Here is a 55,804-nt window from a genome sequence, read left to right as displayed (position 1 = left end):
AGGCGCCCCGCCTCGTCGGTGGGCAGATAGACGTCCATGTAGACATCCGCCAGGTTGAGCAGTGAGACGACCTTGCCGCCCGCTGCCAGGATCTCGCCGGGCTCTGCCAAGCGATACTGCACGCGACCGGCGCGCGGCGCGACCAGGGTATGATCAGCGAGATTGGCATTAAGCGCCGCGACATGCGCCTGGGCCGCCTCGATCGACGCCTCGGCGGCGGAAACTTGAGCACGCGCGGTGTTGAGTGCCGCCTCTGCCGTGGTTTGCAGCGAGCGCCGCTGATCCAGCAGCTCCTGTGAGGCATACCCACGCCCGGCAAGCGTCTGGGTACGGCCCAACTCTGAGCCGGCAAGTGCCAATTCACTTGTGCGCTGGATCGCCAGGGCCTTGGCCTGGGCCAATTCCTGCTCTGCCTGCCGGGTACCGGCCTCAGCGGCGCGTATCTGCGCCTCAAGCTCGGTGGCATCAATTCGCGCGATCACCTCTCCTGCCTCTACCCGCTGTCCTTCCGTGACGACCACCTCAGCGATCCGGCCACTGAATTTCAGCGCCACATCGATGCGTGTCGCCTCAAGCCGTCCGTTGGCCCGGGCAAAGCCTTCCCCCAGACCGCCCTGCTGTTGCTGCCACCAGTAATACCCGCCTCCGGCGCCAGCAGCGACACAGACAAGAACGATGAGTGCCGTTTGCAGTCGCTTCATGACAGGTTCCTCGGCCAGGTAGTTCGATCCACGTTCATCCATGAATAGATTAGTTCAGTCGCAACTGGCCAACGATAGCCTATCCCGTCAGCACCTTGCTGATCCTAAAGCGGAACGGCCGATATTTCTGGCGTCGCCTTGATATTGGTCAAATAGTCGGACGTCCTTCCATCGTTGGGCGCTATCCTCTTGGCTGCCGACAATCACTGGCATCGACACTTCCTATGCGCGCACATCACGAAACGCTGCCATTACCTTGCCCACTGCATGTCGATGGCGGCGTACCACTATCATTTATTTGAAGTCGTAAAAGTTGACGGCGAACGCTTAGGTCCGCCGTCAATAGCTCCTGCTGGGTGTCTTAGCTTAGCTGCCGCGGTAGGTAGAATACCCATATGGGCTGAGCAACAGCGGAATATGATAGTGCTGCTCGGTGTTCTCGACCTTGAAGGGCACCGGAATGTCCGGGAAGAAGGTATCGGTGCCCTGGGCGTCGAAATAGGCACCGGTTTCGAAGGTCACCCGATAGATGCCCTCACTAAAATCCTGATCCTGTGGGAACAGTGCGCTGATACGCCCGGAGTCCTGTTCGGTCGCAGCCTGGCTAAGCGTTTCCCAGCCGCTGTCCGTGCGTTTCTCCAGTACCACCTCAATGCCGCCAGAGGGCTTGCCGGTCTGGATATCTAATACGTGCACACTAAGAGGGTTACCCGCGGCCTGAGCAAGGGTAGCTGCGCCCAGCAGGGTGAGACCGGCCAGAGTGGAAGCCAACATTTTCATGAGATTCTCCTTGGTTGGGTTATGACTGTTCAGACAAGGTGTTGGTGATGCCATCCATCGCGCAGCCCTCGTCGATGGCGGACCCTCCGGCGCCAGCGACACCGATGGCGCCAATCACGTCACCGCCGAGTCTTACCGGCACACCACCGCCGAGTAACAGTAGGTCGTCGACAGTGGTCAAATTCGCCGATGACGGGTCGTTTCGAGCATGCTCAGCGAGCTCACGCGACGTCGATTTGGTCGACAGCGACGTATAGGCCTTACGCTGGGCTGCCTTGGTATTGTGCGGCCCGATGTTGTCATCACGCTTCAGCGCCACGAGATTTCCACCGCGATCGACGACGGCGACTACCGCGGTATGATCCTCGGCATGGCAGGCTTCGAGCGTTGCGTCGACCAGTTGGTTGGCCAACGCCAAGGACACGTTCTGTTGGTCCAAGACCGGCATCGGTCCGGCCAACGCAGAACCGGCGAGCAACGTGGCGCCTAGCAAGGGAAGGCGAGCAAATCTGGCCATCATAAAGACCTCCTGATGAATGACGTTACCGTCATGGCTGACGATGGACATCACTATGCGCGAAGGCGCTTATCAAACCCCTGACGCCAGCATTACAGCTTTGTAATGGGCAAGATTCATAAAGCCCGCTAGCCTAGGCGGATTTCGGGAGAGAACACGCATGCAGATCCTGGTGGTCGAAGACGAGGTCAAAACCGCCGACTATCTACAAAAGGGGCTCGGCGAGTCCGGCTATCTGGTTGAAGTGGCTAGAAATGGCCATGACGGGCAGCATCTGATCGAAGAGTTCGCGTTCGACCTGATCATCCTCGACGTGATGCTGCCAGGACTCGATGGATGGCAGCTGCTGAGTCATATTCGGCGCCGCAGTCAAACACCGGTCCTATTTCTCACCGCCCGGGACAAGGTGGAGTATCGGGTCAAGGGGCTTGAGCTTGGTGCGGACGATTATCTGATTAAACCCTTTTCGTTTGTTGAGCTATTGGCTCGGGTGCGCACTCTGCTGCGCCGGGGCCCTCCGCGAGAAACGGAATACTTCCAGGTAGCAGATCTGCACATGGACGTGATGCGTCGCAGAGTGACGCGTCAGGGGGAACGTCTGAACCTGACCAACAAGGAATTCGCTCTGCTACATTTGCTGATGGATCGCGAGAGCGAGGTGCTTTCACGTACCTATATCGCTTCTCAGGTGTGGCAGATGAATTTCGACAGCGACACCAACGTGGTGGAAGTGGCGGTTCGCCGCCTGCGCGCCAAGGTCGATGAACCCTACAACGTCAAGTTGATTCATACGTTGCGCGGCATGGGGTATGTGCTCGAGGCACCTAAGTGATGAGCTTACCAAAGTCGCTGGGGCTGCGCCTTGCACTAATGTTTGCCCTGATCAGTTTATTGCTGCTAGGCGGCATCAGCTTGTATCTCTACCAATCTCTGGTTAAGGAAATTGCCTGGCGGGATGATCGGATGCTGCACGGACGGCTGGAACGCATGGAGTCGCTGCTTGACGATGGCGAAAGCATTGCAGCCCTGCGCTTACGACCTCAGCTCTATGCCAACATGCTAGGCAATCGCGACAGTCTGCTGTGGATTTTGGATGCCCAGGAAAAAGTGCTCATCGAGGTCAATCCCACTAAGCTTCCCCTTCCCCGTTTGCCGGACACTTATGAGGCACGACTTGGCAATTATCCTGGCGAGGTGCGGGCTCGCTTGGCATGGCTCGACGTTATTCAAGGTGGAAAACACCTAACGTTGGTCGCCGGCAAGTTACTTAGCGAGCGTGACCAGATGCTCGCGGCTTATCGCCTAAAGCTATGGATGGCGCTAGGAGTGGGTGCCCTGTTGGCCTTTCTACTGGGGTGGGGGATAAGCCGTCGAGGACTGCGCCCGGTGCGCCGCCTTGCGAGGCGTGCTGGAGCCATCGACGCACGACATTTGCATCTGCGCCTGGATAGTGACCATGAAGTCACGGAGTTGCGAGTCTTGAGCCAAGTGTTGAATGAAATGCTGGACCGATTGGAAGAAGGCTTCGCTCAACTGTCTCGTTTCTCCGAGGACCTCGCCCATGAAATGCGCACGCCCTTGAGCAACCTACTCGGACATACTCAGCAGGTGCTTAGACAAGAGCGCCCGGAAGAAGACTATCAACAGCTCTTGGCCTCGCATATCGAGGAATACGAACGCCTTTCGCGGATGATCAACAGCATGTTGTTCCTGGCCCGCACGGAGAGTCCCTCCACGACAATGGCTCGAGAGAAGGTGAATTTAGGCGAACTCGTCGAACAGCTATGCGATTACTTCGAGGGCATGGCAGAAGATGATGGGCGGAAGCTGCTTCATCAGGCTCAGGGCATCGCTTGGGTGAACCCCGAGCTTCTGCGCCGTGCTCTGGCCAACTTGATCGCCAATGCCCTGCACTATGGCCGGTCCGGCACGCCAATTCAGATTGTCGCCACCGTAGCGAAGGAGTGGGTCGAGATCGGCGTCCACAATAAAGGCCAGCCGATCCTTCCTGCAGATCAGTCCCGCATCTTCGAACGCTTCTATCGCTGCGACGCTTCGCGCAGCAAAGGCGGTGACACCGGTGGTTTAGGTCTTGCCATCGTGCGCTCCATCGCCCTGTGGCATGGCGGGGATGTGCAGGTGAAAAGCGATGCCGAAAACACCACTTTTAGTATGATCCTGCCTGTTTTTCGCTGATTTGGCTGGATAGAGCTCAAAAAAAGCCGCCTCCCGAGGGAAGCGGCTCATGATGTTCAAAAAAAGATAACGGTATATTTAGTGTTGGTTATAAGCGTCGATGCCGGATCGATCAGCCGCGGTAGTATCCTGGCGTCACGAACGGCATCTTGGTCACGGTCATCGGCAGGCGCTTGCCGCGTACATCGGCGAAGACCTGAGTATCGATCGCCGCCTGATCAATGCTGACATAGCCCATGGCGACGGGCTTGCCGACGCTGGGCCCGAAGCCGCCAGACGTGACTACGCCAATCTTGCGGTCTTCCCCGTCGTAGAGATCGGCGCCCTCACGGACCGGGGCACGCCCCTCGCCCAGCAGACCGACCCGCTTGCGCTGATGGTCCTTGACCTCGACCTGATGCAGCACCAGGTCGGCGCCGGGGAAGCCACCGGCCCGCTCACCACCGCGGCGACGCGGCTTGCTCACGGCCCAGATCAGACCCCCTTCCACCGGGGTGGTGGTGGTGTCGATATCGTGGCCATAGAGGCACAGCCCAGCCTCAAGACGCAGCGAGTCGCGAGCGCCCAGGCCAATGGCCTCGACCTCGTCTTCAGCCAGCAGCAGGCGGGCGAGGGCCTCACTCTGCTCGGCAGCCACGGATATCTCGAAGCCATCCTCGCCGGTGTAGCCGGCACGGCTGACCCACACCGGGATACCCTCGATCTCGAAACGGCCGTGCTGCATGAAGACCATCTCGCAGGCCGCCGGGCACAGACGCTGCATCACGCTGGCGGCCTTGGGGCCCTGCAGGGCCAGCAGCCCACGGTCCAGCACCTCGACCTGATGATCGCCACCCAGGCCGGTGCGCAGGTGTGCAATATCCTGCTCCTTGCAGGCAGCATTGACGACCAGATACAGATGATCGCCCGCATTCACCACCATCAGGTCATCGAGAATACCGCCTTCTCCGTTGGTGAACAGCGTATAACGCTGCATGCCTTCGGGAAGGCCGAGGAGGTCCGCCGGCACCAGGGTTTCCAGTGCCTTGGCCGGTTCGCTGCCAGTTACCAGCACCTGCCCCATGTGGGACACATCAAAGAGACCACAGGCGGCGCGGGTATGCTCGTGCTCCTTCTTGACCCCTAGCGGAAACTGCACCGGCATCGAATAGCCCGCGAAGGGCACCATCTTGCCACCGAGTTCCACGTGCAGGTCATGAAGCGGTGTCTTGTGTAGTTCGTTCATCGGCTAGGTTCATCCCGTACATTGCTGATAGCAGACGCCGCGGCCGACGAGGCGGCCGCGGCATTGCCTCATTTGTTGAGTTCTTCGCCAGGCAGTACCGGCTTGCCGTCGAAGTAATCCTTGGTCAACTTGAAGACCACCGGCGACAGCAGCGCCAGGGCGATCAGGTTGGGGAAGGCCATCATGGCGTTGAAGACGCTGGCCATCAGCCATACGAAGTCCAGCGGCGCCACGGCACCGGCCAGGATCGCCAGGATATACACCACGCGGTAGGGCTTGATGGCGCGCACACCGAACAGGAACTCGATGCACTTTTCGCCGTAGAAGGCCCAACCCAGAATGGTGGTAAAGGCGAACACCGCCAGCGCGAAGGACACGATGTACTGACCGATGCCCGGCAGGGATTCGTCGAAGGCCAGGGACGTCAGGGCTGCCCCAGTCTCACCGCTGGTCCACTGAGTAGACGTCAGGATGGCCAGCGCAGTGATCGAGCACACCACGATGGTGTCCAGGAAGGTGCCCAGCATGGCAATGAGGCCCTGACGGACCGGATTCTTGGTCTGTGCCGCCGCGTGTGCGATCGGTGCACTACCCAGGCCGGCTTCGTTGGAGAAGACGCCACGGGCCACACCGAACTGAATGGCCTTGGCCACTGCCGCCCCGGCGAAGCCACCTGCCGCCGATACCGGCGAGAAGGCATATCCAAAGATCATGCCCAGCGCATTGCCGATGGCATCAGCATTGATGATCAGTACCACAATCCCCGCCAAGACATAGGCAATGGCCATGATCGGCACCAGCTTGCCGGCCACCTTGGCGATGCGGCGAATACCGCCGAGAATCACGGCACCCGCCAGCACCATGATCACGACACCCGTGATCCAGGCAGGCAGCCCCAGTGACTCGTTGAGACCCGCCGCCACCGAGTTGGACTGCACGGTGTTGCCGATCCCGAAAGCCGCCACGGCCCCGAAGAAGGCGAAGGCACCGCCCAGCCAGGCCCACTTCTTGCCCAGGCCATTGCGGATGTAATACATGGGACCGCCAACGTGATCGCCCGCTTCATCCACCTCGCGATAACGCACGGCCAGCACGGCCTCGGAAAACTTGGTGGCCATGCCAACCAGGGCAGTGATCCACATCCAGAAGACAGCGCCCGGCCCACCCAGGAAGATGGCGGTGGCCACGCCAGCGATGTTGCCGGTACCGATAGTGGCGGACAGCGAGGTCATCAGGGCGTTAAACGGCGAGACTTCGCCCTCGCCCTCATCACCCTTGCCGGTTTCACGCCCCTTCCAGAGCAGCGAGAACCCTGTTCCCAGTCGACGAATCGGTACCAGCTTGAGGCCTACCTGCAGATAAAGGCCGACCCCAAGCAGCAGGACCAGCATCAGCGGCCCCCAAACCACACCTTCTACAGCTGAAAAAAAGCTTGTGATTGCTTCCACGGTTATTCTCCCGTCGTTAATTGTTGTTATGCACCGAGGTGCATTGCCTCAGGCCTCATGAAGGGCCGTTTGAGCGATGGTTTACCAGCCAATGGACGAACCAACGACACCATAGCGGAACCCACCATCATTGATCCATCCTCCCATGCGAAAATCTTGCAATACGCACCAATAGCAGCAAAAAGCCTTAACCATTGGTCTTAGTAGGGATGGAAACAGCCATTCCAATACTCGGCTGAGAGATACGCCAAGGGGACGACTGCCCTTCAATGGCCCCGGGAAATTATTTCCTATCAGAAACAAAATAACCTTATAGCGGCGATTGCCGTTGGGCAAGTCGACGGCCAAAGCCGTCTGCAACAGGTCAAATGGAGCGTTCGGACGAGCCTGCCACCCCTTCCTCACAGCGGGCACTCTGATTCAGCCCTGGGTAAGCGTAGCGTGCAGCCTCTTATTATGCCTCTGGCAGCGGCAGCTGGCCGAACACTGCCGCCGACAGGGGTGAACCCCACCGGGAATCCGCCTAAGATGAGACCGAAGCAGCACCGGCTGCTGGCAAGAATCGACGCCAGCGGGACTCGCCAAACGCGGCCGAGGGCGTTACGATTCTCTCCTAGGTAAACCTTTTTCTTATAGGAAAACGCGATGAGCACTATCCCTGCCAACCTTCGCTACACCGAAAGCCACGAATGGATCCTGGATAACGGCGACGGAACCGTCACCATCGGCATCACCGACCACGCTCAGGAATCCTTGGGTGATGTGGTTTTCGTTGATCTTCCGGAAGTCGGTCAGGAGCTTGCAGCCGGCGAGGAGTTCGGGGTCATCGAATCGGTCAAGGCCGCCTCCGACCTGTACGCGCCGCTCGCGGGTGAAGTGGTGGAGGTCAACGACTCTCTGGAAGACGCACCGGAGACCGTCAACGAAGCGCCCTACGAGGGCGGCTGGATCGCCAAGCTTAAGCTTGCCGATGAAAGCGCGCTTGGCAAGCTGCTCGATGCCGAGGCCTACACCAAGGTCGCCGAAGCCGACCAGGACTGACCCACTCCACTGGCGCGGGCACCCTCTCGCCCGCGCCCTCTTTTGCAACGGCCCGCTCGCTTCACGGCCCGCTTGGCCATATCGCTCGATCAACCGCATAGGTGTTTCATGGCACTTGATACTCGCCGTCTGGCCGACCTGGCCAGCCACGATGCTTTCATCCAACGACACAATGGCCCCAGCCAGGCCGACGTTGCCGGCATGCTCGATCAACTGGGCACCGACAGCATCGCGACGCTGATCGAGCAGACTGTGCCGAGCGCCATTCGCCTGGGCCGTGAGCTCGACCTGGACCCGCCGCGCAGCGAAGCCGAGGCACTCGATTACCTGAAGCGCCTGGCCCGTCAGAATCGGGTCTTCAAGACCTACATCGGCCAGGGCTATCACAACACCCATCTGCCGGCGGTCATTCAGCGCAACGTGCTGGAAAACCCGGGCTGGTACACCGCCTACACGCCCTACCAGCCGGAAATCGCCCAGGGCCGCCTGGAAGGCCTGCTCAATTTTCAGCAGGTGGTGATGGACCTGACCGGCATGGAGCTGGCCAATGCCTCGCTGCTGGACGAGGCCACCGCCGCCGCCGAGGCCATGGCGCTGTGCAAGCGCGCCAACAAGAAAGCCAAGACCCAGGCCTTCTTCGTCGCTGACGACGTGCTGCCGCAGACCCTGGACGTGGTGCGCACCCGCGCACACTACTTCGGCTTCGAGCTGATCACCGGTCCGGCCGAGGAACTTGCCTCTCACGACGTCTTCGGCGCCCTGCTGCAGTACCCGGGTCAGAGCGGTGAAGTCCGTGACCTGGCACCGCTGCTGGAAAGCGCCAGCGAGCGCGGCATCATGACCTGTGTGGCCGCCGACATCATGAGCTTGGTCCTGCTCAAGGAGCCCGGAAGCCTCGGCGCCGACATCGTCATCGGCTCAAGCCAACGCTTCGGCGTGCCGATGGGCTTCGGCGGACCCCACGCCGCCTTCTTCGCCACCACCGACAAGCTCAAGCGCTCGATCCCCGGTCGCATTATCGGCGTCTCCAGGGACAGCCGTGGCCATCAGGCCCTGCGCATGGCCATGCAGACGCGCGAGCAGCACATCCGCCGCGAAAAGGCGACCTCCAACATCTGTACCGCCCAGGCGCTGCTGGCCAACATTGCCGGCTTCTACGCCGTTTACCATGGCGCCGAGGGCCTGCGCACCATCGCCGGACGCATCCACCGTCTGACGACCATTCTCGCCGAGGGCCTTGGCCGCAAGGGTGTTCAACTGGCGCATGACAGCTGGTTCGACACCCTGCGCCTGACCGGCGTCGATGCCGGCAAGATCCACGGCCGGGCGATGACCCACGAGATCAACCTGCGCTACTTCGAGGGCGGCGACATCGGCGTCAGCCTCGACGAGACCACCACCGCCGCCGATCTTGGCGTGCTCTTCGACGTGCTGCTCGGCGAGGAACATGACCTCTCGGTGCCGGCGCTCGACGACGAGGTGCTGGCCCAGGGCAAAAGCGGCATTCCGGCCGCCTGCCAGCGGGATAGCGATTTCCTGACACACCCGACCTTCAGCCGTTATCGCAGCGAAACCGAGATGCTGCGCTATCTCAAGCGGCTCGAGAACAAGGACCTGTCGCTGACCCATGCGATGATTCCGCTCGGCTCCTGCACCATGAAGCTGAATGCGACCAGCGAGATGATTCCCATCACCTGGCCGGAATTCGCCGACATCCATCCCTTCGCACCTCACGATCAGGTGGTGGGCTACCACCAGATGATCGACGAGCTAGCGGCCTTCCTAGTGGAGATCACCGGCTACGACCACATCTCGATGCAGCCCAATTCTGGCGCCCAGGGCGAATACGCTGGCCTGGTAGCCATTCGCCGCTACCAGGACGCCCAGGGCCAAGGCGCACGCAACATCTGCCTGATCCCGAGCTCGGCCCACGGCACCAACCCAGCCTCGGCTGCCATGGCGCAGATGAAGGTCGTGGTCGTTGAGTGCGACGCGGACGGCAACATCGACCTGGCGGACCTTCGCGAGAAAGCCGAAAAGCACAGCGATGCCCTGTCGGCGATCATGCTCACCTACCCCTCGACCCATGGCGTGTTCGAGGAAGGCGTGCGCGAGGCCTGCCAGGTCGTTCACGACCACGGCGGCCAGGTATACATCGACGGTGCCAACATGAACGCCCAGGTAGGCATCACCCGCCCCGGCGACTTCGGCGGCGATGTCTCGCACCTCAACCTGCACAAGACCTTCTGCATCCCACACGGCGGCGGCGGGCCGGGCATGGGGCCGATCGGCGTCAAGTCGCACCTCGCCCCCTATGTGTCGAACCATGTGGTCACGCCCATTCCCGGCGTGGAGAAGGACTGTGGCGCCGTCTCGGCGGCGGCCTTCGGTAGCGCGGCGATCCTGCCGATCTCCTGGGCCTACATCAAGATGATGGGCGCCCGCGGGCTGCGCGAAGCCACCGAGCTTGCCATCCTCAACGCCAACTACATCGCCTCTCGTCTGGGCGAGGACTATCCGATCCTCTACAAGGGTCGTCATAACACCGTGGCCCACGAGTGCATCCTCGACCTGCGCCCGCTCAAGGCGGCGTCCGGCATCAGCGAGGAAGATATCGCCAAGCGCCTGCTGGACTACGGTTTCCACGCACCGACCATGTCCTTCCCGGTGCCCGGCACGCTGATGGTCGAACCCACCGAGTCGGAATCACGCTATGAGATCGACCGCTTCTGCGATGCCATGATCAGCATTCGCAAGGAAATTGCGCGCGTCGAAAGCGGCGAATGGCCGGCAGCGGACAACCCGCTGGTGCACGCACCCCACACCATGGCCGACCTGATGGATGCCGACTGGGAACGGCCCTACAGCCGCGAAATCGGCGCCTTCCCGTCCCCGTCCGTCAAGGCCGCCAAGGTCTGGCCGTCGGTCAATCGCGTCGACAACGTGCAGGGCGATCGCCAACTGATCTGCACCTGCCCGAGCATCGACGAGTATCGCGACTGAAAGTAATCAGACGCTGCATGAACAAGGCCCTGGCAATGATTGCCGGGGCCTTTTGGTTTGTGACTATTGTACGAGACGGTTGCTTGTGACAATTACTGTGATTTTGGACCACCGCCTGCAGTGGCGATCTAAAGCCCAACGAAGCCGACCGGCATATCACTTACCTGCCTGATGCCCCGCCGGTCTCCTATCGGGAGACAACCGGCGGGCATCCGGCTTCCTCCGTTTAAGACCGGAGCGACCTCGCTCCGGCCTCTGTCGATCCTATAAGGAGAGGATACCTCCCCGTTTGGAACTCAAGGTCGGATTATCACTGTCCATGGCTGAGCGCCTATCACTGCGCGACCTTGCCCTGCTGCATCCGCTTGATCTGCTCGTCGGTCAGCAGATCCCGCTTCTGGTTACGCATGCGCACCTCGTCCGCCATCATCTCGCCTTGCAACTCAGCCATCTGACCATGGAGTGTCTTCACCTCCTCTGGATCCGGACGATCGGCCTGCATAAGCAGCATCATCTCATCACGCAGGTTCATCATTTCGCCCATCCGCTCGAAGTGGGCAGAACGATGCGCCTTGCGCATCTCGCGCAGGGTGCTCAGCTGCTCGTCGTCGAGCATTCCTGCCATACCGCCCATGGATCCCATACCGCCCATCATGGGACAGGGCATCATGCTACCCTGGCTACCCATCATCATGCCTGGCCCCATGCCGCCTGGGCCGTAGCCCATCATCATGCCGGGACCCATGCTGCCCTGGCCGCCGCCCATCATCATACCGGGGCCCATGCTGCCCTGGCCGCCGCCCATCATCATGCTGCCAGCTCCCTGGTTGCCTTGATGCATCCCATGAGCGGAAGCGCCACCGCTGGCGGCGATGCCTAGGCCAGCGGCCAGCACGATGGCGATTACCTGCTTGTACTTGGTCATGGTCTTTCTCCTCGTCTTTCTGATGGCAGAGACGTCGCCTTTTCTGGTTGGAAAAGGCGTATAAGCTTTCGTTATGAGCTTACAACCTGTGCGCAACCCCTAAGTCAAGGTTTCCAGTGGGACAGTTGAGTGCCAACGGCTTCAGCCCAGTTTCAGGTTGATGACTTACATAGAACAGTCCAACTGACTCTACGGAGGTATCAACATGCGCAAGACGCTTCTGGCAATGGCCTTGGGCCTCGCCTCTCCTGCAGTCATGGCCGGCGGCGATCATGGCGATGAGAATGACGCCCAGATGGACAGCACCCATCAGCTTCGAGGCTGGAGACATGTGGTTCACGCCCGGCAAACTCGATATCGCGCCGGGAAAGACGGTGAAGTTCGAGATCGGCAACGCCGAAGCTCAGGCGAACCACCGCGAGATGATGCTCGCGATGGCGTCCGGGGGTGGGCACAACATGTCCGGACAGCATCATGGTGGAGGCCACGGGGACGGAATAACCTCCGTGACCATCGCCCCGGTCTAGACCGCCGCTCTGGTGTGGACCGCCCTCAGGATACCGATAAGTTCGAATTCGCCTTTAACATTCACGGCCACTACGAGTCAGGCATGAACGGAGACATCGACCTCCAAGGATGAAGAGATGAAGGCATGAAGCTGTTGGATGTCAACGCTGCGGCCGAAGAAGTGCCGGACTTTGGCGTCGGCAAGGGCATTACCTCGGTTCGCACAGGGCTTAGGTTGCGCTACGAAGTCACCCGAAAGTTCGCCCCTTATGTCGGCGGTTACTGAGCAAAGTCCTATGGCGATACGGCTGACTTGGCTCGCGCCTCGGGGGATGCGATCAAGGATACCGGCGTCGTCGCCGGCGTTAGGATGTGGTTCTGATCCTGACCTAGCGTCATAATGGCTCGGGCCGAATCCTCATGAAATACCGAGGGGTCAGGATTTCATGATCCTGACTCCTCGATGCGTGCCGAAGACAGGGAAAAGGAGACATGGTTAGCCCGCAGAAGATCGATACAAGCACCCACGCACGCCTTTCCCACGCCTCATGGCGGCGCATCATGCTGGGCATGGCAGTACTTATCGTTTTCCTCGCCACCGCTCTGGTGCTGTGGCGAACCGGCATGCTGGATGCTTTGCTGGCCGGCGACACCCTTGAGCAGGCAGTGATACGGCTTGGCCCATTCGGCCCGGCACTGGTCATTAGCCTGATGACGATCGCCATTGTCATGAGCCCGATCCCCAGCGCCCCGATCGCGCTCGCCGCCGGCGCGGCCTATGGCCATGTCTGGGGTACGCTTTACGTGGCCATCGGCTCCGAGACCGGCGCGCTCATCGCCTTCTCCATTTCCCGCCTGCTAGGGTATGACGCATTGAGAGCCTGGTTGGGCATGCGCCCCTTCAGCGGCCTTCTCCACCGTTTCATCACCTCCCAGAACGCCCTGATGGCCGCCGTTTTCGCGACCCGGCTGATGCCGTTCCTGTCTTTCGACGTCGTCAGCTACGCGGCCGGGCTCTCGACCCTCAAGGCCTGGCGCTTCGCCATCGCGACGCTGCTCGGCGTCATGCCGGCAAGCTTCCTGCTGGCGCATTTCGGCGATGAGCTCGCCTCCGACGATCTGCGCCGCGCGGGCCTGACGGTGTTCGCGCTCGGCACCATCACCCTACTTCCTCTCTCCTGGAAGGCGGCTCCGGCGCGCTACCGATCGGCTCTCAAGCGATTGCTGCACCTGGGGTAGCTGGCCTGCGTCTCACCAAGCACCCGCTGGGGGCATCTATCATGGAGATAGTGACTCTTATCCAGAGCACGCCTCGCTGGCGTGTCCGTGACGCCACTAATAGGATCCGCCCCATTCTGCCTTGGTTCAGCTGTGCCGACCAGCCTGAAGGCGTTCGACATGGATTGCATGATGACCACCAAGGTTGGGTTATGCCCGCCCCCTCCCTGTGCCTCCCTCAGCTTGACCATTGGGCAACACAAGAGTTTTAAAATTGTCTGTAGATGCTTGGTCGGTGAACAGCCTCCGTCCGCAGGGAAGCTTTATCCTTGAAGCCCTGTGCGGAACGCACTAGTAGGAGATCGACGCCCCTGCAGGGAAATGATGGCGACGATGTTATGAAGCAACATCCGTGATGGTAGATGGCACGCCCTCGGAGCTGGTGGCCGTCGCCGACCCGACCAAGGAGACCTCTGCTGAGGCAATCCGCGACCTGCACGACGAGGGTATTCGCATCGTCATGCTCACCGGTGACAGCCAGACCAGGGCCCAGGCAGTGACGAAGCAATTGGGGATCGACGAAACAATTGCCGAGGTGTTGCCAGAGCAGAAGGCCGATGGGCGCTACGAGTCACGTCGTACCTTGGAGCCTGATGCTGATCGATGTGGCTGAATAGCCAAACTGCGGCATCAGGACACGGTCCCGCCTGATCAGGCCTTCGTTCTCGAGCATGTAATCAACAAACAGATGAGTGTCCAGAATGTCAAAGAAAGAACGCCGTCTCGGCGTCTCCGAGGTCCATCTCGTGACGCGCAAGTTGAAGCTCGCGCCCTGCGATGATGATGCTTTACGTTTTGCCATCGGAAAGATCGATGAGCTGTTCGGGCTCGAAAGAGTCACATACGACGCCGACAGACGCAGGCTCAGCATCGCCTATGATGCGTCGCGGCTGTGCATCGAACATATCGAGGAGATACTCGCCCAGCATGCCATCGACATCAGCGACGGCTGGTGGACACGTTTCAAGGAAGACTACTACAGGTTCATCGACCAAAACATCAAGGACAATGCCAGCAAGGAGCCGTGGAGCTGCCATTGATGGCCTCAATCATCGCCGCCGTCATGAAGTACAACTCGGTGTCGGTGGCGAGCAATGCTTCGGGATGAAAATAACGTGTCATCCTAATGCGCTCAGTACTATACGACAAAGCATGGGGGCTGCCAACTTGGGCACCGACTTAAAAGCCATTGATGATGCTCAACAAGAGCCGGTACTGCTAGGCCATCCTGCTAAACTCTCCTCGGAATGTGATAACCGCTGACCAACAGAGTCAGTTACGGTTGTAAGGTTAGGAGCTGCCCCCATTATCCAATGTTTTACAAGGCTATATCTTGCCCAAAAAAAACAGGATGAGCAGAATTACCAACACTACCCCTAGCCCCCCGCTTGGGGCGTATCCCCATCCCCTGCTGTGGGGCCAGGCCGGTATCACGCCGATCAGAAGTAGAACCACAATTATCAGTAAAATTGTTCCTATTGACATGTCATGTCTCCCAGCAGTGAGTAGCGGGGCAATGTTTAAGCGCATGCTCAAGGCGCACCATTACGGCTTGCCTCGGGGGCACCAGCACCCCTCTCCCAGTCAGGCATCTACTGCTTCAATGCTTGAGCGGCCATTTCCTACCGGGGCCGCGACCAGTGCATTGTCCGGCACTGGTCGCCATGTACTTTATTAACAATAGACCATAGGAAGACAACCGTCTTTACGCCCTTCACGCCTGCACCGTAAGCAATACACGACCCCCATCTTCTTGAGATAATTGTCCTTAGTAATGCTGGCTCTCTCTGATACACCGCGAATTATTCGCATAAGGTGTGAACAAACTAAAAAAGTCATTAAAGTAGAGTGTAAAAAAGTCACCCTTCAGGTAATGGCGCCGCGGATCAGCATGACTATCCCGGGACTAAATACCTAGGACATAGAAAGAGCCTGAAAGCCTAGACTCATAGAATGACCACAGCACGTTGGACCACGAAGTAGAGGCAGAAGGACCAGCGCCGGTCCTCTCCCAGCTTTTCACCACCCGCCTCTCTTGACTCCGCAAGGCATGCAGAAACAGATAGCCATCGCGCGAATACCCGATTGCCAAGGACATCAGTCAGACCCGAAGCGGATCATCGTGGACTGTATAACGAGACCTCCGGCCATCAGAATAAACGTGCGGATTTCTCACATCGGCGCTTAACGGGATACTGGGGAAAGGTTAGCTGATCAAACGGGATGCTAAACACCAGGTCGCCGGCATCTTTCTTATGAACCGGCACCACGCATCAGCTATGGCTATCAAAATGGGGCTCCTCCGGAAAACCATACAGCGCGTGGCGGCGCTGTTCGAGGAACTCATCGAGCAGTCGCGTATAGCGGCGCGGTGTCTCGACGCCGGCAGGCGTCAGCAGGTGGAAAGACTCATAGACCGGCTGCGGCATGGGCAGCTCCTTGACCTGGCGCTGCCACGGCGAAGTCTCGAGCACTGGGCGCGACACCACGCTGAACCCCAGGCCTCGCGCCACCGCATCCATGACCATCGAGACGTCATTGGTATAGCCCTGGCGCGGAAAGCGGCTCATCGAACGGAATTCACCGGGGAAGTTGGCACGCAGTAGCTGGGTGGCGTGGTGAACGCCATCGGCATAGTTCATGAACCCTAACGCCGCCAGGTCGGTCAGGCTGGTGCCGGCGAAGTCTGCCGGCACCACCAGGCACAAAGGCTCCTGGTGCCAGGGCGCATAATGCAGCTCGGCATGCCGGCTGACTTCCGTGACGATGCCTACATCGTAGCGCCCCGCCTTCACGTCCTCGGTGATCGCACTATTGAAGCCAAAGCTGTAGCTCACCGTCAGCCCTGCGTGCATCTGCTGATAACCGAGAATGAAGGGGTAAAGCATCATGCCCACACTGGCGCGCGACGCAATGCGGCAGTCGCCGCTATCCAGGGACTCATTGTCCAGGGAGTGGCGAAAATGCTCATGCTCGGCGAACAGCTTGATCGCGTAATCATAGGCCCGTCTTCCGCTTTCGGTCAGCGTAAAGCGACGCCCTTGGCGAATCAGCAATGACTTCTGCAGGTACTGCTCCAGCTTGCGAATATGCTGGCTGACGCCGGGCTGGGTCATGTCCAGCCGGTGGGCGGTCTGCGTGAAGCTGCCAGACTCGACGAGCGTAATGAAGGTGCGGAAATACTGGGCATTGAACATGAAGCAGCGACGCACTCGATCACGAATCAGAAGAAGGTTTTACGGCCCAATGTTACCAGATAAGCCTAGCGCGCGCAGCGCTGCGGGAGTCCGGGTGACGTGTTAGCATCGCAAGGCAAAGCCAACGGAGAATTCAGCCTCATGTCCGACCCTCTCGCCCGGCGTGCCGACGCCATTCATCACGCTCTCCTCGACATGGAGCGCCAGGCAACCGACGAACAGCTCTTTCCGCTGGGCTACCTGATTCCACAGATTCCCCTGGTCATGGAAATGGTGGAATATGATCCCGAGGAGGTGCTGGCCGAGGACTTCGATGCCATTTTCCACGAGTGGCTGGAAAGTACCTTTGGCCAGGATGCCATGAGCGCCAACGATCAGGACGAGATTCGTCGCCTGCTGGCACAGGCCTGTGCCCAGGCCGACGCGGCATAACAAGGAAACCGCCCATGCCCCAGACCATTTCCACTACGCTGTCTCCTGAAGGCAGCCTCGAGGTGCTGTCCCAGCACGAGGTGAACCGCCTGCGCGACACTTCGTCATCAGGCCTTCACGACTTACTGCGCCGCTGCGCGCTGGCCATTCTCAATAGCGATAACATGACCGACGATGGACTGGCGGTCATGGAAGCCTATCGTGACTTCGATATCGAGGTGCTCCAGGAAGATCGTGGCCTGCGCCTCAAGATCAGCAATGCCCCCATCGAAGCCTTCGTCGACGGCAAGATGATTCGCGGTATTCGCGAACTGCTGTCGTCGGTGGTACGCGATGTCGTCTACGTCTACAACGAAATACAGACGCATCCGCGCTTCGATTTGAGCACCGGTGAAGGCACCACCAATGCGGTCTTCCATATCCTGCGCAAGGCCGGCGCCCTGCAGCCTTCGCTGGATCCGAGCCTCGTGGTGTGCTGGGGCGGTCACTCGATTTCCCGCGAGGAGTACGATTACACCAAGCGAGTCGGCTATCACCTGGGCCTGCGTGAGCTGGACATCTGCACCGGTTGTGGACCGGGCGCCATGAAGGGGCCGATGAAGGGCGCCAACGTGGCCCACGTCAAACAGCGCCGCTCGCACGGTCGCTATTTGGGGATTTCCGAGCCGGGCATCATCGCCGCCGAATCGCCCAACCCGATCGTCAATGAGCTGGTCATCATGCCGGACATCGAGAAGCGCCTAGAGGCCTTCGTGCGCGTCGGTCACGGTATCGTGGTATTCCCAGGCGGGGTCGGTACCGCCGAGGAGATCCTTTACCTGCTGGGGATACTGCTGCACCCGGACAATAAGGACATCCCCTTCCCGGTCATCTTTACCGGCCCCGCCAGCAGCGCTGACTACTTCAAGCGCATCGACGAGTTCCTGGCCTACACCCTTGGCGATGCGGCGCGTGAACGCTATCGCATCATCATCGACGACCCGACCAGCGTCGCCAAGGCCATGCGGCTGGGCATCGATGAAGTGGCCGAATTCCGCCGCACCCATCAGGATGCCTTCTACTACAACTGGCGCCTGAATATCGATCGCAACTTCCAGGAACCCTTCGCCGCCGACCACGCCGCTATGGCCGGCCTGGAGCTGCACCGTAACCAGCCGACTCACGAGCTTGCGGCCAACCTGCGCCGTGCCTTCTCGGGCATCGTCGCCGGTAACGTCAAGGAGCCAGGCATTCGCGCGATCGAAGCCCATGGCCCCTTCCGCCTTCACGCCGAACCGGATCTGATGTCACGCCTGGATGAGCTGCTGACCTCCTTCGTGGAGCAAGGCCGCATGAAGCTGCCTGGCAGCCATTACGAGCCCTGCTACACGCTCGGGTGAGCCTTGTTGCCCACACGACATAAAGAGATCACATCAGTCATTGAGATCTCACCCAGGAAAAAGGGGGCTCGACTATCGAGCCCCCTTTCATTTGCACAGCCAAGCTGACATCGGCCAAACGCTATCAATCCGTCGCGGGACGTCGCCATAGCAGGGACACCACATGGATCAGCAGCCCGAGTGCCGCACCATGTGACAGCAGCAAGATTGCATCGACGCCGCCCAGACTGATGAGCTGCCAGACAGCGATGGCCAGCCCGCCGCCCAGCAGGCAAGCCAACAATCGCTTGAGAAGCCCAGGAAGCTGTCGCTTTGCACTGCCCTCGAGCATGCGCCAGTGAAAGCTAGCCGCGACCGCGACGACGCCAGCGGCCATCAGCAGCAGCGTCAGGCGGGTTTCATGCCCTTCAAGCGCATAGCGCGGCAGGCTGGCTAGCATCACCAGTATCAGGCCGGTCATCACGCTGAAGCGTTCTGGCGTAGCGGAGGCGTTCATTCAGGACACCGCCAACTGCTGGGACTCGATCCATTCTTCGACCCAGGGGATGGCAGCATCATCAGCCATGAAGGTTTCCATGGCATCGATTTCGAGACGCTCACCGAGGCGCTGAGCGCCATATTCGGCGAGCAGTTCATCCAAGGACCGCCCTGCCCCGCAGAAGCTGTCGACATAAGAGCTGTCACCCAGCGCGATCAGTCCATAGCGCAGCGTCGACAGATCGGCCCCACGCTCCTGAAGCGACCGAGAAAAGGCCACGAAATTGCCCGGATAATCTCCAGAACCCGTTGTCGACACGCAGAACAGCGCCAGGTCGGTCGGTGAACCGGTTAAATCCTCGAGAGCCGGCTGGTCATAGATCGCGACGTCGTAACCTGCCTGCTCAAACAGCGGTTTCACTTGTTCAGCAACGTCGAGGGCGCCGCCATACATGGTGCCAACGAAAATCTTCAGCATGGACATGGATCTGCTTTGCTTGAGAAATTTACTCGGATATTACCATAGTCCTTACCCGAGCCGAATCCCCGCTGCCGTGCAACGCTGTCGAGATAAGGACGGGGGGATTATACTCGCGCTTTTGGGCGAGCGAGAAACGCGATGCAAGAGACCTTCGAGGCATGGATCACGCCCATCATGATCGGCGGCCTGATGCTGTTCATGTGCTTCATCATCTGGGACCTAGCGCGCAAGTCGAAGGCCGGTAAATTCGGCACCATCATGCTGTTCATCGTGCTCGGCGCGGGGATGTTGGGCTACGTGATCAAGGTCATCATCACCTACGTCATGGAAAACGGGGCCGTCTAAGAGGTCGATAGCGCTTTCCAGGTCTAGATACAAAAAAGGCGCCACCCCATGGGTGGCGCCTTTTGTCTGCCAACTGGCTGCCTAGCACTTGGTAGGTCACATTCAATACGTCAGCGGACCTTCGAAGTCTTCGACCTGAGCCTTGAGCTTCTGGCCGGGCCGAAACGTCACGACCCGGCGAGCAGAAATCGGAATCTCTTCTCCCGTCTTGGGATTCCGCCCGGGCCGTTCGCGCTTGTCACGCAGATCGAAGTTGCCAAAACCGGACAGCTTCACCTGTTCATTCTCGCGCAGACAGCTGCGGATTTCCTCGAAGAAGGCCTCCACCATTGACTTGGCTTCACGCTTGGACAAACCCAATTCGGTATGCAAGTGTTCGGCCAGTTCCGCCTTGGTCAACGCACCCATGGTCATTCCCTCGTGCAGGATGGCAGCATCGCCGTCTTCCGGCTCAAGGCTTGGCAGCCAATGGATCAGCTTCTCAGCCGAGCGCCGAAGCGCTGTCCGGATTCAGTGACGATTGCATCGACTAACTGATTGATTTCCTCGTCATTCAGCGTGCGCGATGGATGCTGCCAGGTCAAGCCCAGAGCCACACTCTTGTGACCATCCTCTACCCCTTTGCCCTGATAAACGTCAAAGAGATTGATTTCGGTCAGCCATTCGCCGGCCTGCTCGCGCAGACAGTCGAGCAGGGACTGCACCGGCAGCGCCTCCTCGACCAAGATGGCCAGATCGCGACGCACCTCCGGATAGCGCGATAGCGGCGTGAATGCCGGCAGCTGACCCTGAGTCAGCGCATCCAGACGCACTTCGAAAAGCACGGCTTCGACCTTCAGCCCCAGCTCGGCACGCACGGCAGGGTGCAGAGTGCCAATCCAGCCGGCTTCTTCGCCGCGATACAGTACCCTAGCTGCCTGGCCGGGATGCAGCGCCGAATGCTCGCCGGGCTCGAAGCGCCAGGCGTCGGGCTCACCGCCCATGGCCAGCAGGCTTTCCAGATCGCCCTTGAGATCAAAGAAGTCGACCTTGTCGCCGCGCGCCGCCCAGCCTTCCGGATCACGGTTGCCGCATACCAGGGCCCCCATCATCGGAATCTGAGACAGCGCATCGAGTTCACCGCGGAACACCAGGCCGGTTTCAAACAGACGGACTCGACTCTGCTGCCGGTTGAGGTTGTGCTCGAGGGCCTTGATCAGCCCCGGAAACAGGCTGGCACGCATGACCGACATGTCACTGGAGATCGGGTTAGCCAGGGTCGGCGCCACAGCCTGCGGCAGCAGCGTTTTCTGCAGCTCGGGGGCCACGAAGCTATAGCTGATGGCTTCCTGGTAGCCACGGGCAACCATCTGGCGGCGCAGGCGCGACAGCGGCTGCTGGGTCTCCCCGTCCGGACGCAGACCCAGGCGAGCCTGAGGACGACGCACCGGCAAGCGGTTATAGCCGTGAATGCGCGCCACTTCCTCGATCAGGTCTTCCTCGATGGCGACATCGAACCGCCAGCTAGGGGCCGCTACACGCCAGCTGACATCATCTGCCTCGACCGGCATGCCCAGCCGTTCCAGGATATCGGTGACGTCCTCGACCGGCAGTGAAAGCCCCAGGGCCTGCTCGAGACGGGCACGGCGCAGGACGATCTGGCGCGGCGCAGGGAGATGCTCGGCACTGGTCGCCTCGATGAGCGGGCCGGGCTCGCCGCCGGTGATCTCGAGCAGCAAGGCGGTAGCCCGCTCGACGGCGTCATGCGTCAGCTTCGGGTCCACGCCACGCTCGAAGCGGTGCGAGGCATCGGTGTGCAGGCCATAGCTGCGGGCCTGACCGGCCACGGCGAGCTGGGTGAAGAAGGCCGATTCCAGGAAGATATCCCGCGTATCGGCATTGACGCCGGAATGCTCGCCGCCCATGACACCGGCAATCGCCAAGGCACCACGGGTGTCGGCGATCACCAGCGTATCGTCACGCAGCGCGATCTCCTGACCGTCTAGCAGCGTCAGTTGTTCACCGGCGCGCGCCAGACGCACCTCGACCCGCCCATGCAGATTGGCGCGATCGAAGGCATGCAGCGGCTGACCGAGCTCGAGCATCACATAGTTGGTGATATCGACGACCGGGTCGATGGAGCGCACGCCGCTGCGACGCAGGCGTTCGACCATCCACAGCGGCGTGTCGGCGGTGACGTCGACACCCTTGATCAGGCGACCGATATAGCGCGGGCAGCGTTCGCCATCACGCACCTCCACCGGGAAGGCCTCGTCATGGGTCGGCGTCACCGGCGCCATCGCCGGGCCTTCGACGGCCAGGCGGTTAAGCACGCCGACCTCACGGGCCATGCCCTTGAGGCTCAGACAGTCACCACGGTTGGGCGTCAGATCGACCTCGATGGTGCTGTCGTCGAGCCCCATCCAGGCCCGGAAGTCTTCACCAGCCGGCGCATCGAGGGGAAGCTCCATGATACCGGGCGAGGTCTCTTCCTCGAGCCCCAGCTCGGATGCCGAGCAGATCATGCCGCGGGACTCGACCCCACGCAGCTTGGCTTTCTTGATCTTGAAATCGCCGGGCAGTACGGCGCCTACCTGGGCGAAGGCTACCTTCTGCCCCACCGCCACATTAGGCGCACCACACACCACCTGCACCGTCTCACCGCTACCGTCGGCCACCTGACAAACATTCAGCTTGTCGGCATCGGGGTGCTGCGCCTTGTCGACGACCTCGGCCACCACCACGCCCTGAAAGGCTGCCGCGACCGGCTCAACGGCATCGACTTCCAGGCCTGCCATGGTGATCTGGTCGGCCAGTGCCTGGGTCGCCAACTGAGGCGACACCCATTCACGCAGCCACTGTTCGGAAAATTTCATGACATATCCTGTGTTCTGCAGTCAGGGATTCAAGCGAACTGGCGAAGGAAGCGCAGGTCGTTCTCGAAGAACAGGCGCAGGTCATTAACGCCGTAACGCAGCATGGCCAGTCGCTCGGCCCCCATGCCGAAGGCAAAGCCCTTGTAGCGCTCGGTATCGATGCCCGCATGATGGAACACCTCGGGGTGCACCATGCCGCAGCCCATCACCTCGAGCCAGCCACTATGGGAGCAGACCCGGCAGCCGTCGCCGCTACACATCACGCACTCGATATCGACCTCGGCGGAGGGCTCGGTGAAGGGGAAGTAGGACGGCCGGAAGCGCACCGACAGATCGTCGCGCTCGAAGAAGGCATGCAGGAAGTCTTCGATGGTGCCCTTGAGGTCCGCAAAGCTCACATCCTCATCGACCAACAGCCCCTCGACCTGATGGAACATCGGCGTGTGGGTCAGGTCGGAGTCGCTGCGGTAGACCCGGCCCGGGCAAACGATGCGAATCGGCGGCTCTTCGCTCTTCATGGTCCGCACCTGCACCGGCGAGGTATGGGTGCGAAGCAGCCGCGTGGCGTCGAAATAGAAGGTATCCGCCATGCCCCTGGCCGGATGGTGGGCAGGGATATTGAGGGCCTCGAAGTTGTGGTAGTCGTCCTCGATCTCAGGGCCAACCGCCACATCGAAACCGATGCGCGTGAAGAGGCCCTCGATACGCTCGAGGGTGCGCGTCACCGGGTGCAGGCCGCCGCTTTCCTGCCCGCGCCCTGGCAGGGTCACATCGAGGCGCTCGGCCGCCAGACGGGCATCGAGAGCGGCCTTCTCAAGCAACTGGCGGCGGCGGTCCAGTTCGGAGCCGAGTTCCTGCTTGGCCTGGTTGATGCGCTCGCCAGCGGCCGGACGCTCCTCGGGCGACAGCTTGCCGAGGCCCTTCAGCAAGGCCGTGATTTCACCCTTCTTGCCGAGGTATCGCACCCGCACTTCGTCGAGCGCGGGGATGTCCTGGGCGGCATCGATGGCGTCGCGCGCCTCGGCAACCAGGTTGGGAAGGTGGTCCATCCGTTGAGCTCCGAATGCGCTGCTGCGATGTCGATGAGCCACACCGCAACAGGGTCATATAAAAAAACAGGGGAAGAGCGGCTGCTCTTCCCCTGCGACCTTTACGCGTGCGATGCGAGCGATGAGGCATCTATCTTGCACCGGCACGTCGAAATGATCAGTTCACTCAGTGAGCAGCCTTGGCCTTCTCGACGATAGCGGCAAAGGCGGCCTTTTCGTGAACGGCGAGATCGGCAAGTACCTTGCGGTCGATCTCGATACCGGCCTGCTTGAGACCAGCGATGAAGCGGCTGTAGGACAGGCCGTTGGTGCGGGCAGCAGCGTTGATACGCGCGATCCACAGCGCACGGAACTGACGCTTACGGACGCGACGGTCACGATAGGCGTACTGGCCGGCTTTGATAACGGCCTGCTTGGCTACGCGGAAGACGCGCGAACGCGCACCGTAGTAGCCTTTGGCCTGCTTCATGATCTTCTTGTGACGGCGACGTGCAACGACGCCACGCTTGACACGTGTCATAGCTTTCTCCTGACGTTAAAAAGTGGTCTACCAGCGTCGCTTACAGATTCGGCAGCATGCGCTGAATCAGCGGCACATCGGATGCGTGGATCTGCTTCATCCCACGCAGCTGACGCTTACGCTTGGTGGTCTTCTTAGTCAGGATGTGGCTACGGAACGACTGCTTGTGCTTGAAGCCGTTGGCCGTCTTCTTGAAGCGCTTCGCAGCGCCACTGTTGCTCTTGATTTTCGGCATGAGGGAAAACTCCGCTCGAGGTTCTTCAGAAAACCCAAGGCCGGTGCCGGTCGAGATCAGGTCCCGACCGACACCCGTTCTACTGCCTTTGGATCACTTTTTCTTGGGGGCAAGGATCATGATCATCTGGCGGCCTTCCATCTTCGGGAAAGACTCTACGTTGGCCAGTTCATCGAGATCTTTGGCTACCCGTTCCATCAGCTTGCGGCCGATGTCCTGGTGGGCCATCTCACGGCCGCGAAAACGCAGCGTGACCTTGCCCTTGTCGCCACCTTCGAGGAAACGGATCAGGTTTTTCAGCTTGACCTGATAGTCACCCTCGTCGGTGCCAGGCCGGAATTTAACTTCCTTGACCTGGATCTGCTTGGTCTTCTTCTTCTGAGCAGCTTTTTGCTTCTTCTGCTCGAAGACGAATTTGCCGTAATCCATGATCTTACAAACGATCGGATCGGCATTGGAGATCTGCACGAGGTCCATACCAGCCGCTTCCGCCTGTTCCAAGGCATCACTGGTGGACACAATCCCAAGCTGCTCACCTTCGATACCGATGAGGCGGACTTGGTCTTCGCTGATACGCTCGTTCATTGGAGGGCGCTTGTCCTGAGGACGGCCGCGCTGAGTATTTCTCTTGATCGTTACATCTCCGTGTTGGTTGACGTCGTAGTGATCACCGCTCGTCGTTGAGCTTGGCGATCAGGTCATCGACTTTCAATGAGCCGAGATCTTCACCTGTGCGGGTGCGAACAGCAACCGCATCAGCCTCGACTTCCTTATCCCCTACTACGAGGAGATACGGAACCTTCTGCAACGTATGTTCACGGATTTTAAAGCCGATCTTCTCGTTCCTCAAGTCCGCCTTGGCACGAAGACCGACTTTCTGCAGGCGATTGACCACATCTTGTGCAAAATCACGCTGCGAATCCGTGATCGTCATGACCACTACCTGCTCCGGCGCCAGCCATAGCGGCATGGCCCCGGCATAGTGCTCGATCAGGATACCAAGGAAACGCTCGAAGGACCCAAGAATCGCTCGATGCAGCATGACAGGGGTCTTACGCACGCCATCTTCATCGACGAACTGTGCACCAAGACGCCCCGGCAGATTGAAGTCGAGCTGGAGCGTGCCGCACTGCCATACGCGATTCAAGCAATCACGCAGCGCGAACTCGATCTTGGGCCCGTAGAAGGCGCCCTCGCCTGGCTGAAGCTCCCAGTCGAGGCCGGTGGCATTCAGGGCAGCCTCCAGGCCGGCTTCGGCACGATCCCAAAGATCCGGCTCGCCCATGAAGCCTTCGGGGCGAGTCGACAGCTTGAGCTCGACGTCCTCGAAGCCCAGCTCCTTGTAGACCTTGAGCGTCAGGGCGATGAAGTCTTCCGCCTCCGACTGGATCTGCTTTTCGGTGCAGAAAATGTGCGCATCGTCCTGCGTGAAACCACGCACGCGCATCAGGCCGTGCAGGGAACCCGACGGCTCGTTGCGGTGACAGCTGCCGAACTCGGCCAGACGCAGCGGTAAGTCACGGTAGCTCTTCAGGCCCTGATTGAAGACCTGAACGTGGCACGGGCAGTTCATCGGCTTGACGGCATACTCGCGCTTTTCCGACTCGGTCGTGAACATCAGGTCGGAATAGTGGCCCCAGTGGCCGGAAGCCTTCCACAGTGACAGGTCAACGACCTGAGGTGTCTTGATTTCCTGGTAGCCGTGCTCGATCTGCACCCGACGCATGTATTGCTCGAGTGCCTGATAGATGGTCCAGCCGTTGGGGTGCCAGAACACCATGCCCGGCGCCTCTTCCTGGATATGGAAGAGATCCATCTTGCGCGCCAGTTTGCGATGGTCACGCTTCTCGGCTTCCTCAAGGCGCTTGAGATAGGCCTTGAGCTGCTTCTTGTCACCCCAGGCGGTGCCGTAGATGCGGGTCAGCATCGGATTCTCGGCGCTGCCCCGCCAGTAGGCGCCAGCAAGCTTGGTTAGCTTGAAGGCTTTGAGGTGCGAGGTATTCGGCACATGCGGCCCGCGGCACATGTCGATATATTCCTGATGATGATAGAGGCGAATGGTTTCGCCCTCGGGGATCCCACGCACCAGCTCCTGCTTGAAGGGCTCTTCACGGTGCAGGAAGGTCAGCATCGCCTTGTCACGATCGACGTACTCGCGAACGACGTCATAGCCTTCCTCGATGAGCACTTTCATGCGCACCTCGATGGCCTCGAGGTCTTCCGGCGTGGCGGAACGGCCGAAATCGATGTCGTAATAAAAACCGTCATCGATCACCGGGCCAATCGCCATCTTGGCCTCGGGGTAAAGCTGCTTGACGGCATGACCGATCAGGTGGGCGCAGGAGTGACGAATCACCTCGAGGCCTTCCTCGTCGCGCGCGGTCAAAATAGCGACCTTGGCGTCATGGTCGATGATATCGGCGGCATCCACCGGTACGTCATCGATCTTGCCGGCCACGCAGGCCTTGGCAAGCCCAGGACCGATGGACTCGGCCAGCTGCATCACCGAAAGCGGCGCGTCGAAGGTTCTCTGACTGCCGTCAGGCAGGGTAACGATTGGCATTGCGGGCATCCTCGAGCGCAGTGGTCATCCATACCAGGGACGACATGCGACAGGCTGAAATGAATGAAGTCGGTCTGGCAGTGTGGACACCGCCTCTAGAAAGGCTCAGAGGCGCTATCTAGCAGCAGCGCACATTAGCAGGGCATGCTAGGGGCGTCCAGCCGCGCCAGGTGCAGTGGCCGGCGCTAGCGGCATAACACCTCTGTTGGGCCAGAGCGAAGACTGAACGAAGACAAAACGAAACGAGGGGTGCCGCATGGCACCCCTCGTCAAACAAGCTTGAATCAATACATCAAAGATTCAATGCCTCACTCCCACTCACCGAGCTCAACGCGACGGTTCTGCGCGCGACCAGCGTCAGTATCGTTGGTAGCAATCGGCTGCTCTTCGCCATAACCGATGGCCGTCATGCGATTGGCATCAATACCTTCGCTTGCCAGATAGGTTTTGACGGAGTCAGCACGACGCTGGGAGAGATCCTTGTTGTAGCTAGCAGAACCGACGGAATCGGTATGCCCTTCCAGGCGCACGCGAGCTTCCGGGTTAGCCGCGAGCTTTTCCGCCACATCAGACAGAATGCTCTCGGCGCCCATGGTCAGCTTGGCAGAGTCGAACTCGAAGTTGACGTCTTCCAGCACCAGGTCATCTACACAGCCCAGGGCATTGACCTCAGCACCAGCCGGGGTGTCCGGGCACTGGTCCATGTAGTCCGGCACACCATCGGCGTCAGAGTCCAGCGGACAGCCTTTGGCGTCTACCTGAACACCGGCCGGCGTACCCGGGCACTGGTCGCGGTAGTCATAGACACCGTCACCGTCAGAGTCGAGCGGACAGCCTTCGGAATCGGTGGCCACACCCGCCGGTACTGTGTCGCCAAATGTCGGACACTGCGGCTCGGCCGGCTTGGGATTGGCACACAGCATGCCGCCGATAGTGGCGCCTGCGGTGGTACCAATGGCTGCGCCCTTGTCCTCATCGGACTCGCTGCTCGAGGCGTAACCGATACCGCCACCAATCAGGCCGCCCGCGACAGCACAAACGAATGGGCTCTGGTACCAGGCATCATCGTTCGCCATGCTACCCGAGGACTGTGAGGCCGAGCTCGCGCAGCCGGATAGACCGATCATCAGCGCTGAACCCAGCAGCAAACCTGTTGTTGACTTCTTCATGCAAGACTCCTTCTTATTTGCATCACGGCGATGCCCGCCAACGGCGTTACGAAACACTGGTACTTAACAGCAAGCTGCGGAAAAGCCCATCCTTTCGCACCCTTACCAAAGATAAGCACATTCGGGGATGTTCAGCTAGATATTAGACTTAATCAAGTGTCTCCTAATGGAGACAGAGAATCCCTACCAGCGTTCAACACCAAACTCACGCTCATAGCTACCATGCAAGAGGCTCAAGGGTGCAGGCAAACGCCTGTACTACCTGTACTAATAGCCGCTTTCTGGCCAACGCTCCTTGAAGGAGAGCACGTCCCGAGCCGCTTCGACAAGCGGAGTCTCGAACTCATTCTCAACGGCCATACGTTGCCGGTCTTCGTCGAGGCGCTCCTTGAGACTCAGCGCATTGCGGGCGGAATGGGTATGAAGATGCTCAGTACGCTCATGTACATCAATGAACACGCGGAAACCATCGCGCTGCAACAGTGCTGGATCAATGATCTCGAGCAGCACCTTGCAGCGCAGCGAGCCCTCGACCAGGTCAACTTGGCGGCTGATCATCGAGCGTGCGATCGCATCAAGGCTGGACAGGCACTGCTGATTGGCTCGCTCGGCCTCATCGCGTTTGAAGGCTTCACGCCGCCGCACTTCCTTCCAGAGAGTGAATGCATAGGCGCCAAGACCTGCCAGGATTACTACCGCGAGGCCCGCCACTATCCAAGCCATCGTCTCACTCATGTCGTCGCCTCTCGCTGTTTATCGGAAAAAAGAGGTGCATTGTACGTGGCTGACTGCCAGCAACCCAACGCTGCCAAGCCCCAGAGGGCAGTTGCTTGACGCAGGTTGAGGCTTAAATGCACGCCTGTTTATCATCGTCGTCTTGTCAGCTACTCGATGCGACCATCCATAAGGTGTCTACGTTCATTTCGTGATCGAGTGACTGACCTGGATAGCTTTCGCGACGGGGGCGTTTTCCTGTCGCTGACTCCACTCAACCTGCACAACGGAAACAACACCATGTCGACACCAAGCCCCTCCGGCTCTGATGGCCCAGTGGCGCCCTCGCTGTCAGCCACTATCGGCCTGTGGCTCGGCCCCGCCTGGCTACTCATGACGCTGCTGCTACCCGCTCCCGGGGACATGCCGGAAAGCGCCTGGCTGTGTCTGGGCGTTGCGCTGTTGATGGCGACCTGGTGGGCGACAGAAGCCCTGCCGATTCCCGCCACCTCCTTGCTGCCGCTGGTGCTGATTCCGGTTCTGGGCATTAATGATATGTCCAGCGTGGCCTCGAGCTACGCCAACCCGATCATCTACCTGTTCCTGGGCGGCTTCTTGCTGGGCATCGCCATGCAGCGCTGGGAGCTCCATCGGCGAATCGCACTCAAGGTCCTGCAAGTCGTTGGCCATCAACCTCGCCAGCAGATCGCCGGCTTCATGATCGCCACGGGCTTCTTGAGCATGTGGGTGTCGAATACCGCCACCGCCATCATGATGCTGCCCATTGGCCTATCAGTGGTCAGCCTGCTCGAGGACAGTGATCCGAAAGAGGTATCCCGTTACGCCACTGCCCTACTGTTAGCCATTGCCTATTCGGCCAGCATCGGCGGTGTCGCCACCCTGATCGGCACACCACCCAATGCGCTGCTTGCCGCCTACCTGGCTGAAGATCGCGGCATCGACGTCGGCTTCGCCCAGTGGATGATGGTTGGCCTGCCGATCAGCATCGTGATGATGACGGCAGCTTGGTGGTGGCTGACCCGTAAGAGCTTCAATCTGGCGGTGGGCAGCAACGGCGGTGACATGGTCAAACAAGAGCTGGCCAAGCTTGGCCAGATGAGCAAGGCAGAGCGCCGCGTCGGCATCTTATTCCTCCTTGCCGCCATTGCCTGGGTATCCCGCCCCTTTCTCAACGACCTGGGACTTGTCTGGCTCAATGACACCGGCATTGCCATTACCGCCGGCATCCTGCTGTTCCTGCTGCCAAGTGGCCAGCAGCGCGGTGAGCGATTGATGGTGTGGGAAGATGCCCAACAGCTTCCCTGGGGCATTTTGCTGTTGTTCGGCGGTGGCCTGGCGCTTGCCGGCGCCATCAAGGCCTCGGGCCTTGCGACCTGGATCGCCGATCAGCTGTCCATGTTCGGCGCCCTGCCGCTATTGATGCTGATCGGTATCGTCGTGCTGGTGATCATCTTCCTCACCGAAGTGACCTCCAATACGGCAACGGCCGCCGCCTTCCTGCCGTTGCTGGGGGCCCTGGCGCTTTCTCTGGATATTTCGCCGCTGATGGTGACCGTGCCCGCGGCCATCGCCGCCAGCTGCGCCTTCATGATGCCGGTGGCCACGCCGCCCAATGCCATCGTGTTCGCTACCGGGCACATGAAGATCCAGTCGATGATCCGCGCCGGTTTCGCCCTGAACCTGATCAGCACCCCGGTCGTCACCCTGATGGCCTACCTGCTTATTCTTGCGTTCTGGTAAAGGCGCCCTGCCCTCTGGGTCTTGCAGTGCGACCGACTCTGACGACCGAATCACACCGCCCGGCCACTTGGCCGGGCGGTGTCGTTATGGGCGATGTCTTTGTTGCCGATGTCTTTGTGGAAAATGCAGCTATGAAAAATGCCCCTAAAAAGGCGGGATACAGGCTTTGCTTCAGGCGGGTGATGCCAAGAAAATGACAGTACAAGAGCCATGTCAGTAATAGCCAGGCAAGCCATACCTGGGCGAGTGATGACTGGGCGAGTGATGACTGGGCGAGTGATGACTAGGCGAGTGATGACTAGGCGAGTGATGACTGGGCAAGCAAAAGCATGCCGTAATGATCCGCCAGCAGCGCGGCGAAGACACCAAGAATGTAACGAATAGAGAACCAGAAGGCGGCCAGTGGCGCCTGGCTGTCGCGGCCGCGCCAGACCCTGAAATTCCAGACCATGAAGCGGGCGTTGAGCCCCATGACGGCGATCAGGTACAGAACACCGCTCATGCCGATCACGAAGGGCAAGAGCGTCACCGCCACGGTCAACCAGCCATAGAGCCAGATCTGCAATCTAGTGAAGGCGTCGCCATGGGTGACCGGCAGCATGGGCACCCCGGCCTTGGCGTATTCCTCATGTTTATGAATGGCCAGCGCCCAGAAGTGCGGTGGCGTCCAGGCGAATACGATCAACATCAATAACAGCGGTTCTGGCCCGAGTTCTCCCGTGATAGCGGTCCAGCCAAGCAAGGGGGGCGCCGCCCCGGCGACCCCACCGATAACGATATTCTGCGGTGTAGCGCGCTTCAGGAAGGCAGTGTAGACCAGCGCATAGCCAAGCAATGATGCCAACGTCAGCCAGGCAGTCAGTGCATTGACCTGCCAGGCCAGCAACCCCACCCCTGCCACGGACAGCAGTGATGCCCAACCCAACGCATAAGACATGGGCAGCCGACGTGAGGCCAGCGGGCGACCCGCCGTGCGCAGCATCAGGGCGTCCAGCCGGCGATCAAGCACATGATTAAAGGCGGCCGCCCCCGAGGCCGTCAGACCAATGCCCACCAGACCATTGATCACCAGGTGCACGGGCGGCAGTGACGCCGAAGCCAATCCCATGCCCACTACAACGCAGACCAACATGACCATCACCACACGGGGCTTGCCGAGTGTGATCAGGTCACGCCACCCCCAAGCCCGCTCGAGCGATGACGACGAGGCGATCATGAAGTTATCGCGCATTCACCCGCTCCCTGCTCTTGAGCCTGCGCCTTCGGCAGACCGACCGGGAGCGCCCCCACCTTGGCCTGCCAGGCAGCCAGCGCCATGGTCAGCGCCAGCAGTACCGCACCGGCCGTATGCGCCAGGGCCAGCCCCAAAGGCAGCCACCAGACCACATTGGCAATCCCAAGTCCCACCTGGAGCCCATAAGCGGCCAACATGGCCCCCATCCAGGGGCGCAGGCGCGGTTCACGCCAGTGACGGGCCGCCAGCAGCGTAAGGCTCAACCCCAACGCCAGTGCACCGAGTCGATGCGCCAGATGAATCGTGGTTCGCGCATCGGCATGCAACTGGCCGTAAAGATAGTCAGGCCCCACTCGCTGAGTCAGATGAAAGCCCTCGCTCCAGTCCATCGTCGGCCACCACTGGCCATTGCAGGTCGGAAAGCCCTGGCAGGCAATGCCCGCGTAATTACTCGAGGTCCAGCCGCCAAGCGCCAGCTGCGCCGCCAGCAGCAACGCCGCGATGGCCCACCAGTGTGAGAGCTTGGGAAGCGCTCGATTCGCTGGATTAGCGCTGACCGCCGTGACGCGTAACCTAAGGTGCAACCAGAGGAACAGCAGCATCACCACCAGGCCGCCCAGCAGGTGCAGGGTGACCACCTGCGGCCATAGCCGCAACGTGACGGTAAAGGCACCGAAGGCCCCCTGCAGCAGAATCACAGCCAGCAGGCAAAGCGTGATATGCCAGGGATACCCCGGCCGCTTTCGCCGCGACCAGCCCAGCGCCAGCATCATCAGCACCAGCCCCCCAAGCATCGAGGCCAGGTAGCGATGAACCATCTCGAGCCAGGCCTTGAGAGGTTCCAACGGCACTGCGGAAGGGTGAGATTCGGCCACACCCGGCTCAGGCACGACCCACTGGCCATAACAGCCGGGCCAGTCTGGGCAACCCAGCCCCGCGTCCATGAGCCGGGTAAAGGCGCCCATCAGAATGACCGCCACCGTGAAGGCAATGCCTAGTTGGCTCAACCGAATGAGCAAACCCAGCCTGAGATCATGATGCGACATGGCCACCTCCTGTCCTGGAGCAATCTCATCCTTCTCTTATCCCGCTTTAACCCTCCACTCATGCCTCCACTCATGCCTCCTACACATCCTTCCTACACATATCTCCCATCACACGGCTGCATCACGCCAGCCCAACTAACCGTTCACCCTCACGATGGGCTCAGGGTTCATGCGCAACAGCTGCTTTAGGTCATCGAGCACGTCATAGGGATCGACGCCGGCGCGGTAGCCCAGTACCGCCTGCCCCTGCGGGCTAACGATCCAGACCTGGCCGGGAACCTGCCAATCAGGCTCTCGCGCCCAGCGAAGCCGGGTTTCACCGGGAAGCGCGGCGGCGCTGCCCTGCGCGGCGGCATCGATACGCAGCCGGCGTACTCGGGTCGCTTCCTTACCGAGTGCACGGTGCAACCGCCACCACTGGTCGGCCATCTGGTCGCAATCAAGCGTGCAGTCGAAGGCCAACAGCCAGCCATCAGCCGACGCCGGCGGCCTCGTTCCCTCTAGCGGCCAGGCGCCAAGGGATGGCACCTCGGGCTTGAGTTCGCCATGCGCCGTGCGCGCATCGGGAATGCCCACACGCCACTCCACCATTACCCAGGCCACCAACAGCGGCAGAGCAAAGACGGCGATCAGTGTCAGCAGCTTGAGGCGCTGGCGGTTAACGTACGTCATGGCTAAGACTCCTGCTGACGGGAAGCATCGACATTCTCGGACACATGTTCGGATACATGCGCAGACTGGCGGGCTCGCCTTAGGCGCCGGCCACCCAGCAGCATCACCACCAGAGCGGCAGCCGCCAGCCCCCACCATTGCACGGCATAGCCCAGATGACGGCTGGGGGGCAGCACGCTTGGCTCCCACCAGGGACTCAACAGGCCGGCTCCCTCCTCAAGGTGCAGCCAACCCGCCTGGGCAAAACCACCCAAGTCCTTCCAGGCATCGAGCTGGATCCGCTGCAGCCTCAGGCCCTCCTGATTGGCACCAAACAGCGGCGCCCGTTTGCCATCCTGCTGCCACTGCCCCTTGAGGGTGACCGTTCCTTCGGGTGTGGCCACCGTCGGTGCCTCACGGCTGACACCGGTAGGCATAAAGCCACGCTCGATCAGCCAAAGCCGCCCGTCGGCACCGCGCAATGGCGTCAGGGCCGCCACGCCCAGCTCGCCTTCATGCGTCCGATTGTCCAGAAAGCGGGTCTCATCGGCCTGATAGCGCCCCTCGAGAATCAGCGTCGCGCCTTCCGGTGGCGCTTCCTGCGGCGAGACCAGCGTAGGCGCCGCGGCAAGCGCTGCCAGATAGGCCTCCTTCTCTGCGGCGCGCTGCCACTGCCATTGCCCCAGCGCTAGCCCCAACACCACCAGCAGGCCCCAGAAACCCCACCAGAGCAGGATGACCTTGACAGTCGGCGCGCGCTTGCTTGAACTAATATGGTTCTGACTCACGGAGCCCCTCATGTTGAAAGCCCTGATCACTCTGGTGTTTGTCTGCATGGTCGCGAGCCTGGCGGCAGGCGCCGGGTTCCTGCTGCGTGACCAGGGACGCTCACGCCGTCTGCTGATATCCCTCAAGCTGCGCGTCAGCCTTGCTGTGCTGCTGTTCGCTCTACTGGCCTACGGCTTCTATTTCGGCGACCTGGCGAGTCGCTGAATCAGCGGCTCCTCACGACTCATTACGCCCCGTCACGCCCTCTCACGCCCCCTCACCAGCTCTCACGACCTCTCACGACTTCCCAAGAATCCTCAGGCACGGGTCTCAGAAGACGTACACGAAGATGAACAGACCGATCCAGACCGCATCGACGAAGTGCCAGTACCAGGCGGCGGCCTCGAAACCAAAGTGATCCTCACGGTTGAAGTGCCCTTTCATCACCCGCATCAGCATCACGCTCAGGGTGATGGCACCGATGGTGACGTGGGCGCCATGGAAGCCGGTCAACAGGAAGAAGGTCGAACCATAGATGCCAGCCTGCAGCGTGATGCCGTAGTGGTGGTAGGCCTCGTAGTATTCGATGCCCTGAACGACCAGGAAACACACACCCAGCAGAATGGTGCCGATCAGCCAGTTGCGGGTCGTCTTCCGGTACCCTTCCTTCAATGCCTCATGGGCGATCGTCAGGGTGACGCTGGAACTGACCAGAAATATCGTATTCACCAGCGGTAGCTGCCAGGGGCTCACCACCTCCCGTGGCCCGCTAATGGCGGCACTCGGCGGGTTCATCAGCGGCCAGCTGGCGGTAAAATCAGGCCACAGCAGCGCCGCCACCCCCTTGGCGCCTTCGCCATCCAGCCAGGGCACGGCGAACACCCGCACATAGAAGAGCGCGCCGAAGAAGGCCGCGAAGAACATCACTTCCGAGAAGATGAACCAGCCCATCCCCCAGCGAAAGGAACGATCCATCTGGGCGTCGTAGAGCCCCTGGCGAGACTCGCGGACCACATCGCGAAACCACAGCCACATCACCGTCAGCACTGCCGCCAAGCCCAGCGTCATGACCAGCCCACCGGTGCCATGAACCAGCTGCATGCCGAGACTCGCCATCATGACCCCGACGGCCAGAGAGCCCAGCGCCGGCCATTTGCTCTGCGGGGGAACGTAGTAGCTGCCACTCATGCTTCACCTCCAGGAACGACAACGACCGGGGTCTTATTGGCCAGCGTCTTATCGTCTACCGGGTACAGGGTGTAGACCAGCGTCACCGTCTTGATGTCGGCGGGCAGGTCGCGGGTCAACTGGAAGACCAGCGGCGCCTCGTAGCGCTCACCGGCGTCGAGTCGCTGCTCCTGAAAACAGAAGCAGGTCACCTTGCGCATATATAGCGACGCCTCGGAGGGCGATACACTGGGTACCGCCCTGCCCCAGCCCGCCTGTTTGCCGTGATTGGTGAAAGCGAAATGAACCTCGGTCGCCGCGCCGGGGTGCACGCGCACCTGGCGGTCGAGCACCTCGAGCTTCCAGGGAAGCCCTGCACTGCCGCGGGTGATGAACTGCACGGTAATCACACGGGACTCATCGATGCTGTCCCGGATCAGCGCCTGAGCCGTGTTCTCGACCTTGCCGTTAATGCCAGTCACCCGACAGAAGGCGTCATACAGGGGCACCAGGGCAAAGGCGAAGACGAACATCGCCAGCAGGACCACCAGTGTCCGCGTTACCGTGCGCTGCACTCCCGTCATGAGCCTTACTCCCTCAGCAGCCCAGATCCCCTGCCCAGATCCCCCTGCCCAGATACTCCTCGCCAACGCCCGTGCAGGCATTAATGCTCTGGATGCTGAAACCGTGGCGGCGTCTCGAAGGTGTGCAACGGCGCGGGGCTCGGCACCGTCCATTCAAGGTCCACGGCACCGTCCCAGGCCTTGGCCGGCGCCTTCTCACCGCCGCGCACGCACTTGATGATCATCAACACGAACAGCAGCTGCGAGGTGCCGAACAGCAAGGCACCGATGCTCGAGGCCATGTTGAAGTCGGCAAACTGCAGCGCGTAGTCAGGTATGCGACGCGGCATGCCGGCGAGGCCAGAGAAATGCATCGGGAAGAAGGTCAGGTTCACCCCCACGACCGAGGTCCAGAAATGCCAGCGGCCGAGTCGCTCATTGGGGTAATGCCCGGTCCACTTGGGCAGCCAATAGTAGACGGCGGCCATGATGGCGAAGACCGCCCCCGGCACCAGCACATAGTGGAAATGCGCCACCACGAAATAGGTATCGTGATATTGGAAGTCGGCCGGGGCGATGGCCAGCATCAGGCCGGAGAAGCCGCCGATACTGAATAGCACCACGAAAGCCAAGGCGAACAGCATCGGCGTCTCGAAGGAAATCGAGCCCTGAAACAGCGTGGCGATCCAGTTGAACACCTTCACCCCGGTCGGCACCGCAATCAGCATCGTGGTGTACATGAAGAACAGCTCGGCGACCAACGGCAGGCCGACGGCGAACATGTGATGCGCCCAGACCAGAAACGACAGGATGGCAATCGATGACGTCGCATAGACCATCGAGGCGTAGCCGAACAGGCGCTTGCGAGCGAAGGTCGGGATGATGGCCGAGACGATACCGAACGCCGGCAGAATCATGATGTAGACCTCGGGATGGCCGAAGAACCAGAAGATATGCTGGAACATCACCGGATCCCCGCCGCCCGCGGCATTGAAGAAACTGGTGCCGAAGTTGATGTCCAGCAGCATCATGGTGATGACACCCGCCAGTACCGGCATGACCGCGATCAGCAAGAAGGCCGTGATCAACCAGGTCCAGACGAACAGCGGCATATCCATCATCCGCATGCCGGGAGCACGCAGATTGAGGATGGTGGCGATGATATTGATGGCCCCCAGGATCGAACTGATGCCCGCCATGTGCAGCGCAAGAATGAAGAAGGTAGTGGAAGGCGGTGCATAAGTAGTCGACAGCGGCGCATAGAAGGTCCAGCCGAAGTTGGGCCCCCCGCCCGGCATCAGCAGCGTCGACAGCAGCAGCGTAAAGGCGACCGGCAACAGCCAGAAGCTGAAGTTGTTGAGCCGGGGCAGTGCCATGTCTGGCGCCCCGATCTGCAAGGGGATCATCCAGTTGGCAAGGCCCACGAACCCCGGCATGACGGCACCGAACACCATGATCAGCCCATGCATGGTGGTCATCTGATTGAAGAACTCCGGCTGCACGAGCTGCAAACCGGGCTGGAAGAGTTCTGCACGCACCACCAGCGCAAAAATCCCGCCAATGAAGAACATGCTAAGTGAGAAGATCAGGTAAAGCGTACCGATCTCCTTGTGATTGGTGGTCAACAGCCAGCGCAGCAGGCCTTTGGGGCCATGATGATAGCCGGCGTCAGCATGGCCGGCCGTTCCAGAGGCATCACCGGCCTGCTCGACGGGGTGCCTGGGGGGTAACTGTGGAGGTAGCTTGGGCGCCATCGGTATCTCCTGTCATTCGGGTGATCGCGACTCGGGCATCGCGAACAAGAGCCGTCAGGCCGGCTACTCGAGCCTTGCCTGAATCTCCGACGGCTGCACGCTATCCCCGGTATCATTGCCCCAGGCATTGCGCTCATAGGTAATCACGGCGGCAATCTCCACCGGGCTCAGGCTACTGCTGAAGGCAGGCATCGGCTTACCCGCCACCCCATTGATGACGGTAGCGATGTGCCGGTCCCGTTCCGCCATTAGGGCAGGGTTATTGGCCAGTGCCGGGAAGACCGGCGGATTCCCCATGCCATCGACCTGATGGCAGGCCGCACAGATCGACTCATAGACCTGCTGGCCACGCGACATCAGTTCGTCCATGGCCCACTCACGATCAACGCCGCTGGCTTCCCTGGCCGCTGCCTGCTGGCGCTCGGCAAGCCAGGTATCGAAGTCCTCGGGTTCCATGGCTTCGACCACCACCGGCATGAAGCCATGGTTACGTCCACACAGTTCGGTGCACTGGCCGCGATAGGTGCCGGGCGTTTCGATACGCACCCAGTTTTCGTTGACGAAACCGGGAATGGCGTCTTGCTTGACGGCAAGATCAGGCACCCACCAGGAATGCACCACGTCATCGGAGGTCAGCAGGAAACGCACCTTGCGCCCGACCGGCAGCACCAGCGGCTCGTCAACTTCGAGCAGGTAATGCTCGCCCTTGGCGGCGAGGCCATCGATCTGATCGCGGGGCGTGGTGAGATTAGAGGTAAAGGCCACGTCTTCGCCCAGGTACTCATAGTGCCAGCGCCACTGCTGGCCGGTGACCATCACGTCCAGATCGGCATCCTTGGCGTCATACATCTGCTTGAGGGTGGCGGTCGCCGGCAGTGCCATGCCGATCAGAATCAGCAAGGGAACCGCCGTCCAGATCACTTCGACCTTGGTGTTTTCGTGGAAAAGCGAGGCCTGGGCGCCCTTTGAGCGACGGTAGCGGAAGAGGGAGTAGAACATCACGCCGAAGACAACGACGCCGATCACCACACAGATCCAAAAGATCGTCATGTGCAAGCCGTGGATATCGCGGCTCAGGGCCGTGACGCCGAGCGGCATGTTCCAGCCATGGGCTAGAGCCGAAAAGGTCAGCCAAACGCCACCGCCAATGGCTGCCACTCCACCAGGCAATTTGCGCATCGGCCCCTCCTTGTCTGTCCGGTCACGGTCATTGCGATCACACCGCCCGCACTGCTGATATCGCTGGCCTTTCTAACACCCCTTACTTTCCTAACTTTCCTGACTTTCCTGCCATCGTTCAGATACTGCTGAAGCCTGGACCCGCTATGGCTCGAGTAAGCAACGGCCAAGCAGAGTAGGAAGCAACGTATTAAGCAGAGTATAGAAAGGTTGACGAGATGTTCTTATTCAGAGTATGCGCAATCACTAAACGCAGCCATCTACCTTAGTAGGGGCTCTCCTTACCTGGCGTTCTAGTCAATAGGGGCTCTACGTAGTAGAGGCTCTAGCAAAAACGTCGCCCCTAGGCTGTGTCTGAAAAGTCGACGAGCGATGGCCAGACCGGGGCGCGTAGCTAAGGCAAAAATCGGCGAAAGAGCGGACCGGGCTGGCGTACCAGTTTACCGGGTGTAAATGAGCATCTTGACCGGGCTGGCGCTCCAGCCGATTTTTAACGCCGTATGGGCGAGCGCAGTACTTTTCAGCCATTGCCTAATCCGCAGCGCTCATAGCCAGCATGAAGACGCCCACCACCAGTACCAGCGCCATCAACAGGCCGACGATGATAAAGGTCACCGGCTTGCCCTCTTCGAAGTCCTTTTTGCGCTGCTGCTCCTTCTGCACCCCAAAGAAGGCCGCCAGCACCGACTTGATCACCTGCCACATCGCCGCCTCCTGCTGCCCTTGAGCACCTTGATCGCCTCTCGCACCAAAAGTTGACTCTCATCAGAGAATGGATGAAGAACACCACTTGCGCACGGTGCGCGGCCTTGCGGCCTCTATACTCAAGGGTGGTGCCGACAGAATGACATCGGAATTCACAATGACCGTGATGTCAGGAGGAGTGATGATCAGTAAACCCGAAAATATCGCCGAGTTTCCTGTAGCAGTTAGGGACGCAAGCGCCCCGGTCATCGACTGGTGGGTACACCATTGGATGGGAGCCGCGAATCCAGTTGTCCGCATGCAGGTTGCTTGGATGGAAACGCTCTTTGATGCCATGCAGATGGAAGCAGAGCTATTGACCGCCTGCGCCACCAGCCAGCAGGAGATCATCAAGTGCCTGTCCGACCAGCAGACACTCAAGGATCCTTCCGTCTTGGGTAGCTGTTATCAGGACGCCATAGAGGATTTCGTCAACGCCCACCTGAATCGGATGAACAGGGTCAACGAGATGGCCTTGGACTTTCGTCAGCGGGTATGGGAAGAGATATGAGGCCTCAGAGGCCGATCAAATCCCCAATAGCGCCACGATCAACGGCAACAGGAACGCCGTCAACAGCCCCGTCAGGCCCATGGCGAGACCCGCAAAGGCGCCAGCTAGCGCACCAATAGAGCTGAAGCTTTGCGCCGTGCCGAAGCCATGAGCTGCCAGCCCCATGGTGAAGCCCTGAACGGTCGGGTCCTTGATACGCATCAGTCTGAATATCCAAGGCCCCAGGGCACAGCCGATCGACCCGGTCAGCAAGACCAGTCCTGCTGCCAGCGAAGGAATTCCGCCCAACTGCTCGGCGATGCCCATCGCAATCGGTGAGGTCACCGACTTGGGGGCAAGCGTCAGCAGTGTCTCCCGGCTCGCTCCCATCAGCATGGCGATGCCAAGGGTCGAGCCCACGGCGGTCACGATGCCGGTGACACAGGCCACCATGACAGGCCATATCAGCCGACGAACGCGTTCCCGATGATCATAGAGCGGTATTGCCAGGGCAACCGTGGCCGGGCCAAGCAGGAAGTGAATGAACTGAGCCCCTTCGAAGTAGGTGCTGTATTCGATGCCGCTGAGCAACAGAAAACCGATCAGCAGTACGATCGAAATCACCACCGGGTGCAGCAAAGGCGTGCGGCCAAGCAGGATGTTGATTCGCGTGGCCACATAAAATGCTGCCAGCGTCACCAGCAGCGAAAGCAAGGGGTTGCCCGACAGGTAGACCCAGACTTGGTCCAATGCGACGAAGTTCATTTGGCCTTCTCCGTCCCACCGACTCGCTGGTTCATCCACATCATGACCTTGGCCGTGACGGCTAGGGTTACCGCCGTGGAGACGAACAGGGTGACAATGATCGTCCAGAAATCAGCCTGAATCAGTTGGAAATGCACCATCATCCCGACCCCCGCCGGCACAAACAGCAGGGTCAGATAGTTCAATAGCCCCTGGCCTGTCTTACGAAGGCCATCCGGCACGCGCCCGTTGATCAGCAAGGCGATCAGCAGAATCACCATGCCCATCACCGGCCCCGGAACCGGAATACCGAAACCGCGAACGATCAGCTCGCCCAGAAACTGGCATCCCAGCAAGATGATAAACCCAACGATCAACGACATGCCTGCCCTCCTCCACTCTTCGTTGATGCATTCTACTCCTTTCGTCTAGGTGCAGACTAACCACTCAGCCAACCTTTTGAAAAAAAAGCGCTTAAGGGGCTTCCCATCGCCAACATCTCGCGCTAGTATACGCCTCGTTCTCGGGACACAGGAGCCGAAAGGCACTGCCGAGTACCAGAGTCGGAGCGTGGCGCAGCTTGGTAGCGCGCTGCAATGGGGTTGCAGAGGTCGCTGGTTCGAATCCAGTCGCTCCGACCAGAAATATTAAAAGCCACTCGGCCTTGTCGAGTGGCTTTTTTCGTTTTGGCCTTTGCGTTTTTGACCTTTGCATTTTGGCCATCGCCAGAACGCTTTAGAATAGACGGACTCAGCCCCACCCCGCCAACGCCGAGGTTACATGCGCACTCTTGTTATCGTCAGAAGCCTCAAGATGGGCGGCATGGAACGAATGGCCATCACGCTTGCCGATGCCCTCGCCGATGCCGGGCACGAATCACACATCGTCACCTGGCGCGACCGGGATCAGGTCCTCACCCCCGACAATCCTGGCGTCACCAGCCATGTGGTGCCGATTCAACGCCTTATCCGCTTGACCGGTGTTGGCCTACTGGTCGAACTGATCTCACGTTTGATCCTCAACCCGCTGATCCGTCGCTCTCACTTTGTATGGACCGGCTGGCTGGGTGGCTTTGTCTTCAGGGCCTGGCTGAAGCGCTTTGAAAAGCAACACGGCAAGGTGGATCGGCTGATCTTTCGCGGCCTGGGCACCTACGAGGGCGTCTGGAGCTTCCGTGACGAGCGCGCACGCTTCGTGCTCGAGAATGGCGTCAATTTCAAAGGCCCTCACTGGCAGCAACGCCTTTTTGCGCGCTCCCTTCTGGACAAGCGCCACCTGGTAGGCGTTTCCCAAGGGGTAGTGGACTCGGCCCAAGCTTACAGCCAACGCTTCCAACTGACGCCGCTATCACTAGAGCGCATCATCAATGCCTGCCCGGTGAAGCGCATTCAGTCGCTGATGCTCGAGAAAGACCCCGATATTCCAGACGAGCCCTTCATCCTCAACGTGGCAAGGCTGGTGCCTCAAAAGGACCACGAGCTACTGCTTGAAGCCTATGCCCAGGCCACGCCCGAAGAGCGGCTTGTCATTATCGGCGAAGGCCACCTACAGGCAGCACTGGAAGACAAGGCACGCAGGCTCGGCATTGCCGAGCGCGTCACCTTTGCCGGCACCAAACGCAACCCCTACCCCTGGATGCGCGCAGCCCGCCTTTTCGTCTTGAGCTCGAGAATAGAAGGCATGGGCATCGTACTAAGCGAAGCCTTGGCCTGCGGTACGCCGGTGGCCTCGGTGGACTGCCCCGGCGGCATCCGCGAGATCCTCAAAGGCGAGCTTGAAATCGGCATCGCTGAACACAGCGCGGAAGGCTTGGCGAGCAAGATGCAAGAAGTCCTTGGCCAAGGCGGCTATGAGGTCAAACCGGAATGGCTCAAGGACTTCTCTGAAGAGACCATGGTGGCGAGTTACCTGGACACCCCCGCGGCAGTGAACAAACGAGCACATTAGCACATACGCTTTAGCACCAAGTCATAACGAAAGCCCTGTTATAACCCCACTACAAAATCATCAACCATAAGCAGCGGAACCACGAATACATGCTTAGATCTAGGTGGCAATTCAATCAAAGTACGGCAACTTGGCAGTCACCTAGGCCCCTATGGCTATTAGGGATAGCGTGCGTTTTCCTCTACGGATTTCTTAATTTGCTATGGCCCAAAGTGGGAGGAATCGCCGGAACCTTGATGGCGATTTTAGGGCTGACCATGGTGTTACGTAGCGCTGATATCCGTGGCTCCGCGCCGCTTTGGCTCCTGCTCGCGGCGGTACTTGTTCAACTACTTAGTTGGTGTCTTGGCTACTTCCATCACCCAGAGTGGATACCGGATAACCCCCAACTGGATCGCATGGGCAAGTGGTTCCTTTTCATTGGCATTGCATGGTGGCTTGGCGGCCGCACCCGCCCAACCCTCTGGCTATGGTGCCTGGCAATGTTGGGCTTATTCCTCACCTCGATAACCAACGATGTGGGCCTTGATCACTGGCAAAGAGGGCTATCGGGGCATCGAGTCGATTTCGGCATCCACAATGCTCAGCATGGGGCCATGTATTTCGGTACATCGCTGCTGGGGCTACTTGCCTTCAGCAGAAGAGCTCTGCAGCCCGGTTCCTGGTCCATTCTGCGGCGCCTTGCCTGGGGCATAGCATTAACAATATGCCTTGCAGGCGTGATAGTGACCCAAACCCGCGCCATCTGGCTCGCTCTGCTAATAGCCCTACCGGTTATGGCCGCCTTGGTGCTGGTATCAGCCAGGCTCATGACTCAACGTCTCGGCGTGAACAAGAAGCACCTGGTAGTTGGCGGCGTCTCTGCGCTTCTCGTGGTGGCCGTGTTAGGCACAGCCTTCCACGGATCAATAGAACGGCGGCTGGGTGCCGAGAACCAAGTGATCACTGAGCTAATGGATGGTGACATTGACGCCATCGACCCCAATTCCAGCATTGGTAATCGCATTTACACCTGGATTGCCGCCACGCAATGGATAGCCGAGCGGCCGCTGGTTGGCTGGGGCGCAAATGGGCGCAGCCTCGCCGTCAAACAAACCGAGTGGCTGCCAGAAAAAACCAAGGAACGTTATGGCCACCTGCATAACACCTTCCTGGAAGTGCTGGTGGCCTATGGCGCCCTTGGTGTATTTGTAATGGCAGCACTCGCCTACTGGGTAGGCCGCGGCACCTGGCTTGCCTGGCGCGCAGGCGCCATGCCCGGCGACATGGCGCTGTTCGGCGCTAGCTTCTTTATCTTCTGGATGATCGTCAACCAGTTCGAGGCTTACCTTTCATTCTCTTCCGGCGTCTACGTTCATAACCTGATCGTGGGGGGGCTGGTAACCCATATCTGGCGCTGGCGAGTCACATCAAGCCGAGGCGTTGCCCTTCGCACTGACGAACAGCTCCCATCGCACTGATAAACAACTCTTCTGACACTGGCACTGACAAACATAGTAAAGATGCGCCGGCTCCAGCAGCCAGGCGCATCCTTTATCGCCACTCAAGATACGGGGCCCGAGAACAAGAAAGCTCGGGGCCAACCCCAACCAAACCGCCCAAAAAGCAGACTCTCACTCTATCAGGGCTCACAAGCGGGTCTTGAAATACGGGTTGCAGATCAGGTTCTGCAATCAGTTAGGGACTCGGGGCGCAGCCCCCGCAAGAGCTTCAAAAGGTCGGGGCATCTCTCCTTCTACACTTACGACTACGTCAGGCTAGCCGGCATGGCGCACAATCCGCCCAGGATGCCAATCAAGACGTGCTGGCCAACGCCTTGTCCACTTGCTCGATGGCTGCGGGGCCGATCCCCTTGATGTCGGCCAGAGTGCCGGCTGCATGGCGGCTCTCAATGTCGCTAATCATCACGAGTCCATTTTCGGCCAGTGTTGCCGCAACCTTTGTCGGTAGCTCCAGGTCTTCGACCCTCAAGCACTGGTTTTGCTCACGCCAGCGAGCCGCCATGACTTGGGAAGCCTGGTCCACGAACTCTCCATATTCGCCATCGCGAACTGCGGTGATCAGGTCGCAGAATTCAAGCTGATGCTGGTCACTCTCGCTCAGCGGAGTGCTGCTAATAACGTAGTGCGGCGGCTGCGCAATCTGGACCTGGTCATTGGTCAGCGACACCTTGACCTTGCCATCGTCACTGGTGATTGATGCCGCTTCTTCTTCAGCACCGCTATTGGCCGACTTGCCGCGCTTGGCGTCCTGCTTGGCACGTGCCTTTTGCAATTCTTCGCGCGCCAGGTGTTTGGCCTGCTTCGCGTCTTTCTTTGCGGCATCAAGCTTGTCACTAAGCTTGGCGTTACGGGTACGCAACTGCTCGGCTTCGTGCTTGGCCTTGTCGCGCGCCTTCTGAGCCTGCTGCGCCTCTTTCTTCAGCTGCTGAACGTCAGCCTTTAGCTCATCGACTTCCATCTGCAGCGTGATGGCACGAACCAGCGCGTCGTCCTGAGTATCTTGAGCGGCTGTATCAGTCATAGGATCTCCCTTGGTAGATCAAGAAAAACCCCGCCCAGCCAAGGCTGGGCGGGGTGCGAAGCGAGCATTGGTAAACAGACCGACGGCAGATGCCGCCGACCTTGGGCGATATGATAGCGGCGAACAGCCTGTTTTCAAGCCTGGCGTAATACTTGGCATTGAAGCCGACATCTAGGCCAGCGAGCCAGCTAGGCGAGACTGCCTCGTGACGCATGCACAAAATCCGTTCCCAAGTCCCATGCACTAACCTCATGCACTAACCTCATGCACAAGACCCATGCATAAGGCCCATGCACAAGCGATTCACGGCGCAGGCCACCGAGCACCTAGCGCGGATCGGTTTGGCGACGTTAGGGCATAGCTGTTTAATAGAATATTGCGAATCCATAACCCATATAGGCTATATATTTGACAAATAGCCATATAAGGCTATCTTAAAAGGCAAACCGGTTATGAGAGAGCACCCAATGAGGCAGCCCCTTGCCGTGCTGACCGGCGACATCATCGCATCACAGCGGATCAGCGATATAACCGCGCTTTACCGGGTGCTGGATGCCAGCTTGTCACGCCTTGCCAAGCATTATGGCGGCCGTTTCGAGCGCTACCGTGGCGATGGCTTCCAACTGGCCATCCCCTGCACCAGCGAGGCCCTGCATGCCGCTGTGGCTCTGCGTGCCGAGCTGATCATGCACTCACAAGACCAACGCTGGGATGCCCGAGTCGCGGTGGCCGTTGGTCATAACGAGTGGCAGCCCGGTAGCCCCCTGGCATCCGCCGACGGGCCGGTGTTCATCGCATCTGGCAAAGCACTGGACGCCATAAGCGAAAGTGACGCTCACCTGGCACTGACTGAGGCCGATGCCCCGCATGACGCAGCCATGACGCTGCTGGTCCGCTATGTGGATGAGCTGATCGATGGCTGGTCTCATTACTCCGCTGAGATCGCCTTTCTCAAGCTGTGGCACGATGAGTCCCAGCAGGCCATAGCCGAGCGGCTCGGCATCCGCCAACCAAGCGTTCACAAGCGCCTGCGTGCCGCCCGCTGGGCGATGCTCGCCGATACGCTGAACTTCTTCCAACAGCGCCTGGCCACGGAGCAACCTGACGAATGACTTCTCCAGAAATGGCGACACTGCTCGGCCTGGTGCTAGCCCATCTGAGTGGCGATTTTCTATTTCAGCCACACCGGTGGGTCGAATCGAAACAGCGCCACAAGCGATTGTCGCCAGCCCTTTACTGGCATGCATGCATCCACGGTTTGCTCACGGCTCTAGTACTCACGCTCGCCGGCAGCGGGCCGGATATCATTCTGGCCGGCACGCTTCTGGTGGCGATTAGCCATGCACTGATCGACCTTGGCAAGACATATCTTGATTCGAACCGGCTGAGGTGGTTCCTACTCGACCAGCTATTACACCTGCTGGTGCTACTCGGGCTATGGCTCAGCTGGATAGGCAGCCTTCAGCCTCTTTTCGAGATGTTCGCCTGGATAACCACCCCACGAGCCCTGACACTGGCCGGCGCCTACCTGCTGGTGACCCGGCCGATGGCCATCGGCATCGCCCTGGCCATGCGCCCCTGGAGCGATGAGGTCAACGACCCCGGCACTCTCGTCGCAGCTGGAGCACGCATCGGCATGCTCGAACGCTTTCTGGTACTGACCCTGGTGCTATTGGATGAACTGACAGCCGTGGGCTTCCTGCTGACTGCCAAGTCCGTGCTGCGCTTCGGCGACCTACGCGAGAGCAGCGATCGCAAGCTCACCGAGTACGTGCTTCTAGGTACCCTGCTCAGCGTGTCAGCTACTATGGCTTTGGGGCTGATGGTACGAAGCCTGAATCTCGGCTAATAGATTCAAGCTAATACACTCGGGCTAATTAAAAGGCCAATGAAAAGGGCGGCACATGGCCGCCCTCAACAACGTGAGTTTTTTCAAGGCCCTTACGCGCTTACCTGGCGCCATTACCGGTAAACACCGTCTTGACGGTCTTGAAGAGCACCAGCACATCAAGCCAAAGTGAGAAGTGTTTGATGTAGTAGAAGTCATATTGCAGCTTGGTCGTCATGCCATCAACCTCGGCAGCATAGCCCTGCTCGACCTGAGCCCACCCGGAAATACCCGGCCTGACGACATGGCGATAGCGGAAGAAAGGCACATCGCGCTCATACCACTCGGAGAGCTGCATGGATTCCGGGCGAGGGCCAATAAAGCTCATCTCCCCTTTCAACACATTAAAGAGCTGAGGAAGCTCATCGAGGCGATACTTGCGAATCACCTTGCCAACCGGGGTGATGCGGGGGTCATCATCACCATCAGTAAAGCCCTTGCCATCTCGATCGATATACATGCTGCGAAACTTGTAGACCTTGAACGGAACACCTCGATATCCCATGCGCTCCTGAAGAAACAGCGCAGGGCCAGGGCTATCTTTCCGTATCGCCAGAGCCGTGAGCAACATGATGGGGGCAAGAACCGGCAGTAGCAGCAACGCGCCTAGCAAATCGGCACAGCGCTTCAGGCCGGCGTACATGGCAGACGGCAGCAGAGAGCCAAACTCGTTCTCCGAAAGATGGTCGACCCGGACACGACCAGTGATGGACTCTTGCATCTGGCGGACGTGATACACCGGGATTCTGCATAGGGTGCATTGCGCCAGAAATTTCTCCCATTCGGCGCCCAGGTCCTCGCTTCTTAGATCCGCCACAACCGCATCATAGCGGGTACCATCCGGCTCAGGGGTACATAGCTGACGAAGCTCTATCCTCGCTGTGGGCTTCAATTGCAAGGCATTACCCACAGGCACCACCGCGATCTTCATACGCCGATAGCGCCTACCAATGAAGTAACCGGCGAAGAACCACAGTAGCGAGGCCAGATACCCCGTAAACAGCACTTGGCGCGTGTACTCTTCCCTGGTGAAGAAGAGGATGGCCACCACCACAAGAAATGCCAAGCTGACGGTGGGCAAAATATAAGCGGCCACCTGCACGCCAGGAAAGCGGGCAAACCGCCGCAGGCAAAGGGTAATAGCTACAAAGGCCAAGCCGATCGCCACGATGGTGTTGAAGCGATAGTCCGGCATGGTCTGCCAGAAGCCCCAGCCCCAGCGCTCCAGCGCCGGCAGCGCGATGACCAGCGGCAGACCGACCAATACCTGGAAAGGCAAGCCCAGCAGGATTTGCTCATACCACCGGGAGTGGCGGCGTTCGTAAGGGTATGTCACATCCATGCCTTTATTGGTTCTCCGCATCTCATCGTACAATACACTAGGCTCGCGCCCCTGACGCGCTCTGAAACCCATCCGAAAAATGGTATTTCCCGCGTGTCGGCTCAAGTTTCAGCCCATTGTACACAGGGGATGGGTCGTGCTTCACTCCGGCCGCTGCAGAGGCCCTCTCAGAAAGGAAAGACGATGGGCGTCAGCACGAGCACGGCAGCCGAGTAGACAATGCTGACCGGGGCACCAATACGCAGAAAGTCGATCAGGCTATACCGCCCCGGCGAGTAGACCATCAGATGCGTCTGATACCCATAGGGAATCAAGAAACAGGCGCTGGCCCCGTAGGCCACGGCCATGATGAAGGGCATGGGGGCGACGCCCAAGGCATGGGCAGTGGTCCAGGCGACCGGAAAAGCCAAGGCCGCAGCGGCATTGTTGGTCACCGTCTCGGTCAGTAGCAGCGTCAGGATATAGCAGCCGATAAATGCGCCATACACGCCGTGACCATTGAACATTGCCTGCATGCCATCGGCCAGCAGGTCTGCCGCGCCGGATGTCTCCAGTCCTTGAGCAATAGCCAGTGCCGAGCCGATGATCATCCAAAGCTCAAAGGGGAAGCGTCGACGCAACTCTGAAGGGCTCAGCACACGCCCCAGCAACAATCCACCCATCATCAACAGCAAACCATGAAACAGGGGTAACAGCTCAAGGGCCGACAGCCCAATCACGCCCGTAAACCCTGCCAGGGTTAAGCCACTTTCCCAGGTACTCAGGCGAGGCCGGGTGGGGCTGCCGCTCAGCAAGTGAAAGTTGCGATCCAGGTTGCGATGCTGATGAAAGTCGCTCCCTACCGCCATCAATAGACAGTCGCCCACTCGCAGCGGAATCTGCCCCAACTGGCCCTCCAGGCGTTTCCCCCCACGGCGAATGCCCACCACCCCCGCATTGAACATGCTGCGAAAATCGACTTCCTGCAACGTCCGTCCCGACAGCTCTGATTCATGCGAGACCACGACTTCCATCAGGTTGGTGGCCAGCAGGTCATCGGCGTGGTGCCCAAATAGCTTGAGCCCCGGGAAACGCTGGAGAGCTTGCACCTTGCTCACTGCGCCGGTGAATACCAGCGTGTCGTCTGCATGCAGTACTTCTTCCGGCCCCACGGGAGTGATCAGCCGCCCTTCTCGCTCAATCTCGAGCAGATAGAGGCCATCCAGGCTGCGCAAACCATTGGCTTCTATGCTCTTGCCAACCAACTCGGAGCTTCGCTCGAGGTCGGCCGCCAGAAAATAGGAAAGCTTATCTTCAGCCTCCTCCGGGTGATGATGTGGCAATGTTCTTGCTCGCCAGACCAACACCGCAAAAGTCAGCAGCGCCACGGGCACACCCACCAGGCTGAACTGAAACATACCAAGTTCGATGCCTGCGCTGCCCAACGCAAAAGAATTGACCACCAGGTTGGTCGAGGTCCCAACCAGAGTCGTCATCCCCCCCAGGATGGAAGCATAGGAAAGCGGGATCAGTAGCCGAGACGGGGCAATACGGTCTTGCCGTGAAATCGTACTCAGGAAACTCGCGACCACGGCCGTATTATTGAGAAAGGCCGAAAGTACGGCACTGACGCCCATCAACTTCAAGACCGCCTTATCAGGACGCCCTTGCAGAAGGTGCTCTGACACCCAGTCAAGCAACGGCGAACGCTCCAAGGCTAATGACACAAGCAGCAGCAACAGCAAGGCGGCCAAGGCCGGGTTGGTGTATTGCTGAAGAAGCACAGTGGTATCCACCAATCCACAGACCAGGTAGCCAGCGGCCATGGTCACGAAGGCGATGGCAGGCCGCACCAAACCCGACACCAGCAAGGCCAACAGGCCGGCCAAGGAAAGCAGTACCAACCAAGCTGTCATCCGATTCATCCTTGAGGGCTGCAGGAAACTTGTGGGAGTTTACGGGGCCTTTTATGATGATGTCGAACAGCTATGCACCCGCAGCGCAAAATCCAATTTTTTTCTCTTTAATTTCAGTACATTGAAAAATAAATGAGCGCTAAACATTTATCGCCTGAAATGCTCAATCAGCGCCGTCTAGAGGCAGTTCGCTTACGCCTTGATGGCCTGACAGTAGCCAGCACGGCAAAACGCACCGGGCTATCTGCACCGACGATTTCAGCCGCCTGGAAGGCTTTTAGGGAAGGAGGCTGGCAAGCGGTGCCGGTTCGCCCTCGCGGCCGTCACAAGGGCAACACTAAGAGGCTTCGCGAGCCTGAAAGAGAGTACCTGTGGCAGCGGCTATCTCGCTGGCCTACCGATAAAAGCCCCGGCTGGACTAGCCGGGAGCTGGCAGAGGCACTCAGCGATGAGACAGGACAAAAGGTCTCGCCGCGCGCTGTAGAACACTGGCTGGAGGCGCGGGATCTCAAACCGGCGCCCATGTCACTAGAGGCCGCGGCAAGGCGTTCACGCAAAGGGCGGTGGTTGCGTCAGCAAGTACAGCCGGTTGTTGAGCGAGTGCGTAGCCTTGGCGGTACTCAATGGCGGGGAGGTGTGCGCGTCGTCACAAATTCAAACGATCGCCAGGCGCCTTGCTACCAGTTGTATGTGCATGGCAAGCGCGGCGTGCTGTACACCTGCCTATTCGCTTCGCCACCAAAGGCCAGAGACTATATTGAATTGTTCGAGCGCTTGGCCGATCAAGGCCCGACAGCACTGATTTTCCATGGAGCCTTTTTCAAGGCAAGCGCAGAGATAGCCGCTTGGCTCGAGCTACACACTGATTTTCACCTTCTCGACGTGCCGCTCAACAGCAAGCTATAAGCGGGCGCACAACTACGATCAGCCGGGCATTTACCACCAAATGGAACAACGATGACGACACTCACCCATCTACAACGCCTCGAGGCCGAGAGCATCCAGATCATGCGCGAGGTGGTTGCCGAGTCCGAAAACCCGGTCATGCTCTACTCAGTCGGCAAGGATAGCGCTGTGATGCTGCACCTGGCGCGAAAGGCATTTTCGCCCTCGCCTCCTCCCTTCCCCCTACTCCACGTGGACACCCGCTGGAAATTTCGTGCCATGTACGAGTTTCGGGACCGTATGGCCGAGGAAGCGGGAATGGACCTGCTGGTGCATATCAACCCGGAAGGCATCGAGAAGGATATCAACCCCTTCACCCACGGCTCGGCGATTCATACCGATGTAATGAAGACCGAAGGTCTCAAACAGGCAATGGACAAGTACGGGTTCGATGCCGCCTTCGGCGGCGCGCGTCGCGACGAAGAAAAGTCCCGCGCCAAGGAGCGTGTTTTCTCGTTTCGCACCGATCAACACCGCTGGGACCCAAAGAACCAACGCCCCGAACTCTGGAGGGTTTTCAACACCTTCAAGCACAAGGGTGAATCAATACGCGTGTTCCCGCTCTCCAACTGGACCGAGCTGGATATCTGGCAATATATCTACTTGCAGAACATCCCCATCGTTCCTCTCTACTACGCCGCAGAACGGCCTGTCGTGGAACGTGATGGCGCCCTGATCATGGTCGACGATGAACGGATGCCGCTGGAGCCAGGCGAAGTACCCATGATGCGCAAGGTGCGCTTCCGCACCCTGGGCTGCTATCCACTGACCGGTGCCGTGGAATCCGAGGCCGACACTCTGCCGGCGATCATTCAGGAAATGCTGCTCACCAGAACATCCGAACGGCAAGGCCGCGTCATCGACCACGACAGTGCCGCATCCATGGAAAAGAAAAAGCAAGAGGGGTACTTCTAGGCGCGGAGCGCCTGGAAGAGCCCTAAGCTGTAAGCTGTAAGCTGTAAGTAATCCCAACAGCTTGCAGAGGTGGCGGCGATGAATTTCGAAAGGCTGCAGGTATGGCAGCGCTCGGCGAGGTTATCCGCCGAGATTTACAAGGCGATGCGGGATCTACGTGATTTCGGCTTCAAGGATCAGGTCACAAGATCCGGCCTGATCACCTCGCTGGACAATGACGATTCTGCTGCAAGCTAGGACTGGTTGTACTTACAGCTTATGGCTTACAGCTTATAGCTAAAGGGTTATTCATGGCACACGCTTCCGACATGATCGCCGGTGACATTGAGGGCTACCTCAAGTCACACGAAAACAAGGGCCTGCTGCGCTTCATTACCTGTGGCAGCGTGGATGACGGCAAGAGCACACTGATCGGGCGCCTACTGTTCGAATCCAAGCTGCTATTCGAGGATCAGCTAGCGGCCATCGAAGCCGACTCGCGCAAGTACGGCACCCAGGGCGGCGACATGGACTTCGCGCTGCTGGTGGACGGCCTGGCCGCCGAGCGCGAACAAGGCATCACCATTGATGTGGCCTACCGTTACTTTTCCACCGATAAGCGCAAGTTCATCGTCGCCGATACCCCTGGGCACGAGCAGTACACCCGCAACATGGTGACCGGCGCCTCGACGGCCGATGCCGCCATCCTGATGGTCGACGCCCGCCACGGCATCCTGACGCAGACACGCCGACATAGCTTTCTGATGTCATTGATTGGCATGCGCCATGTGGTGGTGGCGATCAACAAGATGGACCTAGTGAACTACTCGCAGGCGCGATTCGACGAAATCGTCGAGGAATACCGCGACTTGGCACGACAGCTCGGCCTGGAAAAGATCACCTTCATCCCGATGTCGGCGCTAAAAGGCGACAACGTCATCGAGCATGGTCATCATATGCCCTGGTATCACGGCCCGACGCTGATGGCCTACCTGGAAACCGTCGAGATAGATGAAGCACACCTGCAACGCACGCCTTTTCGCATGCCGGTGCAGTGGGTCAACCGCCCTAACCTGGACTTCCGTGGCTTCAGCGGGATGATTTCAAGTGGCTGCGTAAAACCGGGCGATGCGATTCGCGTACAGCCATCCGGCAAGAACAGCACCGTCAAGCGCATCTATACCTTCGATTGCGACTTGGAAGAAGCCGTCGCCGGTCAATCCGTCACCTTGCTGCTGGACGACGAAATCGATATTTCACGCGGCGATGTGATTTCGGGCGTGGATCAGCCGGCTCAAACAGCCGACCAGTTTGAGGCCACCATCGTTTGGATGCATGAACAAGCCCTGTTGCCCGGTCGTCCCTACCTGATGAAGCTCGGTACGCAGGCAGTGTCGTCAACCGTCACAAACATCAAGTACCAGATTAACGTCAATACGCTGGAGCACACCGCTGGCAAGCAGATGGACCTCAATGCCACTGGCGTTTGCACCTTGAGCCTGAACCGCCCTGTGGCCTTCGACCCATACAAAGACAACCAGGACACTGGCGGTTTCATCCTCATCGACCGAATGACCAACAACACCGTCGGCGCCGGTATGCTGCACTTTGCACTGCGCCGCAGCCAAAACATTCACATGCAGCACGTGGATGTCGACAAGCAGGCACGAGCCACTGCCAAAAATCAGCGCCCTGCCGTGCTGTGGTTTACCGGGCTTTCAGGGGCCGGAAAATCGACCATTGCCAACCTGGTCGAGAAAAAGCTACATGCCGCCGGCCAACACACCTACCTGCTGGATGGTGACAACGTCCGCCACGGCCTCAACCGTGACCTGGGCTTCACCGATGCTGACCGGGTCGAGAACATTCGCCGCGTCGGCGAAACAGCCAAACTGATGGTGGATGCAGGTCTGATCGTATTGACGGCCTTTATCTCGCCCTTCCGCAGCGAGCGGCAGTTAGCCAAGGACCTAGTGGAAGATGGCGAGTTTATCGAGATCTTCGTCGATACCCCGCTAGATGTGGCCGAAGACCGTGACCCCAAGGGGCTGTACAAGAAGGCTAGGCGCGGCGAGCTGAAGAATTTCACAGGCATCGATTCCGCCTACGAAGCGCCCGAGGCTCCTGATGTTCACCTTAGAACAGGCGACATGGGCAGCGAAGAAGCGGCGGATGTAGTCATCAAACACCTTCGCGAGCGTATATTAATCAGCTAAATCTTTTTTAATAAGAGGTCTGAATCGCCCCGTATGCCTAACATATAGGGCGATTCAATCTAAGCTGAAGCCAAAGAGTCACCACGGCCCACTGCGTAGTACATCAGGCCCGCATCCTTGACGGCCTTCGGCGGGAAAAGGTTACGCCCGTCGACCACCACCGGCATGGCGAGCTGCGCCTTGAGCCAGTCGAAATCGAGAATGCGGAACTCCTTCCACTCGGTGCAGATGACCAGCGCATCCGCGCCCTTCACGGCCTGAATGCGATCGGCCACCAGCACCAGGTCATCGCGCTCTCCGTAGATGCGCCGGCATTCCTTCATAGCCTCCGGGTCATAGGCCTGCACCCTGGCGCTGGCCGCCCACAGCGCTTCCATGACGTCGCGGCTCGGGGCATCGCGCATGTCATCGGTGTTGGGCTTGAAAGCAAGGCCCCACAGGGCAATCGTCTTGCCGGCCAGATCGCCGTCGAAGGCCTGGTTGAGCTTGGCAAACAGGGTGCTTTTCTGACGACGATTGACGCTCTCGACGGCATTCAGCAGATCTGCTGGGTAATCAACCTCGCTGGCGGTGCGCGCCAGCGCCTGCACGTCCTTGGGAAAACAGGAACCGCCGTAACCGCAGCCCGGGTAGATGAAGTGATAGCCGATGCGCGGATCGCTGCCGATACCCAGGGAAAACGCATGAAAAAAATCAGACCGCGAGAATGTCAGCAAGGTATGTCTCATCCAGCGCGGCTTTCTTCTGCTTTCGCCGAATTCCGCCCTTGAAACGCTTCTCCCCTTTCAAGTAATTCAGGGCGATATGGCGGACCCTGGCGAGGTTTTCTGCTGCCTGCCCGCGATGGATTTTGCAGGCATCCTCGCGGAGCGCCACATCCAAGGACCAGTGGAGCTTATTCTCGACAAACCAATGCTGGCGGGCCGCTTCTGCGAGCTTCATGGCGCTCAGCTCGGCCGAACTGATGTAGTAACGAATCATCGGCGATTCTGGTGCTTCGTCACCTTCCTGTCGGA

At 59.5% G+C, this 55,804-nt stretch carries 57 protein-coding genes, 1 tRNA gene and 2 pseudogenes (1 of these 60 cut by a window edge); 25 read left to right on the top strand and 35 right to left on the bottom strand.

Features of this window, described 5'->3' with window-relative positions:
* The 3 genes from BCL93_RS10565 to BCL93_RS10555 all read right to left on the bottom strand — a co-directional run.
* Nucleotides 1-701: the 5' portion of an HlyD family secretion protein gene (locus tag BCL93_RS10565; RefSeq protein WP_112055245.1), read on the bottom strand. The gene continues 280 nt to the left of window position 1, outside the view; only the first 701 of its 981 coding nucleotides appear in the window; its start codon is at nucleotides 699-701; the stop codon falls past the left edge of the window.
* 366 nt (nucleotides 702-1,067) lie between these two features.
* Nucleotides 1,068-1,481 (bottom strand): hydroxyisourate hydrolase, encoded by a 414-nt coding sequence (gene uraH, locus BCL93_RS10560; RefSeq protein ID WP_112055244.1) that lies wholly within the window; start codon nucleotides 1,479-1,481, stop codon nucleotides 1,068-1,070.
* A gap of 19 nt (nucleotides 1,482-1,500) precedes the next feature.
* Nucleotides 1,501-2,049, bottom strand: a complete 549-nt coding sequence (locus BCL93_RS10555; RefSeq protein WP_258396357.1) for a GlcG/HbpS family heme-binding protein — start codon at nucleotides 2,047-2,049, stop codon at nucleotides 1,501-1,503.
* 109 nt (nucleotides 2,050-2,158) lie between these two features.
* On the opposite strand from BCL93_RS10555, the gene BCL93_RS10550 reads away from it, so the two are divergent.
* Complete coding sequence (locus BCL93_RS10550) at nucleotides 2,159-2,830, top strand: heavy metal response regulator transcription factor (RefSeq protein ID WP_112055242.1); 672 nt, start codon at nucleotides 2,159-2,161, stop codon at nucleotides 2,828-2,830.
* Nucleotides 2,830-4,194: a heavy metal sensor histidine kinase gene (locus BCL93_RS10545; protein ID WP_181463080.1), complete on the top strand. Its 1,365-nt coding sequence runs from the start codon at nucleotides 2,830-2,832 to the stop codon at nucleotides 4,192-4,194. Before BCL93_RS10550 ends, BCL93_RS10545 begins: the two co-directional genes overlap by 1 nt.
* A gap of 112 nt (nucleotides 4,195-4,306) precedes the next feature.
* On the opposite strand, the gene gcvT is transcribed toward BCL93_RS10545, so the two are convergent.
* Together gcvT and BCL93_RS10535 are read right to left on the bottom strand one after the other, a co-directional pair.
* On the bottom strand, nucleotides 4,307-5,419 hold the full coding sequence (gcvT, locus tag BCL93_RS10540; protein WP_112055240.1) for a glycine cleavage system aminomethyltransferase GcvT: 1,113 nt from the start codon (nucleotides 5,417-5,419) through the stop codon (nucleotides 4,307-4,309).
* 68 nt (nucleotides 5,420-5,487) lie between these two features.
* Complete coding sequence (locus tag BCL93_RS10535; protein ID WP_112055239.1) at nucleotides 5,488-6,867, bottom strand: alanine/glycine:cation symporter family protein; 1,380 nt, start codon at nucleotides 6,865-6,867, stop codon at nucleotides 5,488-5,490.
* Nucleotides 6,868-7,512: 645 nt separating this feature from the next.
* Between BCL93_RS10535 and gcvH the strand changes: the two genes are divergently transcribed.
* Together gcvH and gcvP are read left to right on the top strand one after the other, a co-directional pair.
* Nucleotides 7,513-7,908 (top strand): glycine cleavage system protein GcvH, encoded by a 396-nt coding sequence (gene gcvH / locus BCL93_RS10530; protein WP_112055238.1) that lies wholly within the window; start codon nucleotides 7,513-7,515, stop codon nucleotides 7,906-7,908.
* A 108-nt stretch (nucleotides 7,909-8,016) separates the two neighbouring features.
* Nucleotides 8,017-10,911, top strand: a complete 2,895-nt coding sequence (gene gcvP, locus BCL93_RS10525; RefSeq protein WP_112055237.1) for an aminomethyl-transferring glycine dehydrogenase — start codon at nucleotides 8,017-8,019, stop codon at nucleotides 10,909-10,911.
* 334 nt (nucleotides 10,912-11,245) lie between these two features.
* On the opposite strand, the gene BCL93_RS10520 is transcribed toward gcvP, so the two are convergent.
* Entirely contained in the window at nucleotides 11,246-11,836 is a 591-nt protein-coding gene (locus BCL93_RS10520) for a periplasmic heavy metal sensor (protein WP_220086270.1), read from the bottom strand.
* A gap of 329 nt (nucleotides 11,837-12,165) precedes the next feature.
* Here BCL93_RS10520 and BCL93_RS17490 point away from each other — a divergent pair, with 329 nt between their 5' ends.
* The 5 genes and pseudogenes from BCL93_RS17490 to BCL93_RS10495 all read left to right on the top strand — a co-directional run bounded on the left by BCL93_RS17490 (nucleotide 12,166) and on the right by BCL93_RS10495 (nucleotide 14,661).
* The gene (locus BCL93_RS17490) at nucleotides 12,166-12,363 is read left to right on the top strand and encodes a hypothetical protein (RefSeq protein ID WP_258396356.1); all 198 of its coding nucleotides are present in this window, start codon (nucleotides 12,166-12,168) and stop codon (nucleotides 12,361-12,363) included.
* 125 nt (nucleotides 12,364-12,488) lie between these two features.
* Nucleotides 12,489-12,725: pseudogene (locus BCL93_RS10510) on the top strand (copper resistance protein B).
* 110 nt (nucleotides 12,726-12,835) lie between these two features.
* Nucleotides 12,836-13,582: a TVP38/TMEM64 family protein gene (locus tag BCL93_RS10505; protein ID WP_220086269.1), complete on the top strand. Its 747-nt coding sequence runs from the start codon at nucleotides 12,836-12,838 to the stop codon at nucleotides 13,580-13,582.
* Between the two features lie 394 nt (nucleotides 13,583-13,976).
* Nucleotides 13,977-14,234: an HAD family hydrolase gene (locus BCL93_RS10500; protein ID WP_112055235.1), complete on the top strand. Its 258-nt coding sequence runs from the start codon at nucleotides 13,977-13,979 to the stop codon at nucleotides 14,232-14,234.
* An 88-nt stretch (nucleotides 14,235-14,322) separates the two neighbouring features.
* A complete protein-coding gene (locus BCL93_RS10495; RefSeq protein ID WP_112055234.1) occupies nucleotides 14,323-14,661 on the top strand; it encodes a cation transporter in 339 nt (112 codons plus the stop codon).
* 286 nt (nucleotides 14,662-14,947) lie between these two features.
* Here BCL93_RS10495 and BCL93_RS10490 read toward each other — a convergent pair whose 3' ends face one another.
* Complete coding sequence (locus BCL93_RS10490; protein ID WP_112055233.1) at nucleotides 14,948-15,106, bottom strand: DUF3309 family protein; 159 nt, start codon at nucleotides 15,104-15,106, stop codon at nucleotides 14,948-14,950.
* A gap of 788 nt (nucleotides 15,107-15,894) precedes the next feature.
* On the bottom strand, nucleotides 15,895-16,818 hold the full coding sequence (locus BCL93_RS10485) for a LysR family transcriptional regulator (RefSeq protein WP_112055232.1): 924 nt from the start codon (nucleotides 16,816-16,818) through the stop codon (nucleotides 15,895-15,897).
* A 141-nt stretch (nucleotides 16,819-16,959) separates the two neighbouring features.
* Between BCL93_RS10485 and BCL93_RS10480 the strand changes: the two genes are divergently transcribed.
* Both BCL93_RS10480 and ppnN read left to right on the top strand, forming a co-directional pair.
* On the top strand, nucleotides 16,960-17,250 hold the full coding sequence (locus BCL93_RS10480; RefSeq protein ID WP_092524118.1) for a hypothetical protein: 291 nt from the start codon (nucleotides 16,960-16,962) through the stop codon (nucleotides 17,248-17,250).
* 14 nt (nucleotides 17,251-17,264) lie between these two features.
* Nucleotides 17,265-18,629 (top strand): nucleotide 5'-monophosphate nucleosidase PpnN, encoded by a 1,365-nt coding sequence (gene ppnN, locus BCL93_RS10475; protein ID WP_092524120.1) that lies wholly within the window; start codon nucleotides 17,265-17,267, stop codon nucleotides 18,627-18,629.
* Nucleotides 18,630-18,753: 124 nt separating this feature from the next.
* Here the strand turns inward: ppnN and BCL93_RS10470 are convergent, their stop codons facing one another.
* Entirely contained in the window at nucleotides 18,754-19,125 is a 372-nt protein-coding gene (locus tag BCL93_RS10470; protein WP_112055231.1) for a hypothetical protein, read from the bottom strand.
* On the bottom strand, nucleotides 19,126-19,590 hold the full coding sequence (locus BCL93_RS10465; protein WP_112055230.1) for a flavodoxin domain-containing protein: 465 nt from the start codon (nucleotides 19,588-19,590) through the stop codon (nucleotides 19,126-19,128).
* Between the two features lie 135 nt (nucleotides 19,591-19,725).
* Here BCL93_RS10465 and BCL93_RS10460 point away from each other — a divergent pair, with 135 nt between their 5' ends.
* Nucleotides 19,726-19,932, top strand: a complete 207-nt coding sequence (locus BCL93_RS10460) for a DUF2788 domain-containing protein (RefSeq protein WP_092524130.1) — start codon at nucleotides 19,726-19,728, stop codon at nucleotides 19,930-19,932.
* Between the two features lie 102 nt (nucleotides 19,933-20,034).
* Here the strand turns inward: BCL93_RS10460 and ihfA are convergent, their stop codons facing one another.
* The 9 genes from ihfA to BCL93_RS10415 form a co-directional block, all read right to left on the bottom strand.
* Complete coding sequence (ihfA, locus tag BCL93_RS10455) at nucleotides 20,035-20,340, bottom strand: integration host factor subunit alpha (protein WP_092524132.1); 306 nt, start codon at nucleotides 20,338-20,340, stop codon at nucleotides 20,035-20,037.
* Nucleotides 20,341-20,405: 65 nt separating this feature from the next.
* Nucleotides 20,406-22,787: a phenylalanine--tRNA ligase subunit beta gene (gene pheT / locus BCL93_RS10450; RefSeq protein ID WP_112055229.1), complete on the bottom strand. Its 2,382-nt coding sequence runs from the start codon at nucleotides 22,785-22,787 to the stop codon at nucleotides 20,406-20,408.
* Nucleotides 22,788-22,816: 29 nt separating this feature from the next.
* Nucleotides 22,817-23,836 carry a phenylalanine--tRNA ligase subunit alpha gene (pheS, locus tag BCL93_RS10445; protein ID WP_112055228.1) on the bottom strand — a complete coding sequence of 340 codons (1,020 nt, stop codon included), beginning with the start codon at nucleotides 23,834-23,836 and terminating at the stop codon, nucleotides 22,817-22,819.
* A gap of 166 nt (nucleotides 23,837-24,002) precedes the next feature.
* Entirely contained in the window at nucleotides 24,003-24,356 is a 354-nt protein-coding gene (rplT, locus tag BCL93_RS10440) for a 50S ribosomal protein L20 (RefSeq protein WP_112055227.1), read from the bottom strand.
* A gap of 40 nt (nucleotides 24,357-24,396) precedes the next feature.
* Nucleotides 24,397-24,591, bottom strand: a complete 195-nt coding sequence (gene rpmI, locus BCL93_RS10435) for a 50S ribosomal protein L35 (protein ID WP_092524139.1) — start codon at nucleotides 24,589-24,591, stop codon at nucleotides 24,397-24,399.
* A 93-nt stretch (nucleotides 24,592-24,684) separates the two neighbouring features.
* Nucleotides 24,685-25,224 (bottom strand): translation initiation factor IF-3, encoded by a 540-nt coding sequence (infC, locus tag BCL93_RS10430; RefSeq protein ID WP_258396422.1) that lies wholly within the window; start codon nucleotides 25,222-25,224, stop codon nucleotides 24,685-24,687.
* Nucleotides 25,225-25,258: 34 nt separating this feature from the next.
* On the bottom strand, nucleotides 25,259-27,154 hold the full coding sequence (thrS, locus tag BCL93_RS10425; RefSeq protein WP_112055225.1) for a threonine--tRNA ligase: 1,896 nt from the start codon (nucleotides 27,152-27,154) through the stop codon (nucleotides 25,259-25,261).
* 308 nt (nucleotides 27,155-27,462) lie between these two features.
* Entirely contained in the window at nucleotides 27,463-28,323 is an 861-nt protein-coding gene (locus tag BCL93_RS10420) for an OmpA family protein (RefSeq protein ID WP_112055224.1), read from the bottom strand.
* 267 nt (nucleotides 28,324-28,590) lie between these two features.
* On the bottom strand, nucleotides 28,591-29,058 hold the full coding sequence (locus BCL93_RS10415; protein WP_112055223.1) for a DUF2489 domain-containing protein: 468 nt from the start codon (nucleotides 29,056-29,058) through the stop codon (nucleotides 28,591-28,593).
* A 279-nt stretch (nucleotides 29,059-29,337) separates the two neighbouring features.
* Here BCL93_RS10415 and BCL93_RS10410 point away from each other — a divergent pair, with 279 nt between their 5' ends.
* A complete protein-coding gene (locus BCL93_RS10410; RefSeq protein WP_112055407.1) occupies nucleotides 29,338-30,798 on the top strand; it encodes an SLC13 family permease in 1,461 nt (486 codons plus the stop codon).
* A 298-nt stretch (nucleotides 30,799-31,096) separates the two neighbouring features.
* On the opposite strand, the gene cyoE is transcribed toward BCL93_RS10410, so the two are convergent.
* From cyoE to BCL93_RS10390, 4 genes are all read right to left on the bottom strand, one after another.
* Entirely contained in the window at nucleotides 31,097-32,029 is a 933-nt protein-coding gene (gene cyoE / locus BCL93_RS10405; protein WP_112055222.1) for a heme o synthase, read from the bottom strand.
* Nucleotides 32,011-33,078: a COX15/CtaA family protein gene (locus BCL93_RS10400; RefSeq protein ID WP_112055221.1), complete on the bottom strand. Its 1,068-nt coding sequence runs from the start codon at nucleotides 33,076-33,078 to the stop codon at nucleotides 32,011-32,013. The genes cyoE and BCL93_RS10400 overlap by 19 nt, the downstream gene beginning before the upstream one ends.
* 135 nt (nucleotides 33,079-33,213) lie before the next feature.
* Nucleotides 33,214-33,750, bottom strand: coding sequence for a hypothetical protein (locus BCL93_RS10395; RefSeq protein ID WP_112055220.1), 537 nt, complete (start codon nucleotides 33,748-33,750; stop codon nucleotides 33,214-33,216).
* A 2-nt stretch (nucleotides 33,751-33,752) separates the two neighbouring features.
* Nucleotides 33,753-34,517: an SURF1 family protein gene (locus tag BCL93_RS10390; protein ID WP_258396345.1), complete on the bottom strand. Its 765-nt coding sequence runs from the start codon at nucleotides 34,515-34,517 to the stop codon at nucleotides 33,753-33,755.
* A 10-nt stretch (nucleotides 34,518-34,527) separates the two neighbouring features.
* On the opposite strand from BCL93_RS10390, the gene BCL93_RS10385 reads away from it, so the two are divergent.
* Entirely contained in the window at nucleotides 34,528-34,722 is a 195-nt protein-coding gene (locus BCL93_RS10385; protein ID WP_112055218.1) for a DUF2909 domain-containing protein, read from the top strand.
* Nucleotides 34,723-34,827: 105 nt separating this feature from the next.
* On the opposite strand, the gene BCL93_RS10380 is transcribed toward BCL93_RS10385, so the two are convergent.
* The 5 genes from BCL93_RS10380 to BCL93_RS10360 form a co-directional block, all read right to left on the bottom strand.
* Complete coding sequence (locus BCL93_RS10380; protein WP_112055217.1) at nucleotides 34,828-35,685, bottom strand: cytochrome c oxidase subunit 3; 858 nt, start codon at nucleotides 35,683-35,685, stop codon at nucleotides 34,828-34,830.
* Nucleotides 35,682-36,248, bottom strand: coding sequence for a cytochrome c oxidase assembly protein (locus BCL93_RS10375; RefSeq protein ID WP_112055216.1), 567 nt, complete (start codon nucleotides 36,246-36,248; stop codon nucleotides 35,682-35,684). Before BCL93_RS10375 ends, BCL93_RS10380 begins: the two co-directional genes overlap by 4 nt.
* 80 nt (nucleotides 36,249-36,328) lie before the next feature.
* Entirely contained in the window at nucleotides 36,329-37,981 is a 1,653-nt protein-coding gene (gene ctaD / locus BCL93_RS10370) for a cytochrome c oxidase subunit I (RefSeq protein ID WP_112055215.1), read from the bottom strand.
* A gap of 63 nt (nucleotides 37,982-38,044) precedes the next feature.
* Nucleotides 38,045-39,160 carry a cytochrome c oxidase subunit II gene (gene coxB, locus BCL93_RS10365; protein ID WP_112055214.1) on the bottom strand — a complete coding sequence of 372 codons (1,116 nt, stop codon included), beginning with the start codon at nucleotides 39,158-39,160 and terminating at the stop codon, nucleotides 38,045-38,047.
* 531 nt (nucleotides 39,161-39,691) lie between these two features.
* Nucleotides 39,692-39,865 (bottom strand): DUF2970 domain-containing protein, encoded by a 174-nt coding sequence (locus BCL93_RS10360; protein ID WP_112055213.1) that lies wholly within the window; start codon nucleotides 39,863-39,865, stop codon nucleotides 39,692-39,694.
* A gap of 67 nt (nucleotides 39,866-39,932) precedes the next feature.
* Here BCL93_RS10360 and BCL93_RS10355 point away from each other — a divergent pair, with 67 nt between their 5' ends.
* Nucleotides 39,933-40,415: a hypothetical protein gene (locus BCL93_RS10355; RefSeq protein ID WP_146742487.1), complete on the top strand. Its 483-nt coding sequence runs from the start codon at nucleotides 39,933-39,935 to the stop codon at nucleotides 40,413-40,415.
* A gap of 15 nt (nucleotides 40,416-40,430) precedes the next feature.
* Here BCL93_RS10355 and BCL93_RS10350 read toward each other — a convergent pair whose 3' ends face one another.
* Both BCL93_RS10350 and BCL93_RS10345 read right to left on the bottom strand, forming a co-directional pair.
* Nucleotides 40,431-41,159, bottom strand: coding sequence for an LrgB family protein (locus BCL93_RS10350; RefSeq protein WP_112055212.1), 729 nt, complete (start codon nucleotides 41,157-41,159; stop codon nucleotides 40,431-40,433).
* Complete coding sequence (locus BCL93_RS10345) at nucleotides 41,156-41,521, bottom strand: CidA/LrgA family protein (protein WP_112055211.1); 366 nt, start codon at nucleotides 41,519-41,521, stop codon at nucleotides 41,156-41,158. The genes BCL93_RS10350 and BCL93_RS10345 overlap by 4 nt, the downstream gene beginning before the upstream one ends.
* A 181-nt stretch (nucleotides 41,522-41,702) precedes the next feature.
* Here BCL93_RS10345 and BCL93_RS10340 point away from each other — a divergent pair.
* The 3 genes from BCL93_RS10340 (at nucleotide 41,703) to BCL93_RS10330 (ending at nucleotide 44,545) form a co-directional block, all read left to right on the top strand.
* A tRNA-Pro gene (locus tag BCL93_RS10340) sits at nucleotides 41,703-41,779 on the top strand.
* 139 nt (nucleotides 41,780-41,918) lie between these two features.
* Complete coding sequence (locus BCL93_RS10335; RefSeq protein WP_112055210.1) at nucleotides 41,919-43,085, top strand: glycosyltransferase; 1,167 nt, start codon at nucleotides 41,919-41,921, stop codon at nucleotides 43,083-43,085.
* Between the two features lie 236 nt (nucleotides 43,086-43,321).
* The gene (locus tag BCL93_RS10330; protein WP_258396421.1) at nucleotides 43,322-44,545 is read left to right on the top strand and encodes an O-antigen ligase family protein; all 1,224 of its coding nucleotides are present in this window, start codon (nucleotides 43,322-43,324) and stop codon (nucleotides 44,543-44,545) included.
* 334 nt (nucleotides 44,546-44,879) lie between these two features.
* Here BCL93_RS10330 and BCL93_RS10325 read toward each other — a convergent pair whose 3' ends face one another.
* Complete coding sequence (locus BCL93_RS10325; protein WP_112055208.1) at nucleotides 44,880-45,608, bottom strand: hypothetical protein; 729 nt, start codon at nucleotides 45,606-45,608, stop codon at nucleotides 44,880-44,882.
* Nucleotides 45,609-46,075: 467 nt separating this feature from the next.
* On the opposite strand from BCL93_RS10325, the gene BCL93_RS10315 reads away from it, so the two are divergent.
* Complete coding sequence (locus BCL93_RS10315) at nucleotides 46,076-46,720, top strand: hypothetical protein (RefSeq protein ID WP_112055206.1); 645 nt, start codon at nucleotides 46,076-46,078, stop codon at nucleotides 46,718-46,720.
* Complete coding sequence (locus tag BCL93_RS10310; protein WP_112055205.1) at nucleotides 46,717-47,457, top strand: DUF3307 domain-containing protein; 741 nt, start codon at nucleotides 46,717-46,719, stop codon at nucleotides 47,455-47,457. Before BCL93_RS10315 ends, BCL93_RS10310 begins: the two co-directional genes overlap by 4 nt.
* Nucleotides 47,458-47,557: 100 nt before the next feature.
* On the opposite strand, the gene BCL93_RS10305 is transcribed toward BCL93_RS10310, so the two are convergent.
* On the bottom strand, nucleotides 47,558-48,871 hold the full coding sequence (locus BCL93_RS10305; RefSeq protein WP_258396342.1) for a sugar transferase: 1,314 nt from the start codon (nucleotides 48,869-48,871) through the stop codon (nucleotides 47,558-47,560).
* Between the two features lie 134 nt (nucleotides 48,872-49,005).
* A complete protein-coding gene (locus BCL93_RS10300) occupies nucleotides 49,006-50,733 on the bottom strand; it encodes an SLC13 family permease (protein ID WP_112055204.1) in 1,728 nt (575 codons plus the stop codon).
* On the opposite strand from BCL93_RS10300, the gene BCL93_RS17260 reads away from it, so the two are divergent.
* From BCL93_RS17260 to cysN, 5 genes are all read left to right on the top strand, one after another.
* Nucleotides 50,642-50,869, top strand: a complete 228-nt coding sequence (locus BCL93_RS17260) for a hypothetical protein (RefSeq protein ID WP_181463090.1) — start codon at nucleotides 50,642-50,644, stop codon at nucleotides 50,867-50,869. The two genes, BCL93_RS10300 and BCL93_RS17260, sit on opposite strands and share 92 nt — an antisense overlap.
* The gene (locus tag BCL93_RS17485) at nucleotides 50,866-51,639 is read left to right on the top strand and encodes a helix-turn-helix domain-containing protein (RefSeq protein ID WP_112055203.1); all 774 of its coding nucleotides are present in this window, start codon (nucleotides 50,866-50,868) and stop codon (nucleotides 51,637-51,639) included. Before BCL93_RS17260 ends, BCL93_RS17485 begins: the two co-directional genes overlap by 4 nt.
* 51 nt (nucleotides 51,640-51,690) lie before the next feature.
* Nucleotides 51,691-52,593, top strand: a complete 903-nt coding sequence (gene cysD, locus BCL93_RS17480) for a sulfate adenylyltransferase subunit CysD (RefSeq protein ID WP_112055202.1) — start codon at nucleotides 51,691-51,693, stop codon at nucleotides 52,591-52,593.
* Nucleotides 52,594-52,671: 78 nt separating this feature from the next.
* Nucleotides 52,672-52,830: a four helix bundle protein gene (locus tag BCL93_RS10285; protein WP_112055201.1), complete on the top strand. Its 159-nt coding sequence runs from the start codon at nucleotides 52,672-52,674 to the stop codon at nucleotides 52,828-52,830.
* A 53-nt stretch (nucleotides 52,831-52,883) separates the two neighbouring features.
* A complete protein-coding gene (gene cysN / locus BCL93_RS10280) occupies nucleotides 52,884-54,788 on the top strand; it encodes a sulfate adenylyltransferase subunit CysN (protein ID WP_112055200.1) in 1,905 nt (634 codons plus the stop codon).
* Between the two features lie 59 nt (nucleotides 54,789-54,847).
* On the opposite strand, the pseudogene BCL93_RS10275 reads toward cysN, so the two are convergent.
* Nucleotides 54,848-55,459: pseudogene (locus BCL93_RS10275) on the bottom strand (UDP binding domain-containing protein); the annotation flags it as partial.
* A gap of 22 nt (nucleotides 55,460-55,481) precedes the next feature.
* On the bottom strand, nucleotides 55,482-55,804 hold a 323-nt coding region (locus tag BCL93_RS10270; RefSeq protein ID WP_112055198.1), incomplete at its 5' end, for an ISAs1 family transposase.

This window comes from Onishia taeanensis, from assembly GCF_003268885.1.
Classification (GTDB): Bacteria; Pseudomonadota; Gammaproteobacteria; order Pseudomonadales; family Halomonadaceae; genus Onishia; species Onishia taeanensis_A.
Note: the sequence above shows the minus strand (reverse complement) of the source record. Positions and strands in the feature narration are given on the sequence as shown.

Bases quoted from the DNA above. Each gene is read 5' to 3' on its own strand.
- ihfA (WP_092524132.1), bottom strand. From the start codon at position 20,340: ATGGGTGCGTTGACCAAGGCGGAACTGGCCGAACACTTGCATACCGAA.
- BCL93_RS10470 (WP_112055231.1), bottom strand. From the start codon at position 19,125: ATGAACGCCTCCGCTACGCCAGAACGCTTCAGCGTGATGACCGGCCTG.
- BCL93_RS10460 (WP_092524130.1), top strand. From the start codon at position 19,726: ATGCAAGAGACCTTCGAGGCATGGATCACGCCCATCATGATCGGCGGC.
- BCL93_RS17490 (WP_258396356.1), top strand. From the start codon at position 12,166: ATGTGGTTCACGCCCGGCAAACTCGATATCGCGCCGGGAAAGACGGTG.
- pheT (WP_112055229.1), bottom strand. From the start codon at position 22,787: ATGAAATTTTCCGAACAGTGGCTGCGTGAATGGGTGTCGCCTCAGTTG.
- BCL93_RS10330 (WP_258396421.1), top strand. From the start codon at position 43,322: ATGGCGATTTTAGGGCTGACCATGGTGTTACGTAGCGCTGATATCCGT.
- BCL93_RS10285 (WP_112055201.1), top strand. From the start codon at position 52,672: ATGAATTTCGAAAGGCTGCAGGTATGGCAGCGCTCGGCGAGGTTATCC.
- ppnN (WP_092524120.1), top strand. From the start codon at position 17,265: ATGCCCCAGACCATTTCCACTACGCTGTCTCCTGAAGGCAGCCTCGAG.
- BCL93_RS10385 (WP_112055218.1), top strand. From the start codon at position 34,528: ATGTTGAAAGCCCTGATCACTCTGGTGTTTGTCTGCATGGTCGCGAGC.
- pheS (WP_112055228.1), bottom strand. From the start codon at position 23,836: ATGGACCACCTTCCCAACCTGGTTGCCGAGGCGCGCGACGCCATCGAT.
- BCL93_RS10355 (WP_146742487.1), top strand. From the start codon at position 39,933: ATGGATGAAGAACACCACTTGCGCACGGTGCGCGGCCTTGCGGCCTCT.
- cyoE (WP_112055222.1), bottom strand. From the start codon at position 32,029: ATGCGCGATAACTTCATGATCGCCTCGTCGTCATCGCTCGAGCGGGCT.
- BCL93_RS10375 (WP_112055216.1), bottom strand. From the start codon at position 36,248: ATGACGGGAGTGCAGCGCACGGTAACGCGGACACTGGTGGTCCTGCTG.
- BCL93_RS10415 (WP_112055223.1), bottom strand. From the start codon at position 29,058: ATGAGTGAGACGATGGCTTGGATAGTGGCGGGCCTCGCGGTAGTAATC.
- BCL93_RS10545 (WP_181463080.1), top strand. From the start codon at position 2,830: ATGAGCTTACCAAAGTCGCTGGGGCTGCGCCTTGCACTAATGTTTGCC.
- BCL93_RS17260 (WP_181463090.1), top strand. From the start codon at position 50,642: ATGGTCACGAAGGCGATGGCAGGCCGCACCAAACCCGACACCAGCAAG.
- cysD (WP_112055202.1), top strand. From the start codon at position 51,691: ATGACGACACTCACCCATCTACAACGCCTCGAGGCCGAGAGCATCCAG.
- BCL93_RS10410 (WP_112055407.1), top strand. From the start codon at position 29,338: ATGTCGACACCAAGCCCCTCCGGCTCTGATGGCCCAGTGGCGCCCTCG.
- BCL93_RS10315 (WP_112055206.1), top strand. From the start codon at position 46,076: ATGAGGCAGCCCCTTGCCGTGCTGACCGGCGACATCATCGCATCACAG.
- BCL93_RS10550 (WP_112055242.1), top strand. From the start codon at position 2,159: ATGCAGATCCTGGTGGTCGAAGACGAGGTCAAAACCGCCGACTATCTA.
- coxB (WP_112055214.1), bottom strand. From the start codon at position 39,160: ATGCGCAAATTGCCTGGTGGAGTGGCAGCCATTGGCGGTGGCGTTTGG.
- BCL93_RS10380 (WP_112055217.1), bottom strand. From the start codon at position 35,685: ATGAGTGGCAGCTACTACGTTCCCCCGCAGAGCAAATGGCCGGCGCTG.
- BCL93_RS10495 (WP_112055234.1), top strand. From the start codon at position 14,323: ATGTCAAAGAAAGAACGCCGTCTCGGCGTCTCCGAGGTCCATCTCGTG.
- BCL93_RS10395 (WP_112055220.1), bottom strand. From the start codon at position 33,750: ATGACGTACGTTAACCGCCAGCGCCTCAAGCTGCTGACACTGATCGCC.
- BCL93_RS10485 (WP_112055232.1), bottom strand. From the start codon at position 16,818: ATGTTCAATGCCCAGTATTTCCGCACCTTCATTACGCTCGTCGAGTCT.
- gcvH (WP_112055238.1), top strand. From the start codon at position 7,513: ATGAGCACTATCCCTGCCAACCTTCGCTACACCGAAAGCCACGAATGG.
- BCL93_RS10325 (WP_112055208.1), bottom strand. From the start codon at position 45,608: ATGACTGATACAGCCGCTCAAGATACTCAGGACGACGCGCTGGTTCGT.
- gcvT (WP_112055240.1), bottom strand. From the start codon at position 5,419: ATGAACGAACTACACAAGACACCGCTTCATGACCTGCACGTGGAACTC.
- BCL93_RS10345 (WP_112055211.1), bottom strand. From the start codon at position 41,521: ATGTCGTTGATCGTTGGGTTTATCATCTTGCTGGGATGCCAGTTTCTG.
- BCL93_RS10465 (WP_112055230.1), bottom strand. From the start codon at position 19,590: ATGTCCATGCTGAAGATTTTCGTTGGCACCATGTATGGCGGCGCCCTC.
- BCL93_RS10520 (WP_220086270.1), bottom strand. From the start codon at position 11,836: ATGACCAAGTACAAGCAGGTAATCGCCATCGTGCTGGCCGCTGGCCTA.
- BCL93_RS10500 (WP_112055235.1), top strand. From the start codon at position 13,977: ATGGTAGATGGCACGCCCTCGGAGCTGGTGGCCGTCGCCGACCCGACC.
- uraH (WP_112055244.1), bottom strand. From the start codon at position 1,481: ATGAAAATGTTGGCTTCCACTCTGGCCGGTCTCACCCTGCTGGGCGCA.
- BCL93_RS10555 (WP_258396357.1), bottom strand. From the start codon at position 2,049: ATGTCCATCGTCAGCCATGACGGTAACGTCATTCATCAGGAGGTCTTT.
- thrS (WP_112055225.1), bottom strand. From the start codon at position 27,154: ATGCCAATCGTTACCCTGCCTGACGGCAGTCAGAGAACCTTCGACGCG.
- ctaD (WP_112055215.1), bottom strand. From the start codon at position 37,981: ATGGCGCCCAAGCTACCTCCACAGTTACCCCCCAGGCACCCCGTCGAG.
- rpmI (WP_092524139.1), bottom strand. From the start codon at position 24,591: ATGCCGAAAATCAAGAGCAACAGTGGCGCTGCGAAGCGCTTCAAGAAG.
- BCL93_RS10505 (WP_220086269.1), top strand. From the start codon at position 12,836: ATGGTTAGCCCGCAGAAGATCGATACAAGCACCCACGCACGCCTTTCC.
- BCL93_RS10350 (WP_112055212.1), bottom strand. From the start codon at position 41,159: ATGAACTTCGTCGCATTGGACCAAGTCTGGGTCTACCTGTCGGGCAAC.
- rplT (WP_112055227.1), bottom strand. From the start codon at position 24,356: ATGACACGTGTCAAGCGTGGCGTCGTTGCACGTCGCCGTCACAAGAAG.
- BCL93_RS10490 (WP_112055233.1), bottom strand. From the start codon at position 15,106: ATGTCAATAGGAACAATTTTACTGATAATTGTGGTTCTACTTCTGATC.
- BCL93_RS10420 (WP_112055224.1), bottom strand. From the start codon at position 28,323: ATGAAGAAGTCAACAACAGGTTTGCTGCTGGGTTCAGCGCTGATGATC.
- BCL93_RS17485 (WP_112055203.1), top strand. From the start codon at position 50,866: ATGAGCGCTAAACATTTATCGCCTGAAATGCTCAATCAGCGCCGTCTA.
- BCL93_RS10335 (WP_112055210.1), top strand. From the start codon at position 41,919: ATGCGCACTCTTGTTATCGTCAGAAGCCTCAAGATGGGCGGCATGGAA.
- BCL93_RS10360 (WP_112055213.1), bottom strand. From the start codon at position 39,865: ATGTGGCAGGTGATCAAGTCGGTGCTGGCGGCCTTCTTTGGGGTGCAG.
- cysN (WP_112055200.1), top strand. From the start codon at position 52,884: ATGGCACACGCTTCCGACATGATCGCCGGTGACATTGAGGGCTACCTC.
- gcvP (WP_112055237.1), top strand. From the start codon at position 8,017: ATGGCACTTGATACTCGCCGTCTGGCCGACCTGGCCAGCCACGATGCT.
- BCL93_RS10310 (WP_112055205.1), top strand. From the start codon at position 46,717: ATGACTTCTCCAGAAATGGCGACACTGCTCGGCCTGGTGCTAGCCCAT.
- BCL93_RS10400 (WP_112055221.1), bottom strand. From the start codon at position 33,078: ATGTCGCATCATGATCTCAGGCTGGGTTTGCTCATTCGGTTGAGCCAA.
- BCL93_RS10480 (WP_092524118.1), top strand. From the start codon at position 16,960: ATGTCCGACCCTCTCGCCCGGCGTGCCGACGCCATTCATCACGCTCTC.
- BCL93_RS10300 (WP_112055204.1), bottom strand. From the start codon at position 50,733: ATGACAGCTTGGTTGGTACTGCTTTCCTTGGCCGGCCTGTTGGCCTTG.